The organism is Actinomycetota bacterium (genome assembly GCA_030776625.1).
Taxonomy (GTDB): domain Bacteria; phylum Actinomycetota; class CADDZG01; order CADDZG01; family WHSQ01; genus MB1-2.
The window spans coordinates 1-56665 of the sequence record JALYHL010000011.1; the positions used below are offsets into that span (position 1 = coordinate 1).

54 protein-coding genes, 3 tRNA genes, 2 pseudogenes and 2 riboswitches (1 of these 61 cut by a window edge) are annotated in these 56665 nt (G+C 65.7%); of the genes and pseudogenes, 11 read left to right on the plus strand and 48 right to left on the minus strand.

Annotation, left to right across the window (positions count from 1 at the left end):
* Window positions 1-353: Ig-like domain-containing protein (locus tag M3N53_14315; GenBank protein ID MDP9069499.1), on the minus strand; the 353-nt coding region annotated here is incomplete at its 3' end.
* 313 nt (window positions 354-666) lie between these two features.
* Here M3N53_14315 and groL point away from each other — a divergent pair.
* The gene (gene groL / locus M3N53_14320; protein ID MDP9069500.1) at window positions 667-2286 is read left to right on the plus strand and encodes a chaperonin GroEL; all 1620 of its coding nucleotides are present in this window, start codon (window positions 667-669) and stop codon (window positions 2284-2286) included.
* A 107-nt stretch (window positions 2287-2393) separates the two neighbouring features.
* Here the strand turns inward: groL and M3N53_14325 are convergent, their stop codons facing one another.
* The 4 genes from M3N53_14325 to M3N53_14340 all read right to left on the minus strand — a co-directional run bounded on the left by M3N53_14325 (window position 2394) and on the right by M3N53_14340 (window position 5268).
* Window positions 2394-2765 (minus strand): hypothetical protein, encoded by a 372-nt coding sequence (locus M3N53_14325; GenBank protein MDP9069501.1) that lies wholly within the window; start codon window positions 2763-2765, stop codon window positions 2394-2396.
* A gap of 9 nt (window positions 2766-2774) precedes the next feature.
* Window positions 2775-2853: riboswitch (cyclic di-GMP riboswitch) on the minus strand.
* A 166-nt stretch (window positions 2854-3019) separates the two neighbouring features.
* A complete protein-coding gene (locus M3N53_14330) occupies window positions 3020-4030 on the minus strand; it encodes a DUF916 domain-containing protein (GenBank protein MDP9069502.1) in 1011 nt (336 codons plus the stop codon).
* Between the two features lie 41 nt (window positions 4031-4071).
* Window positions 4072-4647 carry a WxL domain-containing protein gene (locus M3N53_14335; GenBank protein MDP9069503.1) on the minus strand — a complete coding sequence of 192 codons (576 nt, stop codon included), beginning with the start codon at window positions 4645-4647 and terminating at the stop codon, window positions 4072-4074.
* A gap of 33 nt (window positions 4648-4680) precedes the next feature.
* Complete coding sequence (locus M3N53_14340) at window positions 4681-5268, minus strand: WxL domain-containing protein (GenBank protein MDP9069504.1); 588 nt, start codon at window positions 5266-5268, stop codon at window positions 4681-4683.
* A 254-nt stretch (window positions 5269-5522) separates the two neighbouring features.
* Here M3N53_14340 and M3N53_14345 point away from each other — a divergent pair, with 254 nt between their 5' ends.
* Window positions 5523-6227, plus strand: coding sequence for an HD domain-containing protein (locus tag M3N53_14345; GenBank protein MDP9069505.1), 705 nt, complete (start codon window positions 5523-5525; stop codon window positions 6225-6227).
* A gap of 51 nt (window positions 6228-6278) precedes the next feature.
* On the opposite strand, the gene rpmG is transcribed toward M3N53_14345, so the two are convergent.
* The 9 genes from rpmG to M3N53_14390 form a co-directional block, all read right to left on the minus strand.
* Window positions 6279-6440, minus strand: a complete 162-nt coding sequence (gene rpmG, locus M3N53_14350) for a 50S ribosomal protein L33 (GenBank protein ID MDP9069506.1) — start codon at window positions 6438-6440, stop codon at window positions 6279-6281.
* 133 nt (window positions 6441-6573) lie between these two features.
* Entirely contained in the window at window positions 6574-6939 is a 366-nt protein-coding gene (locus M3N53_14355) for a type II toxin-antitoxin system VapC family toxin (GenBank protein ID MDP9069507.1), read from the minus strand.
* A 34-nt stretch (window positions 6940-6973) separates the two neighbouring features.
* The gene (locus M3N53_14360) at window positions 6974-7219 is read right to left on the minus strand and encodes an Arc family DNA-binding protein (protein ID MDP9069508.1); all 246 of its coding nucleotides are present in this window, start codon (window positions 7217-7219) and stop codon (window positions 6974-6976) included.
* Between the two features lie 101 nt (window positions 7220-7320).
* Window positions 7321-7758, minus strand: a complete 438-nt coding sequence (locus tag M3N53_14365; GenBank protein MDP9069509.1) for a hypothetical protein — start codon at window positions 7756-7758, stop codon at window positions 7321-7323.
* A 123-nt stretch (window positions 7759-7881) separates the two neighbouring features.
* A tRNA-Met gene (locus M3N53_14370) sits at window positions 7882-7953 on the minus strand.
* 27 nt (window positions 7954-7980) lie between these two features.
* A tRNA-Thr gene (locus M3N53_14375) sits at window positions 7981-8053 on the minus strand.
* Between the two features lie 116 nt (window positions 8054-8169).
* Window positions 8170-10404: an ATP-binding protein gene (locus tag M3N53_14380; protein MDP9069510.1), complete on the minus strand. Its 2235-nt coding sequence runs from the start codon at window positions 10402-10404 to the stop codon at window positions 8170-8172.
* 50 nt (window positions 10405-10454) lie between these two features.
* On the minus strand, window positions 10455-12206 hold the full coding sequence (locus M3N53_14385; protein MDP9069511.1) for a S8 family peptidase: 1752 nt from the start codon (window positions 12204-12206) through the stop codon (window positions 10455-10457).
* 129 nt (window positions 12207-12335) lie between these two features.
* Window positions 12336-13772: a peptide ligase PGM1-related protein gene (locus tag M3N53_14390; protein MDP9069512.1), complete on the minus strand. Its 1437-nt coding sequence runs from the start codon at window positions 13770-13772 to the stop codon at window positions 12336-12338.
* Between the two features lie 102 nt (window positions 13773-13874).
* A riboswitch (cyclic di-GMP riboswitch) is annotated at window positions 13875-13954 on the plus strand.
* A gap of 11 nt (window positions 13955-13965) precedes the next feature.
* On the opposite strand from M3N53_14390, the gene M3N53_14395 reads away from it, so the two are divergent.
* The 3 genes from M3N53_14395 (at window position 13966) to M3N53_14405 (ending at window position 16249) form a co-directional block, all read left to right on the plus strand.
* Window positions 13966-14673, plus strand: coding sequence for a Midasin (locus M3N53_14395; protein ID MDP9069513.1), 708 nt, complete (start codon window positions 13966-13968; stop codon window positions 14671-14673).
* A gap of 101 nt (window positions 14674-14774) precedes the next feature.
* Window positions 14775-15329 (plus strand): sigma-70 family RNA polymerase sigma factor, encoded by a 555-nt coding sequence (locus M3N53_14400; protein ID MDP9069514.1) that lies wholly within the window; start codon window positions 14775-14777, stop codon window positions 15327-15329.
* Window positions 15326-16249: a hypothetical protein gene (locus tag M3N53_14405; protein ID MDP9069515.1), complete on the plus strand. Its 924-nt coding sequence runs from the start codon at window positions 15326-15328 to the stop codon at window positions 16247-16249. The genes M3N53_14400 and M3N53_14405 overlap by 4 nt, the downstream gene beginning before the upstream one ends.
* Window positions 16250-16277: 28 nt before the next feature.
* Here M3N53_14405 and M3N53_14410 read toward each other — a convergent pair whose 3' ends face one another.
* The 3 genes from M3N53_14410 to M3N53_14420 all read right to left on the minus strand — a co-directional run bounded on the left by M3N53_14410 (window position 16278) and on the right by M3N53_14420 (window position 18331).
* A complete protein-coding gene (locus tag M3N53_14410; GenBank protein ID MDP9069516.1) occupies window positions 16278-16826 on the minus strand; it encodes a GNAT family N-acetyltransferase in 549 nt (182 codons plus the stop codon).
* A gap of 47 nt (window positions 16827-16873) precedes the next feature.
* Window positions 16874-16956, minus strand: a tRNA-Tyr gene (locus M3N53_14415).
* A 49-nt stretch (window positions 16957-17005) separates the two neighbouring features.
* Entirely contained in the window at window positions 17006-18331 is a 1326-nt protein-coding gene (locus tag M3N53_14420) for a M23 family metallopeptidase (GenBank protein MDP9069517.1), read from the minus strand.
* Window positions 18332-18513: 182 nt separating this feature from the next.
* Between M3N53_14420 and M3N53_14425 the strand changes: the two genes are divergently transcribed.
* Window positions 18514-19479, plus strand: coding sequence for an NDP-sugar synthase (locus tag M3N53_14425; GenBank protein ID MDP9069518.1), 966 nt, complete (start codon window positions 18514-18516; stop codon window positions 19477-19479).
* On the opposite strand, the gene M3N53_14430 is transcribed toward M3N53_14425, so the two are convergent.
* From M3N53_14430 to M3N53_14480, 11 genes and pseudogenes are all read right to left on the minus strand, one after another.
* Window positions 19476-20951, minus strand: coding sequence for an NADH-quinone oxidoreductase subunit N (locus M3N53_14430; GenBank protein ID MDP9069519.1), 1476 nt, complete (start codon window positions 20949-20951; stop codon window positions 19476-19478). The genes M3N53_14425 and M3N53_14430 overlap by 4 nt on opposite strands.
* Window positions 20952-20970: 19 nt before the next feature.
* Window positions 20971-22533 (minus strand): NADH-quinone oxidoreductase subunit M, encoded by a 1563-nt coding sequence (locus M3N53_14435; GenBank protein ID MDP9069520.1) that lies wholly within the window; start codon window positions 22531-22533, stop codon window positions 20971-20973.
* Between the two features lie 18 nt (window positions 22534-22551).
* Entirely contained in the window at window positions 22552-24591 is a 2040-nt protein-coding gene (gene nuoL / locus M3N53_14440; GenBank protein ID MDP9069521.1) for an NADH-quinone oxidoreductase subunit L, read from the minus strand.
* A gap of 4 nt (window positions 24592-24595) precedes the next feature.
* A complete protein-coding gene (gene nuoK / locus M3N53_14445; GenBank protein ID MDP9069522.1) occupies window positions 24596-24901 on the minus strand; it encodes an NADH-quinone oxidoreductase subunit NuoK in 306 nt (101 codons plus the stop codon).
* On the minus strand, window positions 24901-25434 hold the full coding sequence (locus M3N53_14450) for an NADH-quinone oxidoreductase subunit J (protein ID MDP9069523.1): 534 nt from the start codon (window positions 25432-25434) through the stop codon (window positions 24901-24903). Before M3N53_14450 ends, nuoK (M3N53_14445) begins: the two co-directional genes overlap by 1 nt.
* A gap of 1178 nt (window positions 25435-26612) precedes the next feature.
* Window positions 26613-27119, minus strand: a pseudogene (locus M3N53_14455) (NADH-quinone oxidoreductase subunit I).
* A gap of 2 nt (window positions 27120-27121) precedes the next feature.
* Window positions 27122-28144 carry an NADH-quinone oxidoreductase subunit NuoH gene (gene nuoH, locus M3N53_14460; GenBank protein ID MDP9069524.1) on the minus strand — a complete coding sequence of 341 codons (1023 nt, stop codon included), beginning with the start codon at window positions 28142-28144 and terminating at the stop codon, window positions 27122-27124.
* A gap of 19 nt (window positions 28145-28163) precedes the next feature.
* Window positions 28164-29342, minus strand: coding sequence for an NADH-quinone oxidoreductase subunit D (locus M3N53_14465; GenBank protein ID MDP9069525.1), 1179 nt, complete (start codon window positions 29340-29342; stop codon window positions 28164-28166).
* A gap of 22 nt (window positions 29343-29364) precedes the next feature.
* On the minus strand, window positions 29365-29898 hold the full coding sequence (locus tag M3N53_14470) for an NADH-quinone oxidoreductase subunit C (protein ID MDP9069526.1): 534 nt from the start codon (window positions 29896-29898) through the stop codon (window positions 29365-29367).
* Window positions 29899-29902: 4 nt separating this feature from the next.
* On the minus strand, window positions 29903-30433 hold the full coding sequence (locus tag M3N53_14475) for an NADH-quinone oxidoreductase subunit B (GenBank protein ID MDP9069527.1): 531 nt from the start codon (window positions 30431-30433) through the stop codon (window positions 29903-29905).
* Complete coding sequence (locus M3N53_14480) at window positions 30424-30729, minus strand: NADH-quinone oxidoreductase subunit A (GenBank protein ID MDP9069528.1); 306 nt, start codon at window positions 30727-30729, stop codon at window positions 30424-30426. The genes M3N53_14475 and M3N53_14480 overlap by 10 nt, the downstream gene beginning before the upstream one ends.
* Before the next feature lie 260 nt (window positions 30730-30989).
* Here M3N53_14480 and M3N53_14485 point away from each other — a divergent pair, with 260 nt between their 5' ends.
* Window positions 30990-31703 (plus strand): hypothetical protein, encoded by a 714-nt coding sequence (locus M3N53_14485; protein MDP9069529.1) that lies wholly within the window; start codon window positions 30990-30992, stop codon window positions 31701-31703.
* Window positions 31704-31778: 75 nt separating this feature from the next.
* On the opposite strand, the gene M3N53_14490 is transcribed toward M3N53_14485, so the two are convergent.
* Genes M3N53_14490 through M3N53_14500 form a run of 3 tightly spaced genes read right to left on the minus strand, consistent with a single transcriptional unit; the run spans window position 31779 to window position 34380 of the window.
* The gene (locus M3N53_14490) at window positions 31779-32174 is read right to left on the minus strand and encodes a nuclear transport factor 2 family protein (protein ID MDP9069530.1); all 396 of its coding nucleotides are present in this window, start codon (window positions 32172-32174) and stop codon (window positions 31779-31781) included.
* An 8-nt stretch (window positions 32175-32182) separates the two neighbouring features.
* Window positions 32183-32848, minus strand: coding sequence for a TetR/AcrR family transcriptional regulator (locus M3N53_14495; GenBank protein ID MDP9069531.1), 666 nt, complete (start codon window positions 32846-32848; stop codon window positions 32183-32185).
* Window positions 32849-32904: 56 nt separating this feature from the next.
* Window positions 32905-34380, minus strand: coding sequence for an ABC transporter substrate-binding protein (locus M3N53_14500; GenBank protein ID MDP9069532.1), 1476 nt, complete (start codon window positions 34378-34380; stop codon window positions 32905-32907).
* Window positions 34381-34465: 85 nt separating this feature from the next.
* Between M3N53_14500 and M3N53_14505 the strand changes: the two genes are divergently transcribed.
* Entirely contained in the window at window positions 34466-35389 is a 924-nt protein-coding gene (locus tag M3N53_14505; protein MDP9069533.1) for an alpha/beta fold hydrolase, read from the plus strand.
* 122 nt (window positions 35390-35511) lie between these two features.
* On the plus strand, window positions 35512-36681 hold the full coding sequence (locus M3N53_14510; protein MDP9069534.1) for an adenylate/guanylate cyclase domain-containing protein: 1170 nt from the start codon (window positions 35512-35514) through the stop codon (window positions 36679-36681).
* Window positions 36682-36753: 72 nt separating this feature from the next.
* Here the strand turns inward: M3N53_14510 and M3N53_14515 are convergent, their stop codons facing one another.
* From M3N53_14515 to M3N53_14595, 17 genes and pseudogenes are all read right to left on the minus strand, one after another.
* Window positions 36754-38235: an NADH-quinone oxidoreductase subunit N gene (locus M3N53_14515; GenBank protein MDP9069535.1), complete on the minus strand. Its 1482-nt coding sequence runs from the start codon at window positions 38233-38235 to the stop codon at window positions 36754-36756.
* Complete coding sequence (locus tag M3N53_14520; protein MDP9069536.1) at window positions 38232-39755, minus strand: NADH-quinone oxidoreductase subunit M; 1524 nt, start codon at window positions 39753-39755, stop codon at window positions 38232-38234. The genes M3N53_14515 and M3N53_14520 overlap by 4 nt, the downstream gene beginning before the upstream one ends.
* Complete coding sequence (nuoL, locus tag M3N53_14525; GenBank protein MDP9069537.1) at window positions 39752-41683, minus strand: NADH-quinone oxidoreductase subunit L; 1932 nt, start codon at window positions 41681-41683, stop codon at window positions 39752-39754. The genes M3N53_14520 and nuoL (M3N53_14525) overlap by 4 nt, the downstream gene beginning before the upstream one ends.
* On the minus strand, window positions 41680-41979 hold the full coding sequence (gene nuoK / locus M3N53_14530; GenBank protein ID MDP9069538.1) for an NADH-quinone oxidoreductase subunit NuoK: 300 nt from the start codon (window positions 41977-41979) through the stop codon (window positions 41680-41682). The genes nuoL (M3N53_14525) and nuoK (M3N53_14530) overlap by 4 nt, the downstream gene beginning before the upstream one ends.
* 2 nt (window positions 41980-41981) lie before the next feature.
* Window positions 41982-42560, minus strand: a complete 579-nt coding sequence (locus M3N53_14535; protein ID MDP9069539.1) for an NADH-quinone oxidoreductase subunit J — start codon at window positions 42558-42560, stop codon at window positions 41982-41984.
* Window positions 42557-43021 (minus strand): NADH-quinone oxidoreductase subunit NuoI, encoded by a 465-nt coding sequence (gene nuoI / locus M3N53_14540; GenBank protein ID MDP9069540.1) that lies wholly within the window; start codon window positions 43019-43021, stop codon window positions 42557-42559. Before nuoI ends, M3N53_14535 begins: the two co-directional genes overlap by 4 nt.
* A 13-nt stretch (window positions 43022-43034) precedes the next feature.
* Complete coding sequence (locus tag M3N53_14545; GenBank protein MDP9069541.1) at window positions 43035-44267, minus strand: NADH-quinone oxidoreductase subunit H; 1233 nt, start codon at window positions 44265-44267, stop codon at window positions 43035-43037.
* Window positions 44264-46957, minus strand: coding sequence for an NADH-quinone oxidoreductase subunit NuoG (gene nuoG / locus M3N53_14550; protein ID MDP9069542.1), 2694 nt, complete (start codon window positions 46955-46957; stop codon window positions 44264-44266). Before nuoG ends, M3N53_14545 begins: the two co-directional genes overlap by 4 nt.
* On the minus strand, window positions 46954-48348 hold the full coding sequence (gene nuoF, locus M3N53_14555; protein ID MDP9069543.1) for an NADH-quinone oxidoreductase subunit NuoF: 1395 nt from the start codon (window positions 48346-48348) through the stop codon (window positions 46954-46956). Before nuoF ends, nuoG begins: the two co-directional genes overlap by 4 nt.
* Window positions 48345-49052, minus strand: coding sequence for an NAD(P)H-dependent oxidoreductase subunit E (locus M3N53_14560; GenBank protein MDP9069544.1), 708 nt, complete (start codon window positions 49050-49052; stop codon window positions 48345-48347). Before M3N53_14560 ends, nuoF begins: the two co-directional genes overlap by 4 nt.
* A complete protein-coding gene (nuoD, locus tag M3N53_14565) occupies window positions 49049-50290 on the minus strand; it encodes an NADH dehydrogenase (quinone) subunit D (GenBank protein MDP9069545.1) in 1242 nt (413 codons plus the stop codon). The genes M3N53_14560 and nuoD overlap by 4 nt, the downstream gene beginning before the upstream one ends.
* On the minus strand, window positions 50287-50808 hold the full coding sequence (locus tag M3N53_14570) for an NADH-quinone oxidoreductase subunit C (protein MDP9069546.1): 522 nt from the start codon (window positions 50806-50808) through the stop codon (window positions 50287-50289). The genes nuoD and M3N53_14570 overlap by 4 nt, the downstream gene beginning before the upstream one ends.
* Window positions 50809-50840: 32 nt before the next feature.
* Window positions 50841-51287, minus strand: a pseudogene (locus M3N53_14575) (NADH-quinone oxidoreductase subunit B).
* Window positions 51284-51649: an NADH-quinone oxidoreductase subunit A gene (ndhC, locus tag M3N53_14580; protein MDP9069547.1), complete on the minus strand. Its 366-nt coding sequence runs from the start codon at window positions 51647-51649 to the stop codon at window positions 51284-51286. Before ndhC ends, M3N53_14575 begins: the two are co-directional and overlap by 4 nt.
* The gene (locus M3N53_14585; protein MDP9069548.1) at window positions 51646-52878 is read right to left on the minus strand and encodes a geranylgeranyl reductase family protein; all 1233 of its coding nucleotides are present in this window, start codon (window positions 52876-52878) and stop codon (window positions 51646-51648) included. Before M3N53_14585 ends, ndhC begins: the two co-directional genes overlap by 4 nt.
* A 112-nt stretch (window positions 52879-52990) precedes the next feature.
* On the minus strand, window positions 52991-54031 hold the full coding sequence (locus M3N53_14590; GenBank protein MDP9069549.1) for a cupredoxin domain-containing protein: 1041 nt from the start codon (window positions 54029-54031) through the stop codon (window positions 52991-52993).
* A 119-nt stretch (window positions 54032-54150) separates the two neighbouring features.
* Window positions 54151-55164, minus strand: coding sequence for a polyprenyl synthetase family protein (locus tag M3N53_14595; protein ID MDP9069550.1), 1014 nt, complete (start codon window positions 55162-55164; stop codon window positions 54151-54153).
* Between the two features lie 53 nt (window positions 55165-55217).
* On the opposite strand from M3N53_14595, the gene M3N53_14600 reads away from it, so the two are divergent.
* A complete protein-coding gene (locus M3N53_14600) occupies window positions 55218-56162 on the plus strand; it encodes a COX15/CtaA family protein (protein MDP9069551.1) in 945 nt (314 codons plus the stop codon).
* Window positions 56162-56665, plus strand: the 5' portion of a protein-coding gene (locus tag M3N53_14605) for a heme o synthase (protein ID MDP9069552.1). Its footprint extends 465 nt past the window's final position; only the first 504 of its 969 coding nucleotides appear in the window; it begins with the start codon at window positions 56162-56164; the stop codon falls past the right edge of the window. Before M3N53_14600 ends, M3N53_14605 begins: the two co-directional genes overlap by 1 nt.

The window sequence follows — 56665 nt, forward strand, 5'->3', positions numbered from 1 at the left end:
GTCACGGTGCCGGTGTCGGATCCGCCGTTGCCGTCGGAGACGGTGTAGTCGAAGGAGTCGCTGCCCGAGAAGTTGGCGGGAGGCGTGTAGGTGCAAGAGGTGCCCGAGCACGAGAAGGTGCCTCCCTGGGCGGTGGCGCCCGAGCCGGAAGCCGTCAGCTTGTCGCCCCTGTTCGGATCGGTGTCGTTCGCGGTGACCCCGATCGTCAGGGTGGTGTCTTCGTTCGTGCTGCCGGAATCGTCCGTTGCGGTGGGCGGCTTGTTAGGGGCGGCCTGGGCAGGTGGGGCCAGCGTGGCTACCAAAGCCATGGCGACCGCGACTGTGGCGCTGCGTCGCCTCGCGATGTAGCCCATGACTCGCCCCCCCAGCTGTCGTTACCGTCTCGTTACGCTCCCGTGACAAGTATCGGCAGTCGCCATGAGGACTTAAACGCCCCTTTTTGGGGGATTCGGCACCCCCCGACCGCTCCGAAGTGCCCACAGGAATGGCCCACCCGGCGGCGGCACCGCCGCACCGACTCCCGCGCCTCCACGCGGATCAGACGCGGGCGCCGAAACGCCTGGTTCCAGCGGGCTGAGGGAGTGCGGTTTGCGGATCCGGCCTCAGACGCGCTACATTTAGCACTCAAGTCTCAAGAGTGCTAAATGAGCTCCCAAGGAGGTAGCCATGGCCAAGATCCTCTCGTTCGAAGAAGAGGCCCGCCGGTCGCTCGAGCGTGGCATGAACCAGCTCGCCGATGCCGTGAAGGTGACGCTGGGCCCCAAGGGTCGCAACGTGGTTCTCGAGAAGAAGTGGGGGGCGCCCACGATCACGAACGATGGCGTCTCGATCGCCAAGGAGATCGAGCTCGACGACCCCTACGAGAAGATCGGGGCCGAGCTGGTCAAGGAAGTAGCCAAGAAGACCGACGACGTCGCCGGTGACGGAACCACGACGGCAACGGTGCTGGCCCAGGCGATGGTTCGCGAAGGCCTGCGAAACGTCGCGGCGGGTGCCAACCCGATCGCTCTGAAGCGCGGGATCGAGAAGGCGGTCGAGTCGGTCGTCGAGACGATCCGGTCCCAGTCCCGCGATGTCGAGGGGCGCGAGCAGATCGCGCAGGTGGCATCGATCTCCGCGAACAACGACACCGAGATCGGCGAAGCGATCGCGGAGGCTATGGACAAGGTCGGAAAAGACGGTGTCATCACCGTCGAGGAGTCGAACACCTTCGGTCTCGAGCTCGAGCTCGTGGAGGGCATGCGTCTGGACAAGGGCTTCATCTCGCCCTACTTCGTGACGGACGCAGAGCGCATGGAAGCGGTCCTAGACGACCCCTACATCCTGATCGCCAACCAGAAGATATCGGCGGTGAAGGATCTCCTTCCTGTGCTCGAGAAGGTGATGCAGTCCGGTAAGTCGCTGCTGATCATCGCGGAAGACCTGGAGGGTGAGGCCCTCGCCACGCTCGTGGTCAACAAGATCCGAGGCACCTTCAAGGCGGTCGCGATCAAGGCGCCGGGGTTCGGCGACCGGCGCAAGGCGATGCTAGGTGACATCTCGATCCTCACCGGCGGCCAGGTGGTGTCCGAGGAGATCGGCCTCAAGCTCGAAGGCGTCAGCTTGGACATGCTCGGGCGCGCTCGCAAGGTGGTCGTCACGAAGGACGACACTACGATCGTCGAAGGCGGCGGCTCGGCCGACGAGATCACGGGCCGCGTCAATCAGATCAAGGCCGAGATCGAACGCAGCGACTCCGACTATGACCGCGAGAAGCTGCAGGAGCGTCTCGCCAAGCTCGCCGGCGGCGTCGGCGTGGTCAAGGTGGGGGCTGCCACCGAGGTCGAGCTCAAAGAGAAGAAGCACCGGATCGAAGACGCGGTGCAGACGACGAAGGCCGCGGTCGAAGAGGGCATCGTCGCCGGTGGTGGCGTGACGTTGCTGCACGCGGCGGAGGCACTCGAGAAGCTGGAGCTGGACGGCGACGAGGCCACCGGCGCCACGATCGTCAAGCGTGCACTCGAAGAGCCTCTGAAGGTGATCGCTCGGAACGCTGGGATGGAGCCGGGCGTCGTCGCCGAGACGGTGCGCAAGCTCGGCCCGGGCGAGGGCCTGAACGCGGCGACCGGTGAGTACGGGGATCTGTATCGCGCCGGAGTCATCGACGCCGCCAAGGTCACGCGCTCCGCGCTGCAGAACGCGGCCTCCATAGCAGGCCTCTTCCTGACTACCGAGGCCATCGTGGCGGACGCTCCCGAGAAGGAGAAGGCTCCCGCGATGCCGGGCGGCGGGGACATGGATTTCTAAACCCACGGCGGTAGGTACAACTCGAGGCGCCGGCAAAACCGGCGCCTCGAGCGCGTCTATGGGTTGTGGCGGTTGGAAACTGTGCCGCTTTCTTACCGTCGCCGTGTCTAGAGGGTGAACTCCTGACGAGCGATCAAAAGGTCATCAACAAGCGCCTCGGCGATCCAGCGTCCGCGCTCGCTACGAACGAACGGCCGTCTGCTCGAGTCAAGGCCGCAGCGATACGTGCCCGCTCCGGAGTAGTTGAGGTCGCAGCGCTGCCACAACCGATCCCTGCGTTTGCGGACCTTGAAGATCTTGATGGAGACGTCGGAGTGATCGCCCGCCTCGAGGTGGAGTTGGACCCACGTGACACCTTCGGAAACCGAAAGCGTAAGCCTCGACGGTGCGGAGCCAGTGCCGGCGAAGGCGCCGGTGGGACTGCCCAGCATCGCGCTGAGACCAAATGCTGCGACCGACAGCGCCGCGGTCTTCTTCACATGTGCTCCTTCGGTAACTGGGCCGTCTCGGCGACCGAGACCCCTGGTTTTGCGTCCCCGCCTCGCAGCGGGTTTGCCCTTTTCGGTGGAACGTGCTGCTCGTAATAGATCTATCGGTCGTTTCGAGCGTCAGGAAGATGGTTAATCTCGGTGGTATTTCCACCAGCTGCTCGCCCTGGGAGCCGTTCGCTACGCCAGTCGATCAGCACTCATATGGGTGAGAGGCCGGAAGAATCCCGTGGAGCGAGGCTGTTCTAGGAGTCGCCCTCTGGGCTCAGCTCGAGCTCTTTCGAGGTCCGGCGGCGCTCTTTCAGCAGCAACAGGAGGAGCCCGGCGGCGAGCACGAGCGCCACCATCGTGATGATCGGGAGCCAGTCGCGCGGAGGCCGGTTCGTCTGGCGCTGGGCCAGCTCTTCTTGCACCGCGTCGCCCACCGTGAACGTTCCCTCCCAGGTGGCGATCTTGTCGTCGTAGCGGATCTCCACGGCCGCGTCATAGGTGCCGTTGTCGGCCGCCGCCACCCACTGGATCGGGTAGGCGATCGAGGTGCGTGGAACGAAGGTGTCGAGTGGGAACTCGCGTTGGAAGTCGTCGTCGGGGAGCATGATGATCCCGTCGCCCTTGGTGAGGGCTGTGCCCTGGTTCTCGATGCCGATCTCGAGGTAGATGCCATCGGGACGAGCGACGGGCGTGACACCCGAGATCGCCAGCAGCGGCTCGGAAGGCCCTGGAAGGTTCACCTGAACCGCGATGATGCGACGCGTCTGGAAGGCCACGCTGGCGCCGGCCTGTCCCGCGGGCGCGGCCTCGACGTCGTCCTCCTCGGCCGGCGCCCACACGGCTATCCCACCGAGGTGCTCACCTGTGGCGGCATCGTCTGGCACGTCTACCTCGAACGTGACCTCCGCACCTTTGCCGGGTGGGACCGTGACCGAATCCCGATCGAGCGATATCCAGGCTCCAACCGCGTCGCGAGGATCGTTCGGCAACTCGTAGGAAGCGCCCCCGACGGGACCCGTCGTGGCGTCAACCCCAGCCAGGTTCAGCTTCAGTGGCTTGCGAGAGTCGTTCCGCAGGTAGACCGACTGCTCGAGGCGCTGCCCCGGCTCCGCCGCGATCATGAAGTAGCCCTCAGCGCTCTGTGCGCCCGGCCCCGGCTCGGCGACGAACTCGGGGTCGTCCGGTTGTGCCGACGCCGGCACGGTCGCGGTCAGCGACAGGCTCACCAGCACAGCTAGGAAGCAGAGACGCGTCAGTGTCCTCACGCACTCTTTATAGCCGCGAGCCGCCTCCGTTAAGACCGGGCTCAGGGGCCCGAAACGACCGAGAGCGTGACCGTGCTGCGGTAGGTCTTCGCGTAGGCATTGGCCGGGATCGTGAGCTCGAGCGGGTCGGCGACGCTGAAGTTGTACTTGCCCATGCCCGTGTCGGTGGCGGCGCTGGCGATCTTCACGGCGCCCGTGGTGTCGATCCGGTGCGGACCGGCAACCACCGACGGCGGCGGCGATGTGGTCCCGTCCGCCGTGACGGCAGGCGTCGGGAGCTTCAAGGAGTTGAGGGCGAGGGTCTTGCCACCACTCACGAGGGTGGCAGTGGCTGCGTCCCACTCCGCGAACTGCGTAGCCTGCACGGTGACATTCCAGCCGAAGCCGTTGCCGCGGGCGTCGCTCACGCTGAAGTTCGCCATGGCCGCGGTCACCGCCTTCGGCTGGCCATCCAGCGTGGCGCCGGGGAAGTCCGGAACGGACACCCCGGAGACACTCAGGGCGCCGCCGCCAACCTTGGCGTTCGTCGGTGCCGCCGCGGCCGGGGCCGCCACCGCACCCACGAGCAGAGCGGTCGCCGACGTGGCGAGCAAACAGCGCAGGTGATTCCTATTCATGATCGGCGACCTCCTGTCAGTAGGTAGTAGTGGTTACGGACCCGAGACGACCGAGACCGTGACCTCGCTGCGGTACGTGCGTGCGTATGCGTTGGCAGGCACCGTCAGCGTGAGGGAGCCGCCAGGAGTGAAGTCGTAGTTGCCCATGCCGGCGTCGAGAGCCGCGCTGGCGACCTTCACCGCGCTGCCGCTGTCGAGGGTGTAGGGGCCGGTCAGGATCGTCGGGAGTGCCGACAGCGTTCCGTCCGCGAGCACGCTGGGAACCGGCATCTTGAGCGAGCTCGCGGCCAGCTTCTTGCCGCCGGTCACGTATCCACCCGCTCCCGCGTTCAGCGTCGAGTCCCACTCGGCGAATTGGGTCGCCTGGAAGGTCAGGTTCCAGCCGAGGCCGGTGCCTCTCGCATCGGTGACGTCCCACGTACCCATTGCGGCCGTGGTGGACTTCGCGGTGCCGTCGAGGGTGACGGCGGCGAAGTCGCCCACCGTCGGCGTCGTAGCGGTCAGGTCACCACCGGTGAGGCTGATGTCGGTTGGGTCGGTAGCGGCGGATGCCGCCGGCATGGCTAGGGTGCTCACAACGGTCACAGCCAGCAAGCTCGTGGCGAAACGTCGCATCTTCATCTCTAGCATCCTTCTGTCTTCAGAAGCCCCTGATTGGACTTCTCCTCGTACCTAGGTATCGACGCGACGTCGGGCCGCCCCAATGCCCCGGAAGGACTAAATCGGGTGTAGTCATTTCGCCTTATCACGCCGACCTACACCGCTTGCGAGGCAGCTTGGGTCAGGCAGGCACAGATGCGTCAGCCCGCCCTAAATCGCAGCTCCAATTGGGTCGATGGGGTGCTTTACCGGACTAGAGGAGGGTGACCTAGCAGATGTCCGACGCAGAACAAGGTGAGCCCACGATGGGGCTCCTGGACACCATCGCCGAGCTGGAGCATGCCCAGCAGGATCTGCGCCTCGCTCAGGAAGAGACGACCCACTGCTTGGCGCTCGCGGCGGAGCTGCGAGACGGTGAGACGTCACGTCACCTCGAGCGGATGAGCGGTTTCTGCGCGGTCCTCGGAGACGCGCTCGGACTCGATGAGGGACGGCGGGAGACGATCCGGATCGCCGCGAAGATGCATGACATCGGCAAGATCGGCGTCCCCGACTCGATCCGGCTCAAACCGGGTCGCCTGACCGCAGACGAGATGAGCACCATGAAGACCCATGCCCAGATCGGATACGACATCCTCGCCGGCTCCACCTCCGAGCTGGCAACGACCGCCGCTGTGATCGCATGGACCCATCACGAGAAGGTCGACGGAAGCGGCTACCCGCGGCGGCTCGTTGGTGATGAGATCCCGCTGGAAGGCCGCATCGCCGCCGTTGCAGACGTGTTCGACGCCCTGACCACGGACCGTATCTACCGCAAGGGATTCACTTTCGAAGAGGCTTTGGACGTCATGCGGAAGGGTCGCAGGGCGCACTTCGACAGCATGATCCTCGACCTGTTCTTCGACCGCATCGACGAGATCGTCAGCGTGAAGCAGGCGGTCGACGACTCCGCGGCGCGCTTCGTGGGGGCTGCCGTCTAACCAGAACCCGCAGCGCGGGGCGGGGGCCTCTCGAGGCGCGGCCCCGCGCGCCTAGCGGCTTTCTTTGTGAGGGGTGTGGCCCGAGCACCAGCGACAGTACTTCTTGAGCTCGAGCCGGTCGCGATTGTTGTGGCGGTTCTTGCTGGTTATGTAGTTACGCCGCTTGCACTGGGTGCACTCGAGCGTCGCGTGGACGCGGCGATCAGTCGCCATCATTCACCTCGAAAAGTCGTTCGGAAAAGAGGCCGCGAGTATAGAGGAGCGACTCGGGACCCCTAATCCTCGACGACGACTGAGTCGCCGTCGCCGAGCCCTCTCACAACGTTGCCGCGACCGCTCACCGTCGTCAGTCGGTCGGTAACGAGAGCGCCACGCCGTGGGAAGCGGCCACAGATGCCAATCGCCGGTCGAAGGTTGCCAGGGCGGCGCGTCGAGAGAGAGCGAGTGCGAGATAGCACGCGTCGTAAGCGCTCAGATCGAGAAGCAGCGGGCCCACGAGCGTGAGCAAGGGCCGGACGCCGACGGCAACAAGATCAAGGTTGGACAGATCGTCGATCGCGCGTAACAGGTTCTTGTGGGCCAGGATCGATGCTCGCGACACCTTCCGGAAGCCGTTGGCGACCTCGGAGAAGATGAGATCGGGGGCCAGAACGTCGAGAGCGGGGTCCTCCATCAACGGAGCTACCAGTGGATGACGGCGCCCCGGCAGCAACCATTCGAACAGCGCGCTTGCGTCGATAACAACTTCAGCGATCCCGATCCTCCCGGATCATCTTCACGAGATCGACACCCTCGACGCCGGACCCCATCTGCAGGCGACGCTGCTCGACGTTCAGCATGATCTGCGCCCTCGCTACGAGCCGCTCCGCGAGAGCCTTCTTGAGGATGGCTATCGTCTCGGCCGAGATCGAACGGCCATCTTCTGCCGCCGCACTTCGGAGCGCCTCATACAACTCATCGGGGATACCGCGAACGTGGAGCGCTTTCGCCATCCTTCTCATGCTAGCACAACGCTAGCAGGGTGAAAGCGCACCAGCGGTCACCACAAACGGGAGACGCTCGTCGTCCAGGTGTAGCGGGTACCGGCGAAGCGCTACGAGCGCTTGAAGCGGCGCTTCTTGAGCTTCCCCTCGCCCGGCCCCCAGTACATCCGGCTGTTAGGGGCGAAGGCCGTGATCGGGTCGTCGGCGGAACGGTCTTGCGCGTCGAGCCCCGCCCACACCTCGTCCATCGGGTTCTTCCGCTCGTCGTGATCGGCTGGGAGCGGTGGTGGTGGAGGCGGAGGGGGGCTGAGGATCGCCGCCTCAGTCGGAACTGGCCGCGGGTCTGTCTGAAGCTGCTGGTACAGGTCCACCGCAGACGCAGCACGCTGCTCTGGCTGAGCTGGCTGAAGTGGCTGATACACCGCTTCGCTTCCGCCGGCGCCTGGTCGCTCGGTTACCGACCTTAGCTTCAGCGAGTGCCCGAGTAGGCAGAAGCCCCCGACGTCTTCCACATCGGTCCCACAGCGCGGGCAGTAGCGTTGCGCCACCTTCGTAACCTCCACCCCGATTAAGTCGGCACCAGCGACCCTAGCTTGAGTCTGGGGTGCTCTCAACAGCCTGAGCCGCATGGAAGAGGCCCCGTCGATGGGACGGGGCCTCGAGGATCGTCGTAGCGGCGGGTGGACTCGAACCACCGACTCAGCGATTATGAGCCGCTTGCTCTGCCCCTGAGCTACGCCGCCCTGGAGGCGCTCGACTGCAGCACTCCGAGCCCCGTCACAGAATCGAACTGTGGACCTTCTCCTTACCATGGAGACGCTCTGCCGACTGAGCTAACGGGGCGTTGGGACCGCCCGCGAGTGTAGTGGATGGGCCTCCTACGTCGTAAAGACGAGGGGCCCGGGCGGACACGTGAAGCCGCTGAAGTCGCTCGACCGCGTCTTGCTGTGTCACGACCGTTAGGCGCTCGTCGACTCGATCGCCGCCATAGGTCTCGCGAGCGGGATCCGCACGTGGAACGTGGCACCCCGACCCGGCTCGCTCTCCACCGTGAGCGACCCGCCCATCGCCTCGATGGAACGCTTGGCGATGAACAGCCCGACGCCCGGCCCCTGTGTCTCTCGCGTCAAGACGTGGCCGAGCCGGACGAACCGATCGAAGATCCGCTCCTGATCGATCTTCGGGATGCCCGGCCCCTCATCTGAAACCGACAGTCGCGTGTAGCCGTTCTCTTTCGCGATCGTTACCTCGATGCATCCGGAGTCGGGGCCGTACTTCCGAGCGTTGTCCAGTAGATGCTCGACCGCCTGTGACAGCCGCTCCCGATCTGCTCGCACGACCACTTCTTCCACTGCCGTGACTTCTACCTGAGGGTGGTCGGGCAGTATGGAGGCAACGCGGCCCCGCACCATCTCCTCGAGCGGCACCTCCTCTGGGAACACCTGCACGTCACCCGCCTCCATCTGAGACACCGCGAGCAGGTTCATAACGAGACGCTCGAGGCGGTCCGAGCCCCGCTTCATGATCTCGATCATCTGTTCGCCGACCTCGCTGTTAGCCCCCCTGTTCGGTCGCGACAACACCTGCAGCGACCCCTTGATCGTGGTCAGTGGCGTGCGGAGCTCGTGTGAGATCGTGGAGAGGAAGTCCGACTTCGACTCCTCGAGCTCGTGCTCGGCGGTGATGTCGCGGACCAACAACACCCAGCTGCGCTGATCCTCCGACTGCACCTCACCGGCCGTGACGGCGATCCAGCGGGGAGGGCCTTGACGCGTCACGAGCTCGAGCTCTTCATCCGGAGGGACGGTGACGATATCCATCCCCTCGATGCGCCGGTGGTACCGGTCGCGCACCAGAACCCTGTCTGACCACCTCTCCCCGATGACGCGTTCCTCGACGAACCCGGTGATGCGCGCGAGGGCTGGGTTCCAAGCCCGGATGATGCCGTCTTCATCCAGTAGACAGATGCCCTCCTTGGAGCCCGCGAAGATCTGCTGGAACCGCTCCCGCTCCTCGGCGACCTGCGCGAAGAGCCGGTAGGAATCGAGCGTGAGCACGAGCTCGTTCCCAAGCGCCTCGAGGAGCCGCGCGTCGCTCTCGCCGAACTCATCGGCTCCAACGCGATCGGAGGCGACGAAGCACCCGATCACCTGGTCTGAGTCCACGAGCGGGGTTGCGACGAGATCCCGACTCCCCATTTGGTCTGCCAGGTGCTTGTGGGGCCCGCCCTCCAGGCCTGCGACGGTGATGTACTTGCGCGTCCGTTGGACCTCCCGGACCAAGTTCATGATGCGAGCGTCTTCGTCAACCGGCCCCGCGTGAAGGACGTCGCCGTTACGGATCGCGTAGTGATGCAACTCGCCGCGCACGGGAAGTACGACCTGTGCCTCCACCGCCGACACCATCTTCGCCGCAGCAGAAAGGAACCTAGTTACCGCGACGTCGAACGTCGGGTTTACAGCGAGGGCACGGCTGGCCTCATGGAGCTTCTCGACCCGCTCGCGCTCTTGCTCGTGGCGCAAGAAGGCTCGATATCCCAGAAATAGAGCGATCATCGGGACTGGGAACAGCAGAGCGCTCCACGGGGAACCTTCGTACGAGGCGGCTAGCAACAGGCCGAGTACGACGTTGCCGGCTAGGTTCGTGAGCGCGGCCGACGCGACCTCGCGCAGCAGTTCGACGAAAGATCTGCCCTCGGCAAGTGAGATCGCGCCGGCTACGAAGACGTGTGTCATCAGCGCAAATATCAGGACCGCGGCAACCGCTACCAGTGCGCTGATCGGTGTCAAGCGTCCCGCGGGGTCACCGAAAGCAGTCCAGAACGCCGCAGCTGCCGCGGCTGCACAACCGAACTGTGCGACGTTGAAGATGCCCTTTGCGATGCCGACACGCCGGTGAGCGATGCTCACGATCGCCGCTCCCACAGTGACTCCCCAGACCGTCTGCGAGAACGACAGCCCCACGACCATAGGCAGGAACACCGCTTCGGCGGTGCTCAGCCCGACGCGGCCGCCCTGATGATGGAACAGCAGAACGACCAGCTCAGCCGCCGTGTACAAGGCGATGAGCAGGATCCAGTAAGGGACGTTCGTGTCAAACCCGTGCGGCGCCACCGCGCTCTGGGCGAGGACCCAGCCCAGCGCGACCGTTAGCACTCCGATATAGACACGCAGCTTGAGGAGACTCACAAGCATCACCGTCGGCTACGAGGCCCGCTAATCAACGGCAAGAAACGAAGCAGGGGTCAGTCCCAGGCGGCGGCGTACCAGTGGCTCTTCCAGGAGGCCGCCTTCCAGGAGGCTGCGTCCCAGTCGACGCCCTTCCATGACGCCGCGTCCCAGTCGAGGTTGTCCCACTCGGTGCCCTTCCACGAGGCGGCGTCCCACGTGGTTGCCTTCCAGGAGGCGGCTTTCCAAGAGGCCGCCGCCCAGTCTTCAGTCTTCCACGAAGCAGCCTTCCAAGACGCCGCGTCCCAGCCACTCGTGGTGAAGTTGGTGGCGACGTAGGGGAACAGCCCCGTCGGATTGTCGGACGTGGCGCTCTCTGGATCGAGCTGAGCGTTGAACTCTCCGGTTAGAGCGATCTGGCCGGCGGGTGTCACGACCTCGACCTCGATCGAGCCACGGTCCAGGTCCAAGAGGCCGAGCCCGGTCGAGCGCTCGATGTTCTGGTTCGCCGATCCGGTCAGGTCGCTCGTGGACGCAGCGTACGAGTCGATGAGTCCGGCGCCGGCCTTCAGAGGGTCGGTCTCACCGATAGCCCGAGCCGTCTCGGTCAGACGGAACTTCACCTGGTCCGGGTTTAGGTCCGGGTTGCGGTGCAGGATCTGAGCAACGACACCCGAGACGGTAGCGGTGGACATCGACGTGCCCGTGCCACGGAAGTACCCGCCGTCGATGCTCGCCGAGGAGCCGTACTTCTGCTCGATGGCGCTACCCGGAGAAGCCAGCGAGATCGTGTGGACGCCAGGAGAAACGACGTCCGGTTTGGCTAGCCCGTTCGAGCGCGTGGGGCCACGGCTGGAGAAGACCGGGACCAGGTCGTCTCCGGCGGCGATAGAACCCTCGTCGTTGCTCGAGCCGACGGTGATGACGAAGGGGTCGTCGGCCGGCTTCATGATCGTGCCGGAGTCGGGACCGCTGTTGCCGCCCGAGACGACGACCGCGATACCGGCGTCCCAGGCCCGCTCGACCGCATAGTTCAGCGGCGAGAGACGGTAGTCCTGAGAGGAGTCGGATCCGAGGGACAGGTTCAGCACGCGGATCGCGTAGGTGTCTTCGTGAGCGACGAACCACTGGATCCCGGCGAGGATGGTGGAGATGTCGGTCGAGCCGTCGAATCCGGCAGCCTTGACCGTCACGACGCGAGCCTCGGGAGCAGCACCCTTGTACTTGCCGTTGGACGAAGTTCCGTCACCCGCTATGAGGCCCGCCATGAAGGTGCCGTGACCGAAAGTGTCCTCGCACTCGGCCTCGGTCCCCGCCTCGGCCGTGAGGTCCGCGCCACAGATGACGCGGCCCGCAAGGTCCGGGTGGTTGTAGACGCCGGTGTCGAGGAGCCCTACCGTGACGCCGCGGCCCGTGATGCCCTCGCTCCAAGCCTGCGTCGCGCGGACGACCTTCTGGATCCGGTGGGTGATATCGCTTCCGTCGCCGTCACCATGGAAACCGACCCTCTCGTTCGGGCTGACCTGGAAGATCGAAGGGTTCGACTCGAGCAGGTTCAGGGAACGCGCCGGAACCTCGGCGGACACACCCTTGATGATCGAGAGATCACGGGTGATGGTGCCCCCGACCGACTCGACCGCCCGGCGCGCCTCAGCGGAGCCGTTCACGCCCTGGACGATGACGGACACGACCTTTGCCGCTTCCTCGGAAACCGCGGGTGCTGCGGGCGACAGCCCGAGCATGAGTAGAGACACCAAAACGGCCGCGACGATCGTGCGGCTTAGCTTGATGGCTCGTCCGGCTGTTAGGGCCAGAGGCATCGTCGTCATCTGCCTTTCTTGTCTCCCAGTTGTTGCGTCAGAGACAACATCCGCTTTAGAGGGCTCGAGCACCATGGCCCAGACACACCAAATAGGCATTAGTCCGGGGTAGCTACTCCGGCACGAACAACCCCCTGCTCACGGGCCATGTAAAGCGGACAGTTCTTCCAATAGGTCCACAAGGGCGTCGTATAGCTCATCAGCATCATCGGTTGACTCACCTACACAGGTGGCGCCTAGCTTCCCGTAAGACCGGAGCGCGCCGAGGAGGTGGAGAAAGATCCCCGTCTGCGCTGCGCGGTCATACGCGAGCCCCTCTGCCCGTACGGCGCGCATCACCTCGACGGGGTCGAGGCCCACGTAGCTCGGTGACTTCAGGTTGTCGGTCGCCACGTAGCAACGCGGGCCTGCATCGGTGACCAGCTCTCCCGAAGCCTCGTCGTAACGCCCGCAAGTCGCGTGCCTGACCATGAGGAACGGATGAGTCGTGCCGCCCATGCGCAGGTTGATCTCGCTCAGGTAGGTCTCTCCGACAGGGGTGACGAGGAAGTCCATCGCGAACGAGCCGATGACGCCCTCGGCCGCAAGCACACGTGCCACGCTGCGGGCGTGGTCCTGGATCAAGCTCCTATAAGAAAGGTGCGCTGGGAACCGGCAGCCGAGGTAGACCTGATCGTCCGGCCCCCCCAACAACTGGTCGTGCGTCGAGATGACCTCGTCCGAGCCGTCCGGCAGGATCCTCATCTGCACGCTGGGCGACGCGATGCCGGGATCGCGCAGCAAGAGCTCGACGACGGCGCCGCCCAACTGGATCTTGGGCCCGAATGTCTCCCAGTTTTCCTCGCCGGCGCAGAACACCGTCCGAGAATCGACCAGGCGGCCGGTGACGCTCTCCAGCTCGACGATCGCGTTGCCCTGCCCCGAGAACCCGTCGTTGAGCTTGATCACGGCGGCGCCGGCTCCGGGTTGCTCGGCGCGCAGCCGCTGGATCTCGTCTTCCAGCACGTCCAGGTCGTAGATGTCTTCGGCGCCGGCGAGCACCGGCACCCCGGCGCGCTTCGCGACTTTGCGCGAACCGCTCTTCGAGCCAAGATGAACGAGGTGCAGCGGAGCCCCATAAAGAGCAACCCCCGTCTCCTCCGCGAGCCTCACCTCGAGCTCCGTGACGTTGAACGGCAAGATGTAGGACTGCTCGGCCCCGCCCGCTAGCTCGCGGATCCGCTTAGCGGCATAAGGGTGGTCGAGGACCTTCTCCGTCAGCGGACGGATCGACAGGTCTCCCAGCGACATGACGTAGAGGCGGTCGGCTGCGTGCGCGGGGTCGTCCAACAAGCTCAGGTAGTAGTCGACGATCGGCTCCGGGACCCGCAGGGAGGTGATGTAGAGCATCTTCAGACGAGGGTTGCGTAGCAGCAGCAAGAGGCACAACAACCGCTCCTCGTAGTGCTGGATGCCGACGATCTTGCGGAGCTCCTCCGGCGGGAACGACAGCGACGGGAGCACTATGACCACTCCCTCGTCCAGCTCGGAGGGCGCCCGCGCGCCGACCGCTCCGCGACGAGGCTCGGCATCCACAGCCCGAGGTTAATCTGCGGCCCGTTTGACCCGAGCGGGCGGCGAGAAAACTTTCTCCTGACCCGTATCCCTGGTGGATGACAGACGTTGTACCGGGTGCAGCTCACGAAAAGGCAAACCCACCGTGAGGTGGGGGCGCAAAGCCACGGGACCTCGACAAGCGAGGTAGCCCAGCTACCGAAAGGAGCACCACGTGGAGACACGACTTCTGAGGTCGAAAGGCCTTCGCTTCCTGGCCGGACTTCTTCTGGCCGCCTACTACGTCATCGGGCTCTCCGCCGGTGCCTTCGCCGCGGGTGACCGCGACCGCGACGACGACGGCATGCCGAACCGCTGGGAGGTCAACCACGGCCTGAACCCGGACCGCGCCAACGCCGGCGGCAACCCGGATCACGACGGGCTGCGCAACCTCGCCGAGTACCGCCACGACACGGAGCCGAAGGATGAGGACTCCGACGACGACGGCATGGACGACGGTGACGAGGTGAAGGACGCCGACGAGGACACCGACGCCGATGACGCCGACACCGACGATGACGGCACCGAAGACGGCGACGAGGACGAGGACGAGGACGGCGTCGACAACGAGGACGAGGACGACGCGGACGAGACCTGCACCGCCGACGACGATGACGCCGACGAGGACGGGCTCGACGACGAGGACGAGAACGACAGCGGCTCCGACGGCGACCTCGATGACGACGGCGTCGAGGACGAAGACGACGCGGACTCCGACAACGACGGCACGGAAGATGGCGACGAAGACTCTGACGCCGATGGTGTCGACGACGAGGACGAGGACGACGATCTGGACGAAGACGGCGTCGAGGACGCCGACGACTGTGACGAGTCCGACGAGGACCTCGAGGACGAGGACGACTCCGAGGGCTCTGACGACTAGCTAAAGAACCGCATAGATACAGACGAAACAGGACACGGGGGTCGCTATGGCCCCCGTGTCTTCTTCATTCACGCGCCGCACCTCCTTTCGCTAAGGAACCGATGAGCCTCGGCACCGCTTTCGAACCCACCCTCGCTGCCGCCCGCGTGGGCGCAGAGTGGGCGTGGCGCGACCTGTATCGCGAGTTCGCTCCGGTCGTCGCCCGCTACGTGAAGGCGCGACGAGCGGCAGAGCCCGAGGACCTCGTGGCAGACGTGTTCGTCCAGGTGGTTCGCAAGCTCGATCGGTTCAGCGGGGGCGAGGACGACCTCAGAGGATGGATCGTCACGATCGCCCACCACCGCTTCGTCGACTCGCTGCGCAGCAGGTCGCGGCGACCCGTCGACCCGGTGGCAGACGAGATCCTGGCGCAGGAAGGCGGACACGCGGACCTCGAAGAGCAGGCTTTGACGAAGCTTCGCTCGGACGAGGTGCAACAGGCCATGAAGCGGCTGTCTCCAGACCAGCAAGACGTGGTGTTCCTACGTCTCATCGCCGGCCTCAGCATCGCGGAGGTCGCCGACGCTCTAGGAAAGAAACCCGGAGCGGTAAAGGCCCTTCAGTCGCGCGCAGTGGCCGCCCTCAAACGAGATCTCCCACAGGCCGTTTCCTCATGACCTCCTTCGACGTTGAACGAGACATGACCCACACGACCTTGGACGACCTCGACCTGGTCCTCTCCGGCGGAGCAGTGCTCGGTGGCGACGCCGCGTTGCAGGAGTTGGCGCACATCGTCCAGCAGGTTCAGGATGCCTATCCGGCCGTTGCTATCCCACCTGCTTTCGAAGATGCGCATGTGGCGATGATCATGCACGCGGTGAGCGAGACCGCCGCGGCCGCCGCGGTAGACGCGCCGCCCGAGCCGCGTGCATCCATACGTGCCCGGTCGGAGCGAATGCTGGCGCCGTGGACGAGGAAGATCGCGGCTGCCACGCTCTCGCTCAGCACCGCGTTCGGAGGCATGGCCTACGCGGGAGTCCTCCCCGACCCGATCCAGCAGTTAACGGCAGACGTCGCTGAACGCGTTGGCGTCGACCTTCCGGCGCCCGCCGACGGCGCGCCGGTCGTGGAGGTCGACGAGCACGGGCCAGAGGACACAACGGATGAGCCGTCGCCAACGGGTGCGGGATCTGAGACCACCAACAGCCACCGCCCCGGTGCCAGTGGCGAAGCCTCGGAGGAAGAGGCGGAGCGTCGTGAGGATCGGGCTCGCGGCGAGGGCGCTGGTTCACGGTCTGCCGAGACCGACGACGGCGAGCAGGAGAGTTCGCCGGGGGAGGCCGAGCACGACGCCGATAGCGAGGACGAGGACGAGAGCGAAGATCAACGTGAGCCCGGCGACTCCTCGGACGAGGGCGACCAAGCTGATGACTCCGCGGAAGACGCTGCTGAAGAAGCGGACGACGTCGACGATGGAGCAGACACGGGAGATGAAGACTCCGGAACCGATGACGAGGTCGAAGATGCCGATCCCGCCGATGATTCCGACGACGTCGAGCCCGACAGCAGTGACCTGGACGAGGAAGTCGAGGACTAGAGCGACAGCGTCGCTTCGACGCGTCTAGCTACCTCCGGTCCAGTTCTTCCTGTGTGATGGCGAACATCACGTGGTCCTCCCAGACATCGTTGATGTGCAGGTACCGCAACGACAGTCCCTCTCTCCGGTAACCGGCCTTCTCGAGAGCCCTCATCGAAGCGGGGTTGCGCGGCATCACGCCCGCCTGAACCCTGTGGAGTCCCAACTCTGTGAACGCGAGCCTGGTTACGAGCCGGATCGCGTCAGTCGCGAAACCCTTGCCGTTGTGCTGTTCGTCGACGAAGTACCCGATCGTCGCGTTCTGCCATGCCCTGCGAGCCACGTTTGAGAGAGTGATCGTTCCGACGAGCTCACCGGCGGGGACGAAGATCCCGAAGTGATACGCCCTGTCTGCCGCCGCGCTCTCCAGCGCGAACGCAAGCTGAGAGGTCTGCTCCTCCAGCGTGTAGCGCATCCCGGGACGGCGCGGCTCCCACGGTCTGAGGAAGTCGCGGTTCCGCACGCGGAGCTCGAGTAGATCGGGAGCGTCCTCCGCCTCCAAGAGGCGGACGTAGACGCGCTCTCCGGCGGCTCTCATCCGTTCAACAGAGACGTTCACCGGCAGGTGCCGCGATCGCAAGAGCGTGGCGGGAAGAGGATTTGAACCTCTGAAGGCATACGCCGGCGACTTTACAGGCCGCTCCCTTTGGCCACTCGGGCATCCCGCCAAGTTACGGCGGCAAGGATAACGGCCGGTGGGTGCAGAGGGCAGAGCGGCTAGTCGCTGCCCTCGGTGTGATCGTGCGTAGCCTCTTCCAGCATCTGCGCCAGCGCGGAGCTCGGGTCCAGCACGGCCCGCCCCTCGGACTGCGGCAGCTGCAGGTCGACGGGCGTCGGAAGGATGCCGAGTTCGAGGCCGTTCGTGGACAGCGCCTCTTGCAGCGCCGCCTCTGCCAGACCGAAGGCACCGCTCGCGGGAGACGAACCCGTCGCCCACAACGATTCACCCGCGAACGTCAGCTCGGATCGGTCGGGAACGAAGCCGTCGCCGAACCTACGAGCCGCGGTGATCGCACCAGACTCGTACTGCTTCTGTCGCTTCTTGTCGGTCTTGTTCACGACCCCAAGAACACGGGTCTCGGCTGCGCGGAGCCACTGCACGAGGTACTTCATCGGGTTCTTCGGGTCGTCGCCGTCCGGCCCGTAAAAGCCGAAGTGGACGTGCGGCGGCGTGGTCGCGGCGTTGCCGGAGTTCCCGCAGTAGCCGACGACGTCGCCGACCTGGACGGCGTCACCGTTGCGGAAGCTACGGTTCAAAGCGGAGAGGTGCGTCATGTACCAGTACCTGCCGTCGGGCCTGTGCACCCGAGCGGTCAGTCCACCGAGGCCGCCGTTCGACATGCTGATCGTCCCCGCCTCGGGAGCCAAGATCGGATCTCCCAAGTCGCAGAAGACGTCTTGGCCCTCGTGCAGGCGGATCTGGCCGGGGGCCGGACCGTATCGGTAGGCGTGCCAGGTGTCGAGCCACGAGGCGTTGCCCGCGATGATGAAGGGCGGATAGACCTTCGCGACTACGTCTTCCTGCGACATCCCGAGCGAACGCAACCGGATCGCGGTGGCGACGAGCTTCGATGTGTCGAACGCTCCCGGGATCCGCCCCGCGATGCTGCGTGGCGGCGGGAGCATGAGCTCAGCTTGCTTGCGCTTCTTCCGACGGAGGCGCTTGCGCTTCTCTTCCAGCGTCTCGCCCGGCCGCTTGCCTCCGGCCTTGCGGTCACCCTTCTTCGCGTCACCGCCGTCTTTGCCGTCGCCGCCCTTGCCGTCCCCATCGGGATCCTCGTCGCCGCCGGTGTTGTTGCCACCACCGCCACCGTTGGGGTCCTCCTCGCCGCCGCCGCCGCCACCACCACCGCCGCCACCGGGGTCGGGGTCTTCGGAGGGGCTGGAGGTGGGCTTCGGCGAGCTGAGGAGGTCGGGAATCGTCGGCGTCGGGACCTGCGCGCTTGCATCGGGGGCAACGAAGCGGGAAGCGGGACGCGGCAGTGCGACGAAGGCGCCCATCAGGACCACCACCGCCAGCGCCAAACGTGCCGGACCCCTCATGTGTTGCGTTCCTCTCTGCTGCTGGATAACTCCGCGGCGTGACGTCGCCGCTACGCTACGACGTCTGTACGTTTAACTTCGCCACAGCCGCCCCTATTCCTACTCTTCATAACGGCGTCGGGGCGCTCGCGCTATAGCCCGGATTGACCCTTTTTGCGCGTTGTAGGGCGGAGCCCGAGACAATGGCACACCACCCGGCGCGCTGGGTTGCCGACGGGGGCGGGTATCACAGGGGGATGGAGGTCCGGGCGGTGTTATTCGCCGCGGGGCGCGGGAAGCGGCTTCGCCCTCTCACCGACAGGCTGCCCAAGCCCGCGCTGCCGGTGCTGGACCTACCTCTGTGCGCCTGGAGCCTGGCGGCTCTGGTAGGCGACGGGCCGGGGGTGGTCGTGAACGCGAGCCACCTGGGGGATCGTCTCGCCTCCGCGTTGAGCGGGCTCCCGTTCGAGAACTGGGAGTTGCTGCAGGAGGGACCTGAGGCATACGGGACTGCCGGGACGCTACGAGCGCTGCGGGAGCGCGTGACGGAACACGTGATCACCTGGAACGGAGACATCGTCACCGACCTCGACCCAGCGGAGCTGCTCGATACCCACAGTCGTGTAGGCGCGGCCGCCACGATCGCCATCACCCGGGTGGCGGAAGGAGCCGACGTGGTCGGCGACAGCCGCGTCACCGGTTTCATCGACCGGCGGTGCCTGCCCAGCGAGCCCGGGGGCCGGTTCATCGGCGCCGGGGTGTTCGAGCGTCGCGCTCTAGAGCTTCTGCCGGATCATCGACCTGCAGGGCTGGGCGAGACGTTGCTGCGAGATCTCGCGGAGCCCGGCGATCTCGGCGTCCACGACTTCACCGGCTACTGGCTGGACGTCGGGACGCCCGAGCGATACCTCGAGCTATCGCTGGACGTCCTCTACGGGCGCGCCCCCGCGCTGCCGATTCCACCTCCCGGCCGGATCGTCGAGATCAACGGCGGCCGCGCCTACGTCGGTCCAGACTCCGTCGTTGCGGAAGGCACGCTCCGCGCCGGCGCGGTGGTGTGCGCGGGCGCGGCGGTGATGGAAGGAGCGACCGTCGAGAACGCGGTGGTGTGGCCGGGCGCGCGCGTGCCCGCGGGCACGCGGGTGAACGGCACGATCTGGACCGGCTAGAAGAGCGAACCCTCCGCCAGCTCCGTCACGATGCGGGGGTAGACGAACACCGCCACAAGGGCCGCGGCGGCCGCTCCCATCGCCACTCGCATCAACGCAGGCACCTCGACAGGCTCTTGAACCTCCGAGGTCTCGAAGAACATCCGCTTCACGACCGCGAGGTAGTACCAGGCCGCTATCACCGCGTTGATCCCCATCGCGACCGCGAGTAGGTACGACTCCGCCTGGATCGTGGCGACGAATACGAAGACCTTCGCCCAGAACCCAGCCATCGGAGGGGTTCCTGCCAGCGAGATCAAGAAGCCGGCCAGCAGCGTCGCCAGCACCGGGCTCCGCTGCCAGAGCCCGGAGTAGTCATCGATGAAGTAACTGCCTCCGCGCCGCGCGAAAGCGACCGCCGCCGCGAACGCCCCAGCGTCCATGATCCCGTAGATGGCCAGGTAGATGACCGCGGATTGGAACGCCTGCCGGTTCGACTCGACCGCACCGGGCTCGATCAGCGCGAGCGCCACCAAGACGTAGCCGGACTGCGCGATCCCGGAATAAGCCAGCAGCCTGATGATGTGCTGCTGACGAAGCGCGATGAGGTTGCCGACGGTCATCGTCAAGATCGCCAACACCGCGAAGATCGGCCGCCACGTGTCGGCTACGTCCGGGAACGCTCTGAACATCAGGACCAGCAACCCTACGAAGCCACCGATCTTCGACGCGGTCGAAAGGAACGCGGCCACCGGGGAGGGGGACCCCTCATAGGTGTCGGGCGCCCAGAAGTGGAACGGCACCGCGGAGATCTTGAACGCGAAGCCGACGACGATGAAGAAGACGCTCAGGACGATCAGCGGCTCGTCTGCGGCACCGAGGTTCGCGCGGATCCCGTCGAGGAGGATCTCTCCCGTCGCGCCGTAAGCGAGCGACATCCCGTAGAGCATCACCGCCGACGACAGCACCCCGAACAGGAAGAACTTCAAAGCGGCCTCGTTCGACTTCGCATCACCCTTGCGCAGCCCCGTCATGACGAAACCGGGGATGGAGATCAGCTCGATGGCGATGAAGATCGTGATGAGGTCGCGGGCGCTTGACATCACTAGGCCCCCGAGGAGCGCGCACAACAACAAGAAGTAGTACTCGCCCTGGTAGTAGCGCCCGGCGCGGAAGTAGTGGAACGAGATCGACAGGATCAACAGGCCCAGGACACAGAAGACGCCCTTGAACAGCAGGGCGAATCCGTCGACCTCGAAGGCGCCCGCGAGCGTCAGCCTGTCTCCTTGGCCGATCAGAGACACGATCGCCGCGAGCGTGGCAAGGATCCCCGCGGCCGCGAGCGGCATCGCAGCCCACTTGACCTCGTCGGGCAAGAACAGGTCCGCCACGAGAACGGCGCAAGCCGCCGTGGTCAGGACGAGCTCGGGCGCTATCGCGTGCCAGTCCACCTGCGCGGCAACAGCCCCCGCCGCCTGAGCCAGCTCGATCATCTAGTCGGCTCGAGCACCACTAGTGGCCTCCGCCCGCGGCTGCGGCTCCGTCCGCCGCGCCACCGAGCAAACCGACCAGGGCTTGGACGGCCCCGTCCGTCACGTCGAGGAGCATCTTCGGGTACAGGCCGGCCGCGAGGATGAGGACGAGGAGGGGCGCCCACGCCAGCCACTCGAGCCTCACGATGTCGTGGATACCGTGGGCCTCTGCGAACTTCTCCGGAACGCGCCCCTGCACGACCCGCTGCACCGTCCACAGCAGGTAACCCGCGGTGAGCACGGTCCCGATTCCTCCGCCGACCATCAAGACGCGGAACAAACCTTCGCTCAGGCCCGGGTGCGGGTTGTAGGAACCGAGCAAAGCCAGCATCTCGCCCCAGAACCCCGCCAGTCCCGGAAGACCTAGAGAGGCGATGGCCGCGTACGCGAACACCGTGCCGAAGCGCGGGATCTGCTGGAGCATCCCGCCGAGGGCCGCGATCTCGCGGGTGTGGTAGCGCTCGTGCATAGAACCGGCGAGGAAGAAGAGCATCCCGGTGATGAGCCCATGGGCGACCATCCCGAAGATCGCGCCGTTGATGCCCTCGTCCGTCAGCGTGGCGATCCCCAGCATCACGAAGCCCATGTGACCGACAGACGAGAACGCGATCAGTCGTTTGAGGTCGGTCTGCGCGAAGCAACAAAGCGCGCCGTAGATGATCGCGATCACCGAGAGGACCCCGATGATGGGCGCGTAGTTCACCGCCGCATCGGGCAGCAGCGGTAGCGCGATCCGGATGAAGCCGTACGTGCCCATCTTCAGCATGATGGCCGCCAGCAGGACGGATCCGACGGTCGGCGCCTCGGTATGCGCGTCGGGCAACCACGTGTGGAACGGCCACATCGGAACCTTGATCGCGAAACCTAGGAAGAGCCCGAGGAAAGCGATGTTCTGGAACAACTCCGAGCCGAACGGGGCCTGGTCGCGCAGGGCGAGCATGTCGAAGGTGCGCGGCTCGCTCTGGAAGTACATGGCCAGGAAGCCCAGGAGCATGAAGATCGATCCGAAGAGGGTGTAGAGGAAGAACTTGACGGCGGCGTACTCGCGGCGCGGACCACCCCAGATCCCGATCAAGAAGTACATCGGGACGAGAACGATCTCGAAGAAGATGAAGAACAGGATCAGGTCCAGCGCGATGAAGGAACCGTTCATCCCCGTCTCCAGGATCAACACCAGCGCCATGAACGCCTTCGTTTTTCCGGGGGCCGGGATGTGGAACCACATGTAGATCGTGCAGAGGAACGACACGAGCACCGACAGCACGAGCAGCGGCAACGACATACCGTCGACGCCTATGTGATAGCGCGCATTGATCTGTTGGATCCATTCCGCGTTCGCGTCGAGCTGGATTTCGCCCGCGTGCGCGAAGTCGAACTGGAAGAGCAAGACGATCCCCACCAACAGCGCCAACCCCGCGAAGACCGACCCGATCAGCTTGATCAGCCGCTCTTGCGTGGGAGGAACGAAGAGCAAGACGATCGCGCCGAGCGCAGGCAGGAACGTCGCCAGGCTTAGCCCCCAACCGTTGTCGAACCACTCCATGCTCTAGGACCCCTCCCTCTACGTGAGCGCGAACAGCGCGACGAATATGGCTACGGCGGCAAAGAGGACCGCGGCGTAGCGCTGGATGTTGCCGGACTGGATGTAGCGAAGCAGGCCTCCCGACGCGCCCGTCAAACCGGCCGTCGCGTTCACCGCGAAATCGACCACCTGCTGATCGATTACGGCGTACGTCGGCTGCGCCACCGCGACCGTGCCGCTGGCGGCGCCGTTGACGATGCCGTCCAGGATCTTCTGATTCGTCCAGTAGGTGCCGCGCGCGATCGGGTACTGGACGGGCCTGACGATCCCGTTCAGATAGAAGTCGTCCAGGTAGTAGCGGTTCTGAACGAACCGGTACGCCCAGGCGAACGGGCCGCCGAGGATGTCGACGTCCCAGCGCCTGCGCAAGAACAGCAGGAGGCCCAAGAAGATCGCACCGGCCGCAAGGATGGTCGCGAGGATTGGAAGCACGACGTTGTACAGCGTCGAGAAACCGTGGTGCTCGTGCCCCGGCACGGTGATCCAGGTCGGGAACGGGCCGATGACGGGGAAGCCGAGGAAGCCCACGACGACAGCGGCCCCCGCCAGGATCCACAGCGGCGTCACCATCGCACCTCCGGCCTCATGCGGATGGCCGTGTCCGCGGTATTCGCCCCAGAACGTCTTGACGCACGCCCGCGTCATGTACAGCGCGGTGAGGAAGGCGGTGATGGTTCCGGAGATCAGCACGATCCATGCGGAGGCGCGGTGTCCCTCGCTAGCGGCCCGCAGCGCGCCACCGATGATCTCGTCCTTCGAGAAGAACCCCGCGAGCGGGAAGATCCCGGCCAAAGCCAGCGAGCCGATGATGAACGTCCTGAAGGTGTGCGGCATGAACTTCCTGAGACCGCCCATATCACTCATGTTGTTGCTGTGAACCGCGTGGATCAGCGACCCTGCGCCTAGGAACAACAGAGCCTTGAAGAAGGCGTGCGTGAAGAGGTGGAAGATCGCAGCGGTGTACGCGCCGACGCCCAGCGCCGCCATCATGTACGCGAGCTGCGAGATCGTGGAGTAGGCAAGCACCTTCTTGATGTCGTCCTGCACCAGCGCAAGGATCGCCGCCAGCAGCATCGTGATCGCTGCGATGATCGCGACGACGTCCAGGGCGGCCCCCGCGTGCTCGAAGACCAGGAACATCCTCGCAACCATGTAGATCCCCGCGACGACCATGGTTGCGGCATGGATAAGCGCTGACACAGGGGTCGGTCCCGCCATGGCATCCGGGAGCCACACATAGAGGGGGAACTGCGCCGACTTACTGACCGCGCCGCCGAACATCAAGAGGGCCGCGATCGTGAGCCCGGTGCCGTGGATCTCCCCCTCCTCGGCCAAATGGTTGAGCTCGAAGATGTTGAACGTGTGCCCGAGCGTGAACATGGCGAAGATGCCGAAGAGGAACGACATGTCTCCGACCCGGTTCGTGATGAAGGCTTTGATGCCGGCGGAGGAGTTCTCTTTCTCCTCCCAGTAGTGGCTGATCAGGAAGTACGAGCAGACGCCGACCAGCTCCCACCCGACGAACAGCATCATCAGGTTGTTCGCGATCAGCATCAGGAGCATCGAGCCGGTGAACAGCGACAACATCGCGTAGAAGAACGTGTAGCGCTTGTCGTCGTGCATGTACTCGGTCGAGTAGATGTGCACCAACAACGAGATCGTCGTGACGACCACGAACATGACGGCCGTCAGGAAGTCGTAGTGCATCCCGAACTCGATCTTGAAGCCGTCGGCGCCGGCGAACTCGAACCAGGTCCAGGACTTCCGAACGATGCCCTTGCCCTGCGCGAGCTCGACGAAGCCGATGAGAGAGATCGCGAGCCCGATGCCGACCGCGGCGATCCCGACCGTGTGCCCCTTGCTCTTCATCCTCTTGCCGAAGAAGAGGATCACGAAGAAGGACAAGATCGGGAGCAGCGGCACGAGCCACACGACGTTGCCGAGCGCGCCCACCGCGGCGTGCTCCGCCGGCTCCGCCTCGCCGCCGTGCTCCTGCGCGAACAGAAGGAGTTGGTTCATCGCGTTACCACTTCATGTAGGACATCTCGTCCACGTCGACGGTCTGCCGGTTGCGGAACAACAGGATGACGATCGCAAGGCCGATGCCGACCTCTGCGGCCGCCACCGCTATGACGAACAGCGCGAACACCTGGCCTCCCACACCGTCTTGAGTGAAGAAGGCCGAGAAGGCGACGAGGTTGATGTTGACCGCGTTCAACATCAACTCGATCGACAGGAGCACGAGAACCGCGTTCGCGCGCGCAAGAACGCCGTAGACGCCGAACGCGAACAGCAGCGCCGATAGGACCAAGAAGTAGGAGATCGGCATCAGGAGCTCTCCTCGGAGCCACCCTCGGTGCCAAGATCGCGGCGGGCGATCACGACGGCGCCAACCAGCGCCGCCAGCAACAGGACGGACACGACCTCGAACGGCAAGACGTACCTAGTGAAGATCTCTTCACCGATGTCGCGCGAGGTCGTGCCGGTCTCGCGCGCAAAACCCACGTTCTTTCCGTCGAACGCCTGCACCATGATCCAGCTCGTCACGCCGAAGAGGGCTGCGGCCACGAGCGCTGCGATCGCCCGCTGATCGTTGTCGAAGTCGCCACTCCCGATCGGAGCGCGCGTGAGCATGAGCCCGAACAGCATCAACACCACGATCGCTCCGACGTAGACGAGAACCTGCACCCACGCCACGAACTCGGCGAAGAGCAGGATGTACATGCCCGCTGCGCCCATCAGCGTCCCCACGAGGTACAGGGCCGCATGCACCACGTTTCGCGTCGTCACGACGCGCATGCCCGAGAACGCCATGACGATCGCCAGCGCCCAGAAGAGGATCTCCTGCCACGTCTCGGCCATCAGCCGCCCGCCTTCTTCGCGCGCTCGGCCTTGACCCGGGCGGCCTTTGCGCGCCCCTGCGCGACCGCATCGGATGAGCCCTTCGCCTTCTCCTCCGCCAGCACCCGCTCGTAGATCGCGTCGGGATCGTCCCCGCCCGCCGCTGCCGCCGGTGGTGACGGCGCGGCCGCGTTCTCTGCCGCTTCACCCGCGGCTGGCGAGGACGCGGGTGCCTCCGCTTCTGGGCCACCGCCAGCGGCCGTCGCCTGAGGTGCAGCCGACTCTCGGTCTTCCGGCGCAGCCGGCTCTCCGTCTTCCGGTGCCACGGGCCCGGGCTCGGGCGTTATCTGCTTGGCCTCGGGCGCGCCGGACGGTTCCTGGGGCGCGCGGTGCCCCTTCGGCGGCGCCGACGGGACCATCTTGTCGGTCTCGATTGGCGTGGGACCTCGCTTGATCCCGCGCTCGGCCTTCACGCGCGCCACCTTGGCTCGAGCCTCGGCCACCTGGGGGCTGGACCCCTTGTCGAGCTGCTCCTTCAGGACCTGCTGATACACGGCCTCGGGGTCCTCGGTCGGCTGCAACGCGACCGGCTGCGGCGTCTCCTGGGGCACCTCGACGTTCGGGCCGGGGCTCTCCTGGAACCGCGCCCTCTCCTCGTCGCTCAGCGCGCCGTGCGGCCCGGGAGCAGACTGGCCCTTCTCCTCCACCGACTGGCCTTCCGGATACGCCTGCGCGTCGGGGCCGGGAGTGGTGTGAGGGGTGCCGGTGGCATCCACCGCGGCGGCCTCGGTACCGGCTTTCCGCTCGGTCTCAGTGGTCGTGGCCGCCTTGTCGTGGTCGGGACGGTCGAACGTCTCTGGGGACGCTGCCTCCGTCGACGTCTTCATCCCTTCGGGCTGGATCGTGTCGGTGTTCGTCGCCTCCGCCGCGGCGGGCGTGCCGCCCGCGGGAGCCTTCTCCTCCGTCGGCTGCGCCCGACCCTCAGCGTGAGACGACTTCAGCTCGCCGGCTTGCTCCTGCGATTGGGTGGCGGCCGCCTGCGGCGGTGCGGCGGTGGCGGCGGCCGCAGGCGCGCGCTGCGCCTGCTCGGGTCGTTCGGCGGCGGCGGTTGCAGCGGCAGGAGGCGAGGGGCGCTGCGCGCTTCCGGGACCGGCTGCTCCGGCCGCGACCGCCGGTGTTCCGGCGGCTCCGGGGCGCCCGGGAGCCTCCGCGCCCACCTCGAGCTCGGGCGGAGGAAGCACCGTCGCCATCCAGTCCGACAGCCGCTCCTTCTCGTGGGTCAGCTCGCGGATGTCGTACTCGGAGTACTCGTACTCGCGGCTCCAGAACAAGGCGTCGTACGGACACACCTCGACACAGATCCCGCAATACATGCAGAGCGCGTAGTCGATCGCGAACCGGTCCAACACGTTGCGCTTGCGCGGGCGGCCTCCCTCGCGCTTCGGGGGCAGCGTCTCCTTGTGCGAGTCGATGTAGATGCACCAGTCGGGGCACTCGCGCGCGCACAGCATGCAGACCGTGCAGTTCTCTTCCTTCAGAGCGATGACGCCGCGCGTGCGCGACGGGAGATCCTGCTTCTCGTCCGGGTACTGAATGACTGTGTTGTGCTTGAAGAGATGCTTGAAGGTGACCGCGAGCCCCTTCAGCAACCCGATCCCGTAGGTCGTCTTCCGACCCTTCTGGAGCCTTGCCTCCTCAACCGACACCGCTAGGGCCTCGCCCAGTCCGGCGCGTAGAGGACCCAGGCACCCATGGCGAGGATCAGCACGAGCGATACGGGGATGAGGAACTTCCACGCAAACTTCTGAAGTTGATCCTCACGCAGTCTCGGGAAGGTTGGGCGGATCCACAGGAAGAGGAAGACCATGAACAACGTCTTGACCGTGAACCAGACGATCCCCGGGATGGCCTCCAGGAACCCGAACGGCGCCACCGGTCGGTAGCCGCCCAGGAACAAGGTCGTGGCGATACCCGCGAACGCGAACATGTGCCCCATCTCGGCGAACATGTGGCTGAAGATGTAGCGCATCCCGCTGTACTCGGTGAAGGGACCCGTGATGATCTCGGACTCAGCCACCGGCATGTCGAACGGGGGCCGCGTCATCTCGGCGACCGCGCCGATGATGAAGATCAGGAAGGCGATCAGCCCGAGACCCGGTGGCCACAGCGCGAAGGGGACCCTCTGCGCCTCGACGATGTCCACCAGCGACAGCGACCCCGCGTACATCGCAACAGACGCCGCCACGAGCACGATCGGAAGCTCGTAAGCGATGAGCTGCGCAGCCGAGCGGAGAGCACCGATGAGGGCGTACTTGTTGGCCGACGACCATCCCGCCATCAGAACGCCGATCGTCGAGATCGAAGAGATGGCGAGCAGGAAGAAGAGGCCGATGTCGAGGTCCTCGACGATGAGGTTCCGGTCCATCGGGATCACCAGATAGATGAGAACGATCGGGACGAAGATGACTGCCGGCGCAAGGCTGAACACCTTCTTGTCCGCGCGCGCCGGGATGATGTCCTCTTTGTAGAGAAACTTCAGGCCATCGGCGAGCGTGGTCGCCCACCCGTGGAAACCACCCGGGTACATCGGCCCCAGGCGGTGCTGGAGATGCGCCATGACCTTGTGCTCCGCGTAACCGCCGGCGAGCGCGGCAACCGGAATGATCGTCAAGATGATGACGATCTTCACCGCGAGCATCTGCCACGCGGTGAGCGTGATCTCGAAAGGCATCAGGCCACGGCCCCCAGGTTCATCGGTCGATGTCTCCGAGGACGAAGAAGAAGGAGCCGAGGATCGCGATCATGTCGGAGACCAGCGTGTCCTTCAGCACGTGCGGAAGCACCGAGACGTTGTTGAAGGACGGTGTCCGGAACTTCAACCGGTACGGCCTGCGGTCACCATCAGAGATCAGGTAGAAGCCCAGCTCGCCCAGCGGGTTCTCGACGCGCACATAGGTTTCGCCGACGGGCGCCTGGATCACGCGCGGCACCTTGCCCATTGCAGGACCACTCGGCAGCCCCTCGATCGCCTGCTCCACGATGCGCGCCGACTCCACTACCTCTTGGACGAGAACCCAGAAGCGGTCGAAGCAGTCGCCGTGGACTCCGGCCGGGACCTTGAAGTCCATCTGGTCGTAGGCAAGGTAGGGCTCGTCCTTGCGAACGTCGAACGTGATCCCCGAACCGCGGGCGATCGGTCCCGACACGCCGTAGTTGTAGGCGACCTCTTTGTCGAGGACGCCGATGCCGAGAGTGCGTGCCTTGAAGATCTCGTTGCCGGTCAACAGGTTCTCGTACTGGTCGAGCCGGTCGATCACCTGACGCACGCCCTTCAGGGCCTGCGCGAGGAAGCCTCTGGGCACGTCCTCTTTGAGGCCTCCCGCGCGGAAGTAACCAAAGTGGAAGCGGCCGCCGGTCGCCATCTCCATCGCGAGCTGGATGTCCTCGCGCTCCCGGAACGCATAGAAGGTCGGCGTGATGGCGCCGAGCTCCGCGCCGAAGGACGCGAAGAACATCAAGTGGTTGATGATGCGGTTCATCTCGACCATCATCATGCGGAGATAGGTGGCGCGAGGGGGCACCTCGATCTCGAGCATCTGCTCGATCGCCAGCCACAGCGGGAGCTCGTTCGAGATCTCCGACAGCCAGTCCATCCGCGACACGAGGTTCGTGATCTGACGATAGTCACGCGCCTCGACGAGCTTCTCCTTGCCGCGGTGCATGTAGCCGATGATCGGCTCGCCCTCGACGATCCTCTCGCCGTCGATCGTCGCCAGAAGGCGGAACACACCGTGCGTCGCCGGGTGCTGCGGCCCGACGTTCAGGATCATCTGCTCCGTCTGGAGGTTCGCCCCCGCGACGATCTTCTCGAGCTCGGCGGGATCGTGCACCCGCGGCTCGGTCCCGACGCGCCGCTCGTCGATGGCCACTAGTGCGCCTCCCGGTGACGCTTCATCTGCCGCCCGCTGCTGCTTCTTCGGGATCTTTCGCGCCGGGCCAGTCCTTGACCATCCGGCTCGGAAGCTTGAACGACTTGAGAAGCGGGTGTCCCTCGAAGTCCTCGGGAAGGTACAGGTTGACGAGATGTGGGTGTCCGTCGAAGTGGATCCCGAACATCTCGTGCGTCTCGCGCTCCGGCCACAGCGCGCCGCGATAGACGCCGGAGATCGAGGGGCAGCTCGGGTGCTCGCCGACGAGCGGCACGTGGACGTTCACATGGAGGACGTGTTCGGGCGAGTAGACGTGGATGAGGACCTCGAGCCCCTCCTTGCCCTCCCACTCCGACCAGTCGACGCCCGAGAGGAAGGTGAAGAAACGGCAGGAGATGCCCTCGGCGTCGCGCAGCGCCGTCATGACCTCGACGAGGTTCGTTGGCTGAACGGTCAGGTCCACCTGGCCAAAGTTGAGCTTGAGGTCGCTGACCGACGACCCCACCGCCTGCTCGACCCGACGCAGCGCCTCTTCGGGAGCGACCTTAGCGACCACTAGCTCAGATCCCTCCCGCGAGTCCCGGCTGCGGGATGTGCGGGATCGGCGTCGAGTGCCCCGCCCACTTGTCGCGGACGTCTTCGTTCGCGATCTTCTGCTGGAGCCGGATCACACCCTGCAACAGCGCCTCGGGCCGGGGCGGGCAACCGGGAACGTAGACGTCGACGGGGATGAGTTGGTCGACGCCCTTCGTCACCGAGTAAGAGTCCCAGTAAGGGCCGCCGCAGTTGGCGCAGGAACCCATCGAGATCACGTACTTCGGCTCGGGCATCTGGTCGTAGATCCGCTTGATCGGCGCGGCCATCTTGTCGGTCAGAGTCCCGGCCACGATCATGAGGTCCGCCTGGCGCGGCGACGCAGGGAACGGGATCACGCCGAAGCGGATGATGTCGAACTTGCTGGCGATCGCGGCGCCCATCTCGATGCCGCAACAAGCGAGGCCGAACTGCAGCATCCACAGCGAGTACTTCCGGCTCCAGTTCAACGCCCACGACACCGGCTTGGGCAGCTTTACCTTCTCGACTACAGCCATTCCAATACCTTCTTCTTGATCGCGTAGATGAGGGCGAAAGCGAGGATCGCAATGAAGATGACCATCTCGACGAACGCCGCGGTCCCCAGTTCCTTGAACACGATCGCCCAGGGGAAGAGGAACACCGCCTCCACGTCGAAGACGACGAACAGGAGGGCGAAGAGGTAGTAGCGGACGTTCGACTGCGTCCAGCCGCGACCGATCGGGTCGATACCGGATTCGTAGGTGGTGTACTTCTCCGGGTGGGGGACGTTCGGGCGGACGAGCCTTGCGAGCTGCAACGTTCCGAACACCAAAACGACGCCCACGATGGCGAAGATCCCGATCGTGACGTACTGGCCGAAGTAACCCTCAGGCACGTCTGAAACTGCTCCCTGGTCGCGTCGAGTGAACCCGTGTCTGTCCCATGAGGTGCAGGTCTTTCATGAACCCCGTGGTCGCGCGAAAGTCCTGGATACCCGGCGAAAACTAACATGCAGCCGCAGCGCGACCTCGACCTCGTTCGCTCGTGAAGACCAACTCGTCTGCGCTTCGGGCAGGACCTAGGATGACCCCCGTGGACCCGCCGCTCGAGCACCAGATATCGGCTGCGGGATCGATCCGCACCGCCTTCGCGTCCCTAGCGCGGCCCCCGTTCCGCGGCCTGCTCGTACTGGCTCTGTTCGTATCGCTGGTGGCCAACACCCTTCCGCAGGGAACAGACGACGACGTGGCCGTCATCGCGTCCTTGGTGTTGATCGCCCTCTCTTTGTATCTGCAGATCGCGGTGACGCTCGCCGCGGCCGATCCCAATCCGACTCCAAGCGTTGACGTCTGGTTGAAGCTCGCCGTCGCGAGAAGGTGCTTCTGGCGCTACGTCGCCGCGTCTGTGCTCGTGGTGCTGATGGTGCTGGCGGCGGGAGTGGTAGGGGTCATCATCGGGGCCTTCGTCGTCGGCGGCATCGTCGCTCTTGCAGACCCTGCGGTCGTGCTGGAGAGGAAGGCGCCGGTGGCGGCGATCTCTCGCAGCGCCGAGCTAGGTAAGCCGGCTCGCCGGCAGCTGATCGTTATCTTCGGCGCATTGATCCTGGTGCCCGGGATGTCCGTCCAGGTCGGCAGCTTCGTGTGGGACCTCCCCACCTTCTTCGGCCCGCTCTGGCCCGTCGTCACGGTCATCGTCCTCGTGTTGGGGATGGTCGGCGCCATCGCGCTGACCCGGGCCTTCAGGACGCTGGGAGGGGAGGTCCTGCCCCTCCCCCCGCGCGAGTCGCGACTTCAGCGGGACCGCTAGCGCCGGCACAGCAGGTTTTGGTCGGGGAACGTCCCGAATCACGGGATAAAACGTCGGCACACCGGTCGGGGGCCGTTACGCCTCGACCAGCACGGCGTTCCAGAACGCTTCGACGGCATGCTGGTCGCCGAAGAAGGTCTCCAGCCGAGACACCTTGCCGTCGCGCACGGTGAAGAGGTTCACGACCCGCACGTCCAGCGAGTGATCGCCCGCTTCGGCGACGTTCCGCTGCAGCACCGCGACCTGCTCGTCGCCTTCCAGCATCGTGAGCAACTGGGGCCGGAGGCCCGCGCCCAGCAGGCGGTGCAGCTTGTCGGCCCAACCGGCGGCGCCCACCGCGTCACCGCCGATCACGCTGCGACCCGGTATGTGCCAAACGAAGTCCTGCGCGACTACGGCTTCCGCAGCGGAGAGATCGCGCATGATGATCGTTCCGAGCGCCTGCTGCACGACGTCACTGTTGGCCCCCACGCCGCCTCCTACGTGGCTTCCAGCGCGTCTAGCAGCCGTTGCACCTCTTTGCGCATCTGTTTCATCGTGGTTCCGTCGTCTGAGGAACGCGCCGCCACCATGGCCGCCTGACACAGAGCACCAAAGAGCAGCTGGGCCAACGGCGTCGCGGGCCTCTTCCGAAGCGCCCCCTGCCGCATCGCCCGCTCGATCACCTCGGTGATCATCTCGATCGAGTGCGGGCATTCGATCTCCTCGATCCTCCCGGCCCCCAGCACCGCGGGCCCGTCGAGGAAGGTGATCTGCTGGGTCTCGCGATCCAGCGCCGCGGTGAGGAACTCGTCGCAGCCGGCCTTCAGTTGGTTCCACGCGCCCTTCTTCTTTGCGGCTGCCTCCTGGACCCTGCGCGCGATCCGCTCCTGCTCGCGAGCGAACACCGCTTCGAAAACTTCCTCCTTGCTGGCGAAGTGGTGATACATGGCCCCGCGCGTCACGCCGGCGGTGCGAACGATCTCCTCGATCGAGGTGCCGGCGAAGCCCTTCTCCGCGAACAGTCGGCGAGCTGCCGCAAGCAGCTGCTCCGTCGTCTCTTCCGACCGCTGCGCTTGCGTACGCCTATCCTCTCGCTCCGCCGGACGTTGCCCCCGCGAGCCGATGCGCGCGCTGGGCTGGGTGGCGGAGCGGGTCGGAGGCATGCCGGAAGTATGCGGCTGCGTCCTGGGCACCTGCAACCATGGGCCGCTCCCCGCTCTTAGAAGTCGCTTACGAAGGACCGGATCGTGTGCCACCGGTTGTCCCCCGCCTTGTAGCCAGAGCATTGCGCCTCGTTCAGGTGGACCGCGGTCCCGCCGCGGTGGTCGTCGGGCGAGAAGGAGACCGGCGGATAGACGCCGGTTCGGACGTTCCGTGCCCGTTCCGCGAAGTAGACGAAGCGCTCCCGGGTCAGGTTCCTCCCCGGGGCTTCGAGCAGCGGCTTCAGGACCTTCGCAAGACCCCAACCGATGACCATGATGTCGTCGCCGTCGCCCTTGTCCGGGTAGATCGAGCGGACCGCCTTCGTGAACGTGGGATCGAACCGCTGTATGTCGGCCCATGCAGGGAACGGAGAGAAGAACTTGGCGCGGTTGAGGGTTCCGTTGCGGCAACCGACCGAAGCGACGCTGTCGATGCTCTTGGTGATCCCGACGCCGACCCACTGTGGCTCGAAGTTCTGCGTGCGCGCCGCCTGCAGCACCTGCAGGAACCACACCGGCGACGTCAGCACGTAGACGTTCTCGATGCCTCGCGCTTTCATCTCCTGCACCACCGCCTGCGCATCTCCACTCCCCGCGCCCTTGGACACCGCACGGTCGTAGGCAACCGCTGCGCCGCGCTCGCGCATCGCGGCGATGAACGAGTCGTGGGCGTCCTGGAAGTTCGGTGTCTCGAACCTGAGCATCCCGTTCGCTTCGCCCGCGGCGCCGAGGTCGCTCACCAGCAGATCCGCCAGCAGTGGCCCCTGTTCGGCGTACGTGAGCGTCGCCGCGAAGTAGTTCGGAAGCCCGACCACGCCGCTCTCCGTGACGCCCACGGAGACGTACGGGACGTTCACGGCGGCGGCGTAGCGCGCACAAGCTTGGATCTGATCGGTTCCGGCGAACCCGTACAGAAGGAAGACCTGATCCTGCTCGACCATCTCCTTGCACACCGCGACGGCTTGTGAAGGGTTGTAGTTGTCGTTGCGCAAGATCGCCTCGACGTTGCGCCCGTGCACCAGTTCCCGGTTCTCCGAGAGCCACTTCCAGTAGACGTCGTTGCCTTTCTGGGCGGAATCGCTGGGGACGGGCGCGGCCCCGGTCAACGGAGCATGGGCTCCGATCACGATGCTGTCGTCGCCGACACCCGTGGCGTTGCCACCGGTTGGCTCTTCGGCTGAGGAGGCACCGGCGGCAGGGGCTCCCGCACCCGGCGCCGAACCACCCGCGCTGGACGCGTCCGCTCGAGTCGCCCCCGCTCCTGTGGCTCCTGCCGGTGGCGGTGCAGCCGCGCCGAGACTGCTGGTGTTGCCGATCACGTTCCCCTCCGCATCGATGATGTCACCCGTCTGGGGATCCACCGTCGCGCCCGGCGGCAGCGCGAAGGTCACCGGCTGAGGCGGGACAGGTTGCGCAGAGACGCCCGTCTTCTGCCCGCAGGCCGTGGCCAGCAGCATCATCGCCATGACAACCGCACCGGTCCGGGAACCCATAGCCGCCTCCTGAGGAGCAAACCTACTGTTGGTATGTAATATACATACCGTCGGTACGTCCAGCAAGCGACCAGGGGAGGGCACGATGCGCGACGGGGTTCACGCGGCGGTGATGCCGCGCAGGCGACTGGCGAACAGCGGAACGGCTCTGCGCGCCTTGGTCGTTGCTACACGCTTCCTTGGACGATGGTCGTCGGCCCTCGCCTCGGTTCCCGCCGCGATCCTCTGGTTCACGCCGTGGCGAGTCCCGGTGAGCGAGCGCGGCCTGGCCAAACAGACCCGCTGGCTCGACGGCGCGGAAACCTTCCGGATCAGAACGCGCGCCGGACGCATCGCCGTATTTAGCGTGGGGAGCGGCCCGATCGTCCTCCTCGTGCACGGGTGGGGGGAGCAAGCCGGCGCTCTGGGCGGCTTCATCCCGCCGCTGGTCGCACGGGGCTACCGCGTCGTCGGCGTGGACCTTCCCGCCCATGGCCGAAGTGACAAGGGCAGGACGAACATCATCCAGGCTGGGCGCGCGCTGCTAGGGGTCGCCGACCGGCTGGGCCCGCCGCACGCCGTGGTCGCGCACTCGATGGGCGCCAACGTCGCGCTGTGGGCACTCAAAGAGGGGCTTCGAACGGACAGGCTGGTGCTGCTAGCGCCGAACGTGGATCTCGCACAGCCGCTGGACGTTTTCGCGCTCATGCTCGGGCTTCCGCCGAAGGCGATCGCCGGTTTGACGCGCCTGATCGAGAAGCGGTTCGGCCGCAACGTCTGGGAGGAGATCCGGGGCGACGTCCTGGCTCGGGGGCTCTCGATCCCGGCCATCCTCTTCCACGACCCGAACGATCCTCAGGTCCCATTCGACGGCTCGCTGCGGTTGACCCAGGTGTGGCCCTCGGCTCGCCTGGTTGAGATGCCGGGGCTCGGGCACGGCGGTATCACCCGCGCCGCGGAAGTCGTCGAGCAGGCAACTTCCTTCATCATCGAACAGAAAGAGCGCGCCGGCTCAGGAAGCCTCGCCTGATGGCGCGGGTCGAGAGGTTGCTACTGTTACCGTCCGTTGTCCCTCCGGCACAACGCCAGCGAGAAAGGTCCGGAAACGCGCAAGACCGCGTCAGACCTGTGTCGGGTGAGAGGCTTGAGGGGATGGACCTCCCCCACCCCATCCTCGATTGGGCTCACCAGCTGGACCGGTTGCAGTGGTCGGCGTTGATCACCGATGCGGACTGGAACCTACGGTGGGTCTCGCGTTCACTGCGGAACTTCCTGAGGGTCGACGAAGACGCGGACATCGGTTACGGAATGAACCTGGCGCAAGCGTGGACGAACGAGGTATGGCTTCGTACGGCGACGCCTGAAAGCCAGATCGAGCTGTTCTTGCGGATGGCTCCTCTGTTCGTGACCGCGATGAGGCAGAAGGGGCTCCACCCGAAACGGCTGCTGGGCGAGCCGTTCCTGTCGCTTGTGGACGAGGTCGAGCCTGCGCCCGCCCCCCTCCCGCAGGTGTGGTCGGGCTCCTTCGAGTACCGCGACCCGCGGGATTCAGAGCTGCCGCCGTATCGGGTCAACTTCTCGGCGCTCCGGCTCAACGACGACGCCGGGAAAGACCTGGGATTGATCTTCATCTTCTTCACGGACGTGAACCCGAACCTGATGACGCTGCTGGTGCGCGGCAACCAGGAGATGTACGAGCGGATGGCGCGCCTGGTCGACCCGCAGCCGCAAGAAGCCGTTGTGTTGTTCTGCGATCTGCACGAATCCGGCCGCCTGTCGCGGGAACTATCGAGCGCCGCCTATTTCAAGCTCGTGCGCCGCCTGTGGACCGGGATCGACGGGGCGATAGCCGACGAGTGCGGGATCGTCGGCAAGCACGCCGGCGACGGTGCTTCCGCTTTCTTCCTCGCGGAAGACCTCGGCTCGCCGTCGGGCGCTGCCGCCGCTGGTCTGCGTGCAGCGCGCCGCATCCACGAGACCTCCGCGCAGGTTTTCCGCGAGGCGGTGGATACCGAGTGCTTGATGAAGGTCGGTCTGCACTGGGGCGGGGGGCTCTACATGGGACAGCTGGTTCCGGGTGGGCGCCTGGACGTGACGGCGCTGGGAGACGAGGTGAACGAGGCGGCCCGCGTTCAAGAATCCGCGATGCCGGGAACCACACTCGCCACAAAACAGCTGCTGGAGCGTCTCGCCCCTCGCGATGCCGAGGGTCTCGGGATCGATCTCGAGCAGACGCGCTTCAAGGTGCTTGCAGACCTGGAGTCCGCGAACGAAAAGGCGCGCAGAGACGCGGGGAGCATCCCGGTCTCCTTCATCGGCTAGACGCCCAGCGGCGTTTTGGTCGCTGTTTGTCCCGGAATTCGGGACATTTCCCGAGCAAAACGGGGGTCGGGGCTAGAAGTAGAAGGTCGCCTTCTCCGCTAGTTGGATCAGCGGGCTCCAGAAGAGGCCGAACACCAGCGTCGCGGCCGCGGTGAGACCTATGACGGCGAGCGATGCCGCGCCCGGTCGGAGTGGGTCCCGGACCTCGTCGGGCTCCTGCATGTACATCACGACCATCACGCGCAGGTAGAAGAAGGTGGCGATCGCGCTCGTGAGTACCCCGATCACCACGACCCACTCGTAGCCCGCCTCGATCGCGGCGCCGAACACCACGAGCTTGCCGACGAACCCCGACGTGATGGGCACACCCGCGAGTGAGAGCAGGAACAGCGTCAACGCGCCCGCCAGAAGCGGGTTCTCGTAGAAGAGCCCCTTGTGGTCGATGAGCCGCGTCCGTCGCTCCTCGCGCCCCGCCAGAACGGCGAGGATCGCGAACGCGCCCACAACCGTCAGCCCGTACGTCGCGAGATAGAAGAGGGATCCGGAGACGCCGCGATCGTTCGCCGCGATGACCCCCGTGAAGATGAACCCGGCGTGTGCGATGGACGAATACGCAAGCATCCGCTTGAGGTCCTCTTGCACGACCGCGAGGATCGAGCCCACGAGCATCGTGACGACCGCAACGCCTATCACCAACGGCCTCCAGTCCCAGCGAAGCTGGATCAACGCGCTCTCCAGCAACCGGAGGACCGCGGCGAACGCTGCCACCTTCGAACTCGCGGCCATGAACCCGGTGACCGGGGAGGGTGCGCCCTGATACGCGTCGGGTGTCCACATGTGGAAGGGAACCGCGGCGACCTTGAAACCCAGGCCGACGATCAGGAACCCGGCGGCGATCACCATCAAGCCGGTCTCTTGCGCGGGGGCCGACGCGAGGAAGCCGAAGACTCCGGGTGTCCCCGCCCCGCCGCCGGTCGCGTACAGGTTCGTCGTTCCGGTCGCGCCGTACGTGAGGGCGACGCCGAGCAAGAAGAAGGCGGACGAGAAGGAACCCAGCAAGAAGTACTTCATCGATGCCTCTTGCCCGCCCAGGGAACGGCGCCGGTATCCCACGAGGACGTAGAGCGCGAGCGAGAACGTCTCGAGCGCGAGGAACATCATCATCAGGTCCGCGGCCCCCGCCATCAGCATCATCCCCGTGACGGCGAACAGCACCAGCGCGTAGAACTCCGACTCCTCCACCCCCTCCCGCCTCAGGTAGTCGCGGCCGAGCCACACCGTCAGCAGGCCGAAACTCACCAACGCGATCTTGATGAAGGTCGAGAAGCCGTCCATCGCCACCATCCCCGCGAGCTGAAGCTCGGTCTGTCCCCACACCGCGACGCACAGGACAGCCGCCACGGCCAGACCAGCGCTGGCGAGCAGCGGGAGGTAGAGGTTCTTGCCCCTGTCTCCGACGAAGCCGTGCACCACCAAGATCAGCAGAGCGGTCACGCTGAGAGCGATCTCCGGCGCGATCCCGCCGAGCTCCACGTTCGGAGGCGTGAAGTTCACCTAGCCGCCTCCCCCGCGACCGATGCGCCCTCTGGTTCGACGGAGGTCTGGTTGAAGGTGTCGACGATGCGCTGCGCCGAGGGCTCGATGCGGTCGAGGAACGGCTTCGGATAAACGCCGATGAGCACGATCAGAACCAGGATCGGCCCCAGCATCGCCAGCTCCCGCCCGTTCAGGTCGGGGAGCAGGCGGTTCTGTTCGTCGGTCACCTCGCCGTGGAACACGCGCTGGTACGCCCACAAGAGGTAGATCGCGGCGAGCACGACACCGAGCGCGGCGGGAACTACCCACCAGCGATAGGAGAAGAAGGTACCCAGGAGGATGAGGAACTCGCCGACGAATCCGTTCAGGCCGGGCAACCCCAGCGACGAGAGAGCTACGACGAGGAAGACGCCCGAGAGGATCGGGACGGTACGGGCGAGCCCGCCGAAGTCGGCGATCAGGCGCGTGTGGCGCCGGTCGTAAAGCGCGCCCACGAGCATGAACAAGGCGCCGCTCGACAACCCGTGGCTCACCATCTGCAGGATCCCGCCGCTCATGCCCTGGATGCTCCCGACGAATATCCCCAGCGTGACGAAGCCGAGATGCGCGACCGAGGAGTAGGCGACCAGCCGCTTGAGGTCCTTCTGCATCGTCGCGACCAGAGCGCCGTAGATGATCCCCACCATCGATAGCCCGATGATGATCGGGGCGAGGTCTCGGGCCGCATCCGGGAAGAACGGGATCGCGAAGCGGATCAACCCATACGCGCCGAGCTTCAACAGCACCCCCGCGAGCAGGACGGAGCCCGCGGTCGGTGCTTCGGTGTGAGCATCGGGCAACCAGGTGTGGAACGGGACGAGCGGCACCTTCACCGCGAACGACGCGAAGAAACCCAGGAACAGCAACCGTTGAACGTCCAGGGGCAGCTGCGTACCCAGGAGCTCGGTGTAGCTGAAGGTCGGAGCTCCGGAGGCCGCAAAGTAGAGATACACGATCGAGACCAGCATCAGCAGGGAGCCGACCAGCGTGAACAGGAAGAACTTCATCGCCGCGTAGATCCGGCGGCCGTAACCCCACATCCCGATCAGGAAGTACATCGGGACGAGGCTCGCCTCCCAGAACAGATAGAAGAGGAACATGTCGAGCGCGGTGAACACCCCGAGCAGACCCGTCTCCAGCGCGAGGAAGAAGACGAAGTAAGCCTTCGCCCTGGTGGTGATGCTCCAGGAGGCGAGGACACCAAGAGGCATCAGGAAAGTCGTCAGCATCACCATCCACAGGCTCACCCCGTCGATGCCGGTGATGTAGCCGATGCCCCATTCCGGGATCCACGACAGTGACGACCCGAGTTGGAACTGAGCCTCGGAGTTCGCCTCGAACTGAAGCAACACGCCGATCGACAGCAGGAACGTGATGAGCGTCACTGCGAGCGCCGCGAGCCGCAGCACCTCTATCCGCTCCTTCGGGATGAATCCCAACAACACCGCCCCGACCAACGGGGCGAAGATCACGATGTCGAGGATAGGAAGCTCCGTCATGTGAGACCTACTCGGACGAGCAGGACGCTGAGGATGATCACGACACCCAGGAGGACCATCAAGGCGTAGTTGCGCACGTAGCCCGTTTGGATCCCTCGGAAGCTCTCAGACGTGCGCGCGATCGCGCGGCCGGTACCGGTGAGGACACCGTCGATGTAGCGGGGATCGAAGACGTCCGCGAGGTACCTCGACAGCGCCTTGCCCGGAAGCACGATCCCGTACCCGTAGATCCTGTCGACGTAGAACTTATTGCGCGCGGCGGTCACGAACCCCGGTACTCGGGCGTGGGCCTTGCGCCGGCGAAGCGAGCCAGCCCTGGTCATGTAGACGCTCCTGGCCAACAAGATCCCGGCAACCGCGACCAGCAGAGCGATGCCGCCCAGGATCCACGGTGTCAGCCCCTCCGGCACGTGCGACGCGCCCACCACGGGCTCCAAGAAGTGCTCGAGGGTCAGCAGACCCGGGAGGTTGATCACGCCGCCTACGAGCGACAGGAAGGCGAGGGGTACGAGAGCCGCGGCCATGGACGGCGGAACGTCGTGCACGTGCACACCTTCCGGAACTTTCACGGGTCCCTCGAAGACGCGGAAGTAAAGGCGCGACATGTAGAAGGCGGTGATGAAGGCGCTCAGTGCACCCACCGCCCACAGCACGTACTGCCCATCGGCCCACGCGGACGCCAGGATGGCGTCCTTCGAGAAGAAGCCGGCGAACGGCGCGATCCCGGAGATCGCGAGCCACCCCAACATGAAGGTCGTACCGGTGATCGGCATGACCTTCCGCAGCCCACCCATCTTGCGCATGTCGGTCTCACCGGCTAGCGCGTGCATCACCGCGCCCGCACCGAGGAACATCAGCGCCTTGAAGAAAGCGTGCGTGACGAGGTGGAAGATCCCGGCCGAGTACGCGTGGACGCCGTGCGCCAGGAACATGTAGCCCAGCTGCGAGATCGTCGAGTAGGCGAGCACCTTCTTGATGTCGTACTCGAAAGCCGCCATCAGCCCCGCCCACAGCGCGGTTGCGGCACCGATGATGCCGACGACCATCAACGCGACTCCTCTGGAGGCCTCGAACACCGGGCTCAGTCGCGCCACCATGTAGACACCTGCGGTGACCATGGTGGCCGCGTGGATGAGGGCAGAAACCGGGGTCGGACCCTCCATCGCGTCCGGCAGCCAGACGTACAGGGGTATCTGTGCGCTCTTGCCGGTGGCGCCACCGAACAACAACAGCGCTGCCACCGTGGCGATACCCGCGGTCATCGCCGCGGCATGCTCGTTGATCGCGATCATGCTGAGGCTGCCTACCGTCGAGGCCAATAGGAAGATCCCGAGCAAGAACGAGAAGTCGCCGATCCGGTTCACGATGAACGCCTTCTTCGCCGCGTTCGCGGCGGAGTGTTTCTCGAACCAGAACCCGATCAGCAGGTACGACGCGAGGCCGACGCCCTCCCACCCGACGAACAGGAGGAGCAGGTTCTCGGCGAGCACCAGGATCAGCATGAACGCGACGAACAGGTTGAGATAGGCGAAGAAGCGCGAGTAGCGCGGGTCGTCGTGCATGTAGCCGATCGAATAGACGTGGATCAGCGTCCCGACGCCGGTGACGACCAGCAACATGATTCCGGAGAGTTGGTCGACCAGCAGGTCGAATCCGACGGAGAAGTCGCCGACCACGATCCACTCGAAGTAGCGGTGTCCCTCAGCGACCTCATGGTGGCCGGAGGAGACGACGCCGAGGAAGGTGACAAGCGACGCGAGGAACGCCGCGCCGACGGCAGCCGAACCGACGACGCCCGCGAGTTTCCCGATCCGGCGTCCGAAGAACATCAACACCGTCGACCCGATCAAGGGCAGAGCGATGATCAGTGGCGCCAACTGAGTGTGGTCGACGAACGTGGCGCTCTCCACCGCGAGGTTAGCCGTCATCGGCGCAGAAGGTTGATCTCGTCGACGCTGGAGGAGACGCGATGGCGGAAGATCAGCGAGATGATCGCGAGGCCGATCACGACCTCTGCCGCCGCCACGACGAGGACGAAGAACACCAGCACCTGTCCGTCCACGTGACCGTGTTGACGCGCGAAGGTGACGAACACAAGGTTGATCGCGTTCAACATCAACTCGATGAACATGAAGATGACGATCGCGTTACGCCGGACCAGCACACCGATCACCCCGATGGTGAACATCAGGCCCGCGAGCAGTAAGTAGAACCCTGGGGCCACGCTCACGACGGCTCCTCATTCAAGGCGGCGCGCTCGTGGCGGTCGGTCTCTACGGCGCTGATTCGGCGGGCGAGCACCATCACCCCGACGATCGCCACGACGAGCAGGATCGACGTCACCTCGAACGGCAGGAGGTAGCGGCTGAACAACGCGTTGGCGATCGCCTTAACGTTGCCGGGCTCTCGATTCAGCTCGGTTAACGCGGAGGCGCCGTCGGCGCCACCGGCGGCCAGATCGGCGCCTTGGACGGCGACGAAGATGAGGCCGAGACCGAGGAATGCGCTCAGGGCGAGGGCGGTGCCTCGCTGCCCCGTCAAGGGCTCGATCAGAGACTCCTTCAGGTCGATGCCGAGCAACATGATGACGAAGAGGAACAGCACCATGATGGCGCCCGCATAGACGATGATCTGGATCGCGGCGACGAAGAAAGCGCCCTGCAACAAGAACCCCACGGCGAGTGCGATCTGGGTCCCGACCAGGAACAGCGCCACGTGAACCGCGTTCGGCGCGAACAGCATCGCGATCGAGAAGCCGAGGGCCGAGACGAAGACGATGCCGAAGAGGAGGACCTCCAGGTTCATCCGGCCGAGTCCTCGAAGTAGCTCTCGGGTGCGATCTCCCGCTTCGTCTCCCAGTGGCGCACGATCGGCGAATCGATGATCAGCTGGTCCTTCTTGTAGATCATCGCCTCGCGCGAATCCGCAGAGAGCTCGTATTCCGTCGTCATAAGAAGGGCCTCTGTGGGGCAGGCCTCGATGCACAGGCCACAGAAGATGCAGCGGAGGTAGTTGATCTGATAGATCTGCGCGTATCTCTCGCCGGGCGAGAAACGGGCTTCCGGCGTGTTCTCCGCCGCCACGACGTAGATGGCGTCCGCCGGGCACGCGCCCGCGCACAGCTCGCAGCCGATGCACTTCTCCAGCCCATCCGGGTGCCGGTCGAGGATGTGGCGGCCCTTGTAACGAGGGAACGGGCGTCGCCGGACCTCCGGGTAAGACGCGGTGTCTTTTCTCTTGAAGATGTTCTTTACGACCACGCCCATGCCGCGCGCGATCTCAGGCACTGCCACTGGGCACCTCCCGAACGCTCCGCTTCACGGGGACGATGCGCGCGAGCCGAGGATCGCCACGGCCCATCCAGACCAGCACGACGAGGAACAAGACGCCGAAGACTCCGAGACGGACGTTGCGCGAGATCCCTTCGGTGTTGACGATCGCCGTCACCATGATCCAGCCCAGCGCCGCGGGGATCAGGCGCTTCCATCCCAGCCACATCAAGCGGTCGTACCTCAGCCGAGGCAACGTCGCCCTGACCCACACGAACAGGTACACGAAGAACAGCACCTTCAGCGTGAACCAGACCAACGGCATGATCCACGGGATCCCGAACTGGGGCCCGTGCCAACCTCCGAAGAACAACGTCACCGCCATCGCCGAGATGGCGACGACGTGGATGTACTCGCCCAGGAAGAACATCGCGAAGCGGATGCCGGAATACTCGGTGTGGAACCCGGCCACGAGCTCGGTCTCGGCCTCCGGCAGGTCGAACGGCGCCCGGTTCGTCTCCGCGATGCCGGCGATCAGAAAGATCAAGAACGCGGGCCACTGCGACCAGATGTACCAGTTGGGGACGAATCCAAAGATGTTCGACAGCTGGTCGAGCACCGGGATCCCGTTGAACACCGTCACCTCGCCCACCGTGCCCGCTTGGGCGGCGACGATGTCTTGCGTCGAGAGACTTCCCGCCACGAGGACGATCGGAACGAGCGAAAGGCCGAGCGCGATCTCGTACGAGATCAGCTGAGCCGTGGAGCGCACGCCACCCAGCAACGGGTACTTCGAACCCGAAGCCCAGCCCGCCAGAACGATGCCGTAGACACCGAGAGAGCCCATCGCGAGGAAGTACAGGAGCCCGATGTTGAGGTCGCTCAGGATGAAGTCGACCCTGCGGTCACCGATCGTGACGTGGTCGCCGATCGGGATGACGGCGAAGGCCAGGAACGATGGCACCATCGCGGCCACGGGAGCCAGCGCGTACGCCCACCGATCCGCGTTCTTCGGCCTGAAGTCCTCCTTGAAGAACAACTTGATGCCGTCCGCCAGCGTCTGCATCAACCCGAACGGGCCGTGACGGTTCGGGCCGCGGCGGGACTGCATGAATGCGAGCACCCGGCGCTCGAACCAGATCACCAGCATCGTGACCAGGAGAAGCACCGTGAACACCACAATGACCTTGACCACCGCGATGATCAGCGGGGCGCCGATCCAGTCGATGACGTTGCCGATCATGGACGCCTCACCGACACCGTCGGGTCCACACCCGAGATCAGCTCGTTCGCGGGCAACCCCGCCTGGTCGTAGGGAACGAAGACCGCACCCCGGGCGATGTCTCCGATCACGGCGCGGACGGTGAAGCTCCGTCCGTTGCCTTCGACCAGCACGTCTTGGCCGTCGTCGATCTCGAGCGCCTTTGCGTCCTCGTCGTTCAGCTCGACGAAAGGCTTGCGCTGCAACCTACGGAGCGCGGCGCTCCGCGCCATCATCGTCCCCTCGTCATAGAGCTGCCTGCCCGTCAACAAGACGAACGAGGGAGAGCTGCCAGCATCCGCAGGCGCCGCCGAGCCGGTCTCATTGGCTGTGGTCGCGCTACCGGCTTCACCAGCGGCTGGGGAGGATGGTGATGGTGCCGTACCGAGTTCCGCAGCGCCGCGGCTAGCCGCAGTCGCCTCCGAACGCGGCGGCTCCGGCTGTAAGCGCGGACTGTCTGAGCCACCGGTGCCGTCACCACCGGACCCAGCCGCCCCGGGATGCGCGACAGGCGGAATGAAGCCGGGGCGTTGCTCGGCCTCGAAGGCGCGCAGCTCCCACGAGAGAGGCCAGTTCTGGCCCGTCTGGAATGGGGCGCCCTGCCGGAAGCCTTTCGGGTACTGGCCTCCCGGGCCAGCCACGGGTACGTGCGGAGAGTCGTTCGCCATCCCGCTGAAGGCAGACTCGTATTGCAATGAGCTCTGCGGCATGTCTTGTGCGAGCGCCTCTACATCCACCGTGGCGTGGGTCTTCACGTTTTTCTTGATGTCGACCCACACGTCGTTGAAATCGCGCCAGCCCCAGTCTTCACCGAGGCTCTTCGCGATCCCCGCGCATATGTCCCACGGCTCTTTCGCGGAGCCGGGCACGGGCAGGAGCCTCTCTAGCTTCTGGAGTCTGCGCTCGAGGTTCGTGAACGTCCCCTCGCGTTCGGCGTACGCGGCGCCCGGTAGGACGACATCCGCGTGCGCGACGGTCTCGGTGGCGAAGAGCTCGACCACGACGGTGAAGGGGCTCGCGTCCAGCGCCCCCTGCGCGAGGTCGCGGTCGGGGAAATCGCGCAGCAGGTCCGCGCCGAACAGGAAGAGCGCGTCGAGCTCCCCCGCGGCCGCGGCCTCGAGCATCGCGCGGGTGTCGAGGCCTGGCTCTCCCACAGGAACGTAGCCGGCGGCGAGCGCGGGGTGGACGCCCATGTCCAGCATCCCCTGCGACCCGGCATGCGGCGGGCACACGAGGAGCTTGCCGCCGGTCGCAACCGCCAGGGCAGCGGCCGCTTCGGCAACCGCAGCCTCGTTCCGGCCGGGCGACGCTGCGGACCAGCAGACGACGACGGGACCTTGCGTTTCGAGTCCCCGTAGCGCGGCAGCTTCCTCACCTACCGGTGTGAGCTCCCGATCGGCCGCGATCGTGTCGAGGGACATGGAGCGCGGTGAGACAACGATCAATTCCGCCCCGTGATCGAGGACGGCTTTGCGGATCCGCAGGTACAGAACGGGCAGCGTCTCTTTCGGATCGGGCCCGACCCACACGATGGTCTTCGCTTCGTCGAGGTCGTCATAGCGGGCGCTGGACCCCGCGGCGCCCGTTACCGGGAGCACCACCTCGTACGGCGCCCCCGCGTCCTGGATCCGCGAGTCGATGTTGTTCGTCTTCAACGTACGACGGGCGAGGCGGCCGATCGCGTAGGCGTCCTCGGTCGTCAGGTGGCCTCCGGCGATGACGCCGATGCGGCTCTTGCCCTCGAGCTTGTCAGCGATCGTGGAGTAGGCGCGACCCCAGGGGGCACTTTGGAACGCGTCCTCCTCGCCGCGGATGAGCGGCGTCTCCAAGCGGTCGTCCGCCGAAACGTGGTGATACGCGAACCGCCCCTTGTCGCACATCCAGAAGTCGTTGACCTGTTCGTTCGGAAGAGCTTGAACGCGAACCATCTTTCCGCTGCGCGACTCGTTGGTGATCGGGCAGCCGACGGAGCAATAGGTACAGACGCTGGGCGCCGTCTCCAGGTCCCACGGTCGCGATACGAAGCGGTAGGGCTTCGACGTCAACGCGCCGACGGGGCAGATCTGGATCGTGTTGCCGGAGAAGTAGCTGTCGAACGGCTCCTCGTTGAACGTCAGGATCTGCGTACCGGGGCCACGGTCGACGAGTTGGATGAACCGGTCCCCGGCGATCTCGTCCGAGAACCGGACGCAGCGCCAACAGAGCACGCAGCGCTCGCGGTCGAGCACCACGAGGTCCGAGATCTCCAACGCCTTCTCGTACGTCCGTTTCGGCTCGACGTAACGCGTGGACCCCGGCCCGTGCTGGAACGTCTGGTCTTGCAGCGGGCACTCACCGGCGCGATCGCAGATGGGGCAGTCGAGCGGGTGGTTGATTAGGAGGAACTCGAGCATGCCCTTCTGCGCATCGACCGCATCCTCCGAGACCGTGTTCGCCTTCATCTCGTCCGTCACCGCGGTGGCACATGCCGGCAAGAGCTTGTTCTGGCCTTCGACCTGAACGAGGCACATCCGGCACACCGCGACGGACTTCATGCCGGGGTGGTAGCAGAACCGAGGAATGAAGATCCCCATCTGCTCGGCCACGTCGATGAGGAGGCGGCCCTTCTCCGTGTTGACCGTTTGACCGTTGATCGTGATGGTGACGAGGTCGTCGCGCGCAGCGTCGTTCACGACGCGCCTCCGTCGCTGTGTGCCCCGCTGTCGGTCCAGACGCCCGCCGACGGCTGGTCGCCTATGCCGGCCTCGCCCAGGCCGACCCCGGCGCGGGCGCCGACCAGCTGCTCGTGGTCGCCGTCGAAGGGACAACGTCCCTGGTCGACGTGCGCCTGGAACTCCTCCCGGAACAGCTTCACGTTCGAGCGCACCGCCCATGAGGAGGCGTCACCGAGCGGGCAGAAGGAGCGTCCGTCCATCCCGTTGCAGATGTCGAGGAGCAGGTCCATGTCCTCCTGACGGCCCTCGCCGTGCTCGAGGCGCTCGAGGATCCTCACCTTCCACCACGTCCCCTCGCGGCACGGGGTGCACTTGCCGCAGGACTCGTGAGCGAAGAACTCGGCGGTCACCAGCGCGTTCCGCACCATGCAGGTGGTGTCGTCCATGAAGACGATCGCGCCGGAGCCGAGCATCGTGCCCGCTTCTTTCAACGCCTCGAAATCCATCGCGATATCGGTCGTCGTGAGAAGCGGCGCGCTCGCGCCCCCCGGGATGATCGCCTTCACGGGACGGCCGTCCCGCATCCCGCCGGAGAGCGTGAGTATGTCTGCGAGCGACATGCCGAGCGGGACCTCGTAGTTCCCGGGCTTGTTCACGTGACCCGAGACCGACATCATCTTCGTCCCCGGTGACTTCTCGGTACCCCACTGCTTGAACCAGTCCCCGCCGTTGTTGACGATATGCGGCAGCGTCGAGACAGTTTCGGTGTTGTTGATGACCGTGGGCTGACCGTAGAGACCCTTCACCGCGGGGAACGGCGGTCGCAGGCGCGGCTGGCCGCGGTATCCCTCGAGAGAATCGAGAAGCGCGGACTCCTCACCGCAGATGTAAGCGCCGGCGCCTCTGTGCAAGATGATGTCGAGATCGAACTTCGTGCCGAAGATGCCCGTGCCGAGGAAGCCCTTGTCGTACGCCTCGGCGATGGCCGCATCCATGCGGCGGGAGCCGAGGGCGAACTCGCCGCGGCAATAGATGAAGGCCTTGTTCGCCTGGTTGGCCCATGCCGCGATCGTGATCCCTTCGATCAGCTGGTGCGGATCCATCTCGCCCAGCTCGCGGTCCTTGAAGGTTCCGGGCTCGCCCTCGTCGTGGTTGATGACGACGTACTTAGGAAACACGTCCTTGGGGACGAACGACCACTTGACCCCCGTCGGGAACCCCGCTCCTCCGCGGCCACGGAGACCCGCGCCCTTCACGAGGTCGATCGTCTCGTCGGGTGTCATCTCCGTCACCACCTGACGAGCCGCGGTGTAGCCGTCGTCGTCGAGAACACGCTTCAGGGTCCAGGAATCCTGAGGGAACTGGCGTAAGCGCTTCGTGACGACGCGGACCTCTTGCGGGGCGGTCACGACTTCTGACCTTTCCCCGGAACCTTCGGCCGCGTGCCGGGGCCGGCGCCCTGCTTGGGGGACTCTCCGCCCATCGTCGGCATGCTCTCCATCTCGGTCTCCAGCCGGCGCAGCCCCGCCGTGGCCGTCTCGCGCGAGATCTGCTTCGAGGTCCTCACCGGCTCTCCCGCGACGCTCAGCACGACCTCGCCTCGGGCCAACTTGTCGACGATCGCGACCGCCTCTTCAGGCGTGACCTTGTAGAAGTCCTCGTAGTTCACCTGCATCGCGGGCGCGCCATCGCAGGTGGCAAGGCATTCCGCGGCCTCCAGCGAGAACCTCCCGTCGTCTGTCGTGCTGCCGGCCGGAACGCCGAGATGCTCCTCCAGAGCGCGTACGACCTTGCGCGCCCCCAGGTGCGTGCACGAGATGTTGCGGCACACCGAGACGAGGTACTGGCCTTGTGGCCGCCTCTTCAACATCGTGTAGAAGCTTCCGGAGGAGAGGACCTGCGCCGGTGTGAGATCCAGGATGTCTGCCACCTCGCGCATCCCCTCGTCGGTCACGTATCCCTCGACCGACTGCACCAGGAACAGCAGCGGCAACAGCGCTGAGCGCGAGTTCGGGTACTTCGCCGCGATCGCTTCCGCCTCCGCGCGCAGCTCCGGTGTCAGAACCTGCCGCGCGGGTGCATCGTCGGGGCGCCGCTTCTGCTTGATCGTCATCTGTCGACGCCTCCGAGCACCGGGTCAAGCGACGCTATCGACGCGATGAGGTCGGCAACGAGCCCGCCCTGCACCATCACGGGCAGCGACTGCAGGTTCACGAAGGACGGGTCCCGGACGTGGCACCGGTAGGGAGATGTCCCGCCGTCTGACACCAGGTAGCAGCCGAGCTCGCCGCGCGGCGACTCGACGGCCACGTACGCCTCTCCCGCCGGAACCGTGTAGCCCTGAGTCATCAGTTTGAAGTGGTGGATCACCGCTTCCATCGACCAGTTCAGCTCAGTGCGCGTCGGCGGCATCAGCTTCGGGTCCATGTTCTTGTAATCGCCCGACGGCATCGCGTCGAAAAGTTGGCGGATGATCTTCACGGACTCGCGCATCTCGACCATCCGCACCTGGTAGCGCGCGTAGACATCGCCGCCGTCCGCGATCGGCACGTCAAACGAGACGTCTCTGTACACCTCGTACGGCATGTCGCGACGGATGTCCCAGTCGACGCCCGCCGCGCGCGCGATGGGGCCGGTCGCTCCTAAGCGCAGGCAGTCCTCTTTCGAGATCTTGCCTACGCCGATCGTGCGTTCGAGGAAGATCGGGTTCTCCGACAACAGCGCTTCGTACTCGTCGATGCGCCGCGGCATCAGGTCGAGGAACTTCGACAGCGGACCCTCATAGCCCTCGGGGAGGTCCTCCCACACTCCACCCGGAAGGAAGTAGCCGTTATTCATGCGCAGGCCGGTGACCATCTCGTAGAAGTCGAGGATGAGCTCCCGCTCGCGGAAACCGTAGAAGACGCCGGACATGGCACCCATGTCGAGGGCTTGGGTGCCGAACCACACGAGGTGAGAGTTCAGCCGGTTCAGCTCGGCCATCATCGTCCGGATGTACTTGCCGCGAGCCGGAACCTCGATCCCGAGGAGCTCCTCGACCGCCAGGCAGTAGACCTGCTCGTTGTAGAGCTGCGCGAGGTAGTCCATCCGCGTGACGGCGGTGACCGCGCCCCGCCAGTTCTGGTCCTCGCATTCCTTCTCGATCCCGGTGTGGAGATATCCGATCTTGGGCTCGCAGCGAACGACTGTCTCTCCATCGAGCTCGAGCAGGAGCCGGAGCACCCCGTGCGTCGCCGGGTGCACCGGGCCCATGTTTATGGTCATGCGCTCCTCGCGCGGGTCGTACGACTCGACGTACGCGCCGTGGCCGTGGGCCTCTAAACGAGCGACGGCGTCCTGTGTCGTGCTCATCCCGCGGGAGTCTCCGAGGAAGCTTCCGGCTCCACTACCTGGCCCAGATGATCGAGCTGCGCTTTCGCCTCACCCTTCATCGTCGACTGGCCGGGAGCATCGATCTGAAGGAAGGGCTGAGGGATGAACTCGATCGCGACCTTCCCTACGCCGTAGTCCTTGCGCAGGGGGTGGCCCTCCCACTCCTCCGGCATCATGATGCGCGTCAGGTTGTCGTGGTTGTCGAACCAGATCCCCATCAGGTCGAAGGCCTCGCGTTCCATGAAACGCGCCGTCGGCCACAGGTCGACCACGGAAGGAGCGGTCGGTGGCTCACCGGTCGCCACCACGTGAACCGTTCGGCGCTCGCGTCGGTCGCGATGGAGCAGCTGAACGACCGCTTCGAAGCGATGTTCGAAACCCAGGCTGAGCGCGTCGAGACCGCACAGGTCTGCCAGCCACCATCCGTCCGCGTGAAGCTCTTCCGCCAGCGCTCGCCACGCATCGGGCTGGACCCACTGCGTCTCCGAAGCCGTCACGCGGTCACCCTGCGCGCGTCGTAGTCGCCGCGGAGGATCTGCTCGTGGAGCAACATGATGCCGTCCATCAACATCTCCGGCCGCGGCGGGCAGCCCGGGACGTACACGTCCACCGGCACGATCTGGTCGACGCCCTGGATGAGCGCGTAGTTGTTGAACATCCCGCCGGACGACGCGCAGACGCCCATCGACAGGACCCATTTCGGCTCGGTCATCTGGTCGTAGATCTGGCGCAGGACCGGAGCCATCTTCTGGGAAACGCGACCGGCGACGATCATCAGGTCGGCCTGGCGAGGTGAGGCGCGGAACGCCTCCATGCCGAAGCGGGCGAGGTCGTGGCGCGGCATCGTCGTGTCGATCATCTCGATCGCGCAGCAAGCGAGGCCGAAGGTCGCCGGCCACAGCGATGACTTCCTGGCCCAGTTCACCAGATGATCGAGCTTCGTCGTGATGAAGTTGGCCCCGACGGCGTCGCTCAGTCCGCCCACTCGAGGCCCCCTCTCTTCCAGACATAGGCGTAAGCCGCGATCAGGATGAACATGAATACGCCCATCTCGATCAGCCCGAACACCTTGAGGTCCCCGTACGCGGCCGCCCACGGATACAAGAACGCGGTCTCGATGTCGAAGATGATGAACAACATCGCCGTCAGATAGAACTTGACCGGGAAGCGCTGGCCCTCGGTGCCCGCCTCTGGAACGATCCCCGACTCGTACGGCTGGAGCTTCGCGGTGGTCCACTTGCGGGGAGTCAGCTTCGCCGCCACGAGGATCGACGCGACCGCGAAGATCGTCGACAGGATGATCAGGATGAGGATCGGAAGGTAAGCCCCGAGCGTCACGGCTTCAGCTCCGCGAGCTTCTTCATCAGCTTCAGCCCGCGCTGCTCGGCGGTGCGGCCGCGCTCATCCTCCAGGTTGGCCAACAGCGTCAGGGCGAAGCTCATGACCGGCTTCGAGTGCATCGCCATTCCCACGAGCTTCTCCATCAGAACCGGATGCCCGATCAACCTCACGAACCTGCGTCCGAGCCGGAAGTAGGCGCCGTAGGTCTCCTCGAGCTCGCGCGTGTAGTCCTCGAGGACGGGAGTAGAGCCCGACTCCAGCGCCTCGTGGATGTGCCGCCCCGCGATGCGCCCGGTCTCGTAGCCGTAGGCGATCCCCTCGCCGTTACAGGGGTTGATCATCCCGGCCGCGTCGCCCGCCAACAAGAAGCCCGGCCCGTGGGGCGGCCACACGCTGGAGCCCATGAACAGACGGCCGGCTCGCGGCTTGGAACAGACGGTGGAGGCGTTGATCTCCCATTCCGGAGGCAGCTGCGCGATGAAGTTGCTCTGGAGATCGTGCAGGTTGACCGCGCGCCAGCCACCGTACGTCGACAACAGCCCGACTCCTGCATTCACCGTGCCGTCGCCTACCGGGAACACCCACCCGTACCCCGGAAGTTGCTTGGGACCAGAGCGAACGTCGAGGTACGCCTCGAACCACCCGGAGTGCTCCATGGGTGATGTGAAGTACTGACGTATCGCGAAGCCCATGGGGTATTCCTCGTTGCGGACGCGCCCGATCGAGCGCGCGAACTTCGTTGCAGCCCCCTCGGCGCAGATCACCCACTTCGCGGCGATCTCTTCGTTGTGACCGTCGCGTTTCGCGACGAACCCGGACATCACGCCCTTGTCGAAGAGGGGCTGAGTCACCTGCGTCTCGTAGAGCACCTTCGCCCCCGCGCGCTCGGCATGATCGAGGACGATCTGGTCCAGCTCCTTGCGTGGCTTCACGAGCCCGTAGTCGCACAGGTCTTCGAGTTTCGGCCACGGAAGCTCCATCGTCTTGCCGGCCGCGTGCACGCGCAGCCCCTGCACGCGCTCCCAGCTCTGCAGCTCGTCTGCGAGACCCATCTCCGATAGGACCTTTACCGCCCGGGGGGTCAAGCCGTCACCGCAGGTCTTCTCGCGCGGGAACGCCTTCTTCTCGCACACGACGACGGAGTGGCCTTTGGATGCGAGGAAGTGGGCAGCCGCAGACCCCGCTGGGCCGCCGCCCACGATCGCGACGTCGAACTCCGTCGTCACAGGCTGCTACTCCCTCCGGGCTGGGATGGGGGCTGTGGGCGCTTGTGAAAATTTTCACGAGCGACCGGGATGAGTCTATCCCTGCTCGTCGGCCGGGCCTAAACGAGGTCCGCTACTCGAAGGTGGCGGTGCCGTTCATCCCCGGGTGCACGTCGCACTGGAAGTAGTAGTCGCCCTTCTCGTGCGCGGGGATCTCGTAGGTCGTCTGCTGGCCGCCCGGGATGATCTGGCCCTTGAAGATCTCCTTGTCCGCAGCTTCGGTCTCGTAGATCGAGACGTTGTGCTCGACGGAGTCGTCGTTGACGAACTGGAGCGGGGCGCCGTCGACCGGGATCGTGAGCGTGTCCTTGTCGAACGCGACGTTGGCGGCGGCGATCGTGAGTCCCGCCGCTTCGCCGCCGCCCTCGGGCGCCGCGACCTCGCCGGTTCCCTCGGCCCCCGCGAGCTCGTTCTGGTTGCCGACGAGGAACCCGATCGCCAGGAGCGGGATCAACAGATAGAGGAGCAACATGCCCGCCCCGGCGCCGCGCGGTTCCGCGGTCGCGGCCACCGCCGGGACTCCCGTGGCGACCAGCTCGTCGATCATCTTCCGACGTTGGTGCAGAGCGGCTTGAGCGTCGAACTGAGCGTCGGTCGTGACCGCGTCCTCGGGCCGCAGACGGTTGCCCGACGCGGTGCCGTGGGTGACTCCGGACGGAAGCGTCGCAGTGGCTGCCGCCGCCGGCGCCGCGATGGGCGCGGCTGCAGCGGCCGGAACGGGCGCGGTAGCGGCAGCGGGCTGCAGCGGCTCTGCGGGCGCGGCCGGAAGGTCGCGGGTTAGCTCCTGAGGCGTGGCCACAGGTTCTTCGGGCGCGGGCGGGACCTCCTCGGTCGCGGCCTGCGCGGCGGCCGCTTCGATCGTCGGGGCCGCGGCCGCAGGAGCCTCATCGGCCACGTCGTCTTCGTCACCTGCGGGCTCAGCCGCCGGGGCACCGTCGCCGCCTTCGAACTGGGGCTGCGATCCGGGCCACCACCTGGGTTCCTTCGGGTGCGGCGACCCGTGCACGGCGCGCTGTCGAGCGGCCTTGGCACGAGCTTCCGCGACGGCCGACGCGCTTCCCTTGGCCTGTTCTTCCGCGAGGACTTCCTGGTAGATCTGCTCTGGGTCTGCCACCCCTGCTCCTGTTCGACTCGGTCTGCCACGGCCGATGAAACGGCCGTAAATCTACCCGCACGAGACGAGCGCGCTCCTCTCTAACGCTGATCCCCAAGCTGCTCCAGAGCAGTGCGCCCTCAGGCCTCGCGATCCGTCGACAGCCGGGCGAGGTCTGCCAGCGCGGCGCGCGCGTCGTCCGGGATGGGTAGCTCGGCCAGAGCCGCATCGGCTCGCGACCGCAGCCGATCGAGCAGCGACTGCGTCCAGGCGCGCGCCCCGCTGGCGTCGACGAGCTGGCGCAGGCGGTGCACCTCGTCCTCTGAGAGGTCCTCGCCCCGGCCCCAGCGCCGGGTGAAGAAGCTGCGGTCGCGCTCGTCGAGGAGCTCGATCGTCTTCGCATAAAGGATGTTGCGCTTGCCTTGACGGATGTCTGAGTCGATCGACTTCCCCGTTGCGCTGGAGGCTCCGAACGTCCCCAACAGGTCGTCGCGCAGCTGGAACGCCTCGCCCAGCGGGGCCGCGAAGCCCGACAGCTTCTCCAGGAGCTCGGCGTCCGCGCCCGCGAGGGCGGCGCCGATCAAAAGCGGTTCCTCCACGGAGTAGCGGCCCGACTTCAAGACGGCGACCCGTCGCGCCTGCGCCTCGTCCACGTCGACCGCGCGCGACAGCTCCAGATCCAGGAACTGCCCCGCGATCACCTCTTGGCGCATCCGCGAATAGGAACCGAAGGCCCTGGCGACGGCAACCGGCGGGAAACCGGCGTGCATCAAGAGGTCGTCCGCCAGGACCAACGCGAGATCGCCGACCAGAAGGGCGACGTCGACGCCCGCGCTCGCGTTGGCCGTGGCGATCCCGCGGCGTTCCACGGCCTCGTCCATGATGTCGTCGTGCACGATGGCGAACGTGTGCAGGAGCTCCAGTGACGAAGCGACGCTGAGGATCTCCGGCGCATCCGGGCGGCCGCCGCAGCGATAGCCCCAGTAACAAAAGGCGGGGCGCAACCTCTTGCCGCCTGCGGCCACGATCCGCTCGATCCATCCGATGAGAGGACGCGCCTCGGGCAACGCCTCTCCACGCTCCTGGAGTACGTCCGCCAGCCGCCGGTTCACGCGCCGGCGGAGCGCTTCGTGAGCGGGCTCGAAAAGTGTCACCGAACGCGAACCTAAGTGCCTGTGCCGGAGTCCGAACGTTTAGGCTCCCGGCCATGGGCCGCTTGAGAACCCTTGCCACCGCGTCCACGATCGCAACCTTCGTCCTGGTCTCCATCGGAGGCCTCGTTCGCGCCACCAAGTCGGGGCTGGGCTGCGGGACCGACTGGCCCGATTGCTCCGGGCGCGTGATCCCGTTGTTCTCGCACTACACCGTCGCGATCGAGTTCTCGCATCGTCTCGCCGCGGCCGTCGTCACCGTGCTAATCGCCGCTCTCGCGGTGACCGCACTTCGTCACCACCGGGACCACCCGAAGATCGTGTGGTCTGCAGTCGGCGCTTTCTTTCTCGTTCTGTTCCAGGCAGGACTAGGCGCGGCGGTGGTATTCCTCGAGCTCCACGCCGACACGGTCGTGATGCACCTCGGAACCGCGATGACGCTGTTGGCGCTGTTGGTCCACCTCACCGTGCGGGTGTCGGCTCTCGACGGGAGTGGCTGGAGCCCGGACGCGCAAGCCAGCCGGAGCGCCCTGGCCGCCGCGCTGAGCGTGCTGATCCTGTTGCTCGTGGGCTCGTATCTCTCGGGCACCGGAGGCACGGGTGGGTTCCGCGACTGGCCGCTGATGGATGGGCAGCTCGTCCCGGACCTGGGGATCAGAGCCCAAGCTATCCACTTCCTCCACCGCGCCCTCGCTGCGGTCGCGGGCGTCATCGTCTTCGTGGTCGCGTTCCGGATCCTGAAACGGAAGGCGGAGCTGCCGGATGCAGCGCGGCTGATGCATATCGCCGGAGGGCTGTTCGCGGTCGAGGTGATGATCGGCGCGGCGAACGTGTGGACGCAGCTCGACGCCGCGTTCGTGACCGCTCACCTTGCGGTCGGCGCCGCTATCTGGGCAACGCTGGTCGCGACCGCGGCCGTCACCAGCCCCGCGATCGCGGCCGATGCCGCCACGCAGAGACGCCCTAGCCCGCGCGGCCAGCTGGCGGAGGCGAGTCGCTGATGCGCAGGCTCGTTGCGGACCCCGGCGGATCGCTCCGGATCGAAGAGCAGATCGACGCCACGGCCGAAGTGGCAACGAGCGACGAGGTGACGCCTCAGCGAGGTTGGGCACGGGTGGGCGCCTACGTGGCGCTCACGAAGCCGAGGATCATCGAGCTCCTCCTGGTGACGACCGTGCCGTCGATGATCGTCGCCGCCGGCGGATTCCCGTCGCTGCGGTTGATCCTGCTGACGCTGCTCGGAGGAACGCTCTCGGCGGGCGGCGCGAACGCGATCAACTGCTACCTCGATCGCGACATCGACGAGCTCATGCCGCGCACCCGTAAGCGTCCTCTTCCCACGCACAAGGTAGAGCCTCGCAACGCACTGCTGTTCGGCATCGCCCTAGGCGTGATCGCCATGGTGCTGTTGTGGGTGACGGTCAACCCGCTGGCCGCGTCGCTTTCGACCGCCGCTCTCCTCTTCTACGTCTTCGTCTACACGATCGGGATGAAGCGGTCGACG

What these genes read in the sequence shown, in the direction of transcription:
- M3N53_14495 (MDP9069531.1), bottom strand. Translation starts at nt 32,848, where the DNA reads ATGCCTCCGACCCGCTCCGCCACCCAGCCCAGCGCGCGCATCGGCTCG.
- nuoK (MDP9069522.1), bottom strand. Translation starts at nt 24,901, where the DNA reads ATGCCGATCTCCTACTTCTTGGTCCTATCGGCGCTGCTGTTCGCGTTC.
- nuoH (MDP9069524.1), bottom strand. Translation starts at nt 28,144, where the DNA reads ATGCCTTTCGAGATCACGCTCACCGCGTGGCAGATGCTCGCGGTGAAG.
- M3N53_14380 (MDP9069510.1), bottom strand. Translation starts at nt 10,404, where the DNA reads ATGCTTGTGAGTCTCCTCAAGCTGCGTGTCTATATCGGAGTGCTAACG.
- M3N53_14600 (MDP9069551.1), top strand. Translation starts at nt 55,218, where the DNA reads ATGGGCCGCTTGAGAACCCTTGCCACCGCGTCCACGATCGCAACCTTC.
- M3N53_14435 (MDP9069520.1), bottom strand. Translation starts at nt 22,533, where the DNA reads ATGGAGTGGTTCGACAACGGTTGGGGGCTAAGCCTGGCGACGTTCCTG.
- M3N53_14520 (MDP9069536.1), bottom strand. Translation starts at nt 39,755, where the DNA reads ATGACGGAGCTTCCTATCCTCGACATCGTGATCTTCGCCCCGTTGGTC.
- M3N53_14420 (MDP9069517.1), bottom strand. Translation starts at nt 18,331, where the DNA reads ATGAGGGGTCCGGCACGTTTGGCGCTGGCGGTGGTGGTCCTGATGGGC.
- groL (MDP9069500.1), top strand. Translation starts at nt 667, where the DNA reads ATGGCCAAGATCCTCTCGTTCGAAGAAGAGGCCCGCCGGTCGCTCGAG.
- M3N53_14500 (MDP9069532.1), bottom strand. Translation starts at nt 34,380, where the DNA reads ATGGGTTCCCGGACCGGTGCGGTTGTCATGGCGATGATGCTGCTGGCC.
- M3N53_14405 (MDP9069515.1), top strand. Translation starts at nt 15,326, where the DNA reads ATGACCTCCTTCGACGTTGAACGAGACATGACCCACACGACCTTGGAC.
- M3N53_14545 (MDP9069541.1), bottom strand. Translation starts at nt 44,267, where the DNA reads ATGATCGGCAACGTCATCGACTGGATCGGCGCCCCGCTGATCATCGCG.
- M3N53_14335 (MDP9069503.1), bottom strand. Translation starts at nt 4,647, where the DNA reads ATGAATAGGAATCACCTGCGCTGTTTGCTCGCCACGTCGGCGACCGCT.
- M3N53_14340 (MDP9069504.1), bottom strand. Translation starts at nt 5,268, where the DNA reads ATGAAGATGCGACGTTTCGCCACGAGCTTGCTGGCTGTGACCGTTGTG.
- M3N53_14345 (MDP9069505.1), top strand. Translation starts at nt 5,523, where the DNA reads ATGTCCGACGCAGAACAAGGTGAGCCCACGATGGGGCTCCTGGACACC.
- M3N53_14535 (MDP9069539.1), bottom strand. Translation starts at nt 42,560, where the DNA reads ATGAACCTGGAGGTCCTCCTCTTCGGCATCGTCTTCGTCTCGGCCCTC.
- M3N53_14425 (MDP9069518.1), top strand. Translation starts at nt 18,514, where the DNA reads ATGGCACACCACCCGGCGCGCTGGGTTGCCGACGGGGGCGGGTATCAC.
- rpmG (MDP9069506.1), bottom strand. Translation starts at nt 6,440, where the DNA reads ATGGCGACTGATCGCCGCGTCCACGCGACGCTCGAGTGCACCCAGTGC.
- M3N53_14450 (MDP9069523.1), bottom strand. Translation starts at nt 25,434, where the DNA reads ATGGCCGAGACGTGGCAGGAGATCCTCTTCTGGGCGCTGGCGATCGTC.
- nuoL (MDP9069537.1), bottom strand. Translation starts at nt 41,683, where the DNA reads ATGACGGCTAACCTCGCGGTGGAGAGCGCCACGTTCGTCGACCACACT.
- M3N53_14430 (MDP9069519.1), bottom strand. Translation starts at nt 20,951, where the DNA reads ATGATCGAGCTGGCTCAGGCGGCGGGGGCTGTTGCCGCGCAGGTGGAC.
- M3N53_14560 (MDP9069544.1), bottom strand. Translation starts at nt 49,052, where the DNA reads ATGACGATCAAGCAGAAGCGGCGCCCCGACGATGCACCCGCGCGGCAG.
- M3N53_14410 (MDP9069516.1), bottom strand. Translation starts at nt 16,826, where the DNA reads ATGAGAGCCGCCGGAGAGCGCGTCTACGTCCGCCTCTTGGAGGCGGAG.
- nuoL (MDP9069521.1), bottom strand. Translation starts at nt 24,591, where the DNA reads ATGAACCAACTCCTTCTGTTCGCGCAGGAGCACGGCGGCGAGGCGGAG.
- M3N53_14510 (MDP9069534.1), top strand. Translation starts at nt 35,512, where the DNA reads ATGGACCTCCCCCACCCCATCCTCGATTGGGCTCACCAGCTGGACCGG.
- nuoD (MDP9069545.1), bottom strand. Translation starts at nt 50,290, where the DNA reads ATGAGCACGACACAGGACGCCGTCGCTCGTTTAGAGGCCCACGGCCAC.
- nuoI (MDP9069540.1), bottom strand. Translation starts at nt 43,021, where the DNA reads ATGGGCGTGGTCGTAAAGAACATCTTCAAGAGAAAAGACACCGCGTCT.
- M3N53_14400 (MDP9069514.1), top strand. Translation starts at nt 14,775, where the DNA reads ATGAGCCTCGGCACCGCTTTCGAACCCACCCTCGCTGCCGCCCGCGTG.
- M3N53_14385 (MDP9069511.1), bottom strand. Translation starts at nt 12,206, where the DNA reads ATGACGACGATGCCTCTGGCCCTAACAGCCGGACGAGCCATCAAGCTA.
- M3N53_14360 (MDP9069508.1), bottom strand. Translation starts at nt 7,219, where the DNA reads ATGGCGAAAGCGCTCCACGTTCGCGGTATCCCCGATGAGTTGTATGAG.
- M3N53_14475 (MDP9069527.1), bottom strand. Translation starts at nt 30,433, where the DNA reads ATGGCTGTAGTCGAGAAGGTAAAGCTGCCCAAGCCGGTGTCGTGGGCG.
- M3N53_14505 (MDP9069533.1), top strand. Translation starts at nt 34,466, where the DNA reads ATGCGCGACGGGGTTCACGCGGCGGTGATGCCGCGCAGGCGACTGGCG.